General features: G+C 71.1%; 62 protein-coding genes (1 of these 62 running past the window's edge). 34 read left to right on the top strand and 28 right to left on the bottom strand.

What is annotated here, in order from left to right:
- On the top strand, positions 1–144 hold the 3' portion of the coding sequence (locus Adu01nite_RS41490) for a M4 family metallopeptidase (protein WP_203734933.1). The gene continues 1,395 nt to the left of window position 1, outside the view; the window shows 144 of its 1,539 coding nt (coding positions 1,396–1,539); the start codon falls outside the window, past its left edge; its stop codon occupies positions 142–144.
- Between the two features lie 46 nt (positions 145–190).
- On the opposite strand, the gene Adu01nite_RS41485 is transcribed toward Adu01nite_RS41490, so the two are convergent.
- Positions 191–943 (bottom strand): toll/interleukin-1 receptor domain-containing protein, encoded by a 753-nt coding sequence (locus tag Adu01nite_RS41485; RefSeq protein WP_203734854.1) that lies wholly within the window; start codon positions 941–943, stop codon positions 191–193.
- 301 nt (positions 944–1,244) lie between these two features.
- Here Adu01nite_RS41485 and Adu01nite_RS41480 point away from each other — a divergent pair, with 301 nt between their 5' ends.
- The gene (locus Adu01nite_RS41480; RefSeq protein WP_203734853.1) at positions 1,245–2,060 is read left to right on the top strand and encodes a nuclear transport factor 2 family protein; all 816 of its coding nucleotides are present in this window, start codon (positions 1,245–1,247) and stop codon (positions 2,058–2,060) included.
- 48 nt (positions 2,061–2,108) lie between these two features.
- On the opposite strand, the gene Adu01nite_RS41475 is transcribed toward Adu01nite_RS41480, so the two are convergent.
- From Adu01nite_RS41475 to Adu01nite_RS41465, 3 genes are all read right to left on the bottom strand, one after another.
- Positions 2,109–5,141, bottom strand: a complete 3,033-nt coding sequence (locus Adu01nite_RS41475) for a helix-turn-helix transcriptional regulator (RefSeq protein WP_203734852.1) — start codon at positions 5,139–5,141, stop codon at positions 2,109–2,111.
- 79 nt (positions 5,142–5,220) lie between these two features.
- Complete coding sequence (locus Adu01nite_RS41470) at positions 5,221–5,943, bottom strand: SDR family oxidoreductase (RefSeq protein WP_203734851.1); 723 nt, start codon at positions 5,941–5,943, stop codon at positions 5,221–5,223.
- The gene (locus Adu01nite_RS41465; RefSeq protein ID WP_203734850.1) at positions 5,940–7,292 is read right to left on the bottom strand and encodes a dihydrolipoyl dehydrogenase family protein; all 1,353 of its coding nucleotides are present in this window, start codon (positions 7,290–7,292) and stop codon (positions 5,940–5,942) included. The genes Adu01nite_RS41470 and Adu01nite_RS41465 overlap by 4 nt, the downstream gene beginning before the upstream one ends.
- A 94-nt stretch (positions 7,293–7,386) precedes the next feature.
- Between Adu01nite_RS41465 and Adu01nite_RS41460 the strand changes: the two genes are divergently transcribed.
- From Adu01nite_RS41460 to Adu01nite_RS41450, 3 genes are read left to right on the top strand one after another with little or no spacing between them, the layout of a single operon-like run.
- Positions 7,387–8,172 (top strand): MerR family transcriptional regulator, encoded by a 786-nt coding sequence (locus tag Adu01nite_RS41460; RefSeq protein WP_203734849.1) that lies wholly within the window; start codon positions 7,387–7,389, stop codon positions 8,170–8,172.
- Positions 8,169–9,047 (top strand): ABC transporter ATP-binding protein, encoded by an 879-nt coding sequence (locus Adu01nite_RS41455; RefSeq protein WP_203734848.1) that lies wholly within the window; start codon positions 8,169–8,171, stop codon positions 9,045–9,047. The genes Adu01nite_RS41460 and Adu01nite_RS41455 overlap by 4 nt, the downstream gene beginning before the upstream one ends.
- Positions 9,044–10,555, top strand: coding sequence for an ABC transporter permease (locus Adu01nite_RS41450; RefSeq protein ID WP_203734847.1), 1,512 nt, complete (start codon positions 9,044–9,046; stop codon positions 10,553–10,555). Before Adu01nite_RS41455 ends, Adu01nite_RS41450 begins: the two co-directional genes overlap by 4 nt.
- 40 nt (positions 10,556–10,595) lie before the next feature.
- On the opposite strand, the gene Adu01nite_RS41445 is transcribed toward Adu01nite_RS41450, so the two are convergent.
- Together Adu01nite_RS41445 and Adu01nite_RS41440 are read right to left on the bottom strand one after the other, a co-directional pair.
- Positions 10,596–14,861, bottom strand: a complete 4,266-nt coding sequence (locus Adu01nite_RS41445) for a caspase family protein (RefSeq protein WP_203734846.1) — start codon at positions 14,859–14,861, stop codon at positions 10,596–10,598.
- 45 nt (positions 14,862–14,906) lie between these two features.
- A complete protein-coding gene (locus Adu01nite_RS41440; protein WP_203734845.1) occupies positions 14,907–15,296 on the bottom strand; it encodes an effector-associated constant component EACC1 in 390 nt (129 codons plus the stop codon).
- Positions 15,297–15,511: 215 nt separating this feature from the next.
- On the opposite strand from Adu01nite_RS41440, the gene Adu01nite_RS41435 reads away from it, so the two are divergent.
- On the top strand, positions 15,512–15,913 hold the full coding sequence (locus Adu01nite_RS41435; protein WP_239133110.1) for a carboxymuconolactone decarboxylase family protein: 402 nt from the start codon (positions 15,512–15,514) through the stop codon (positions 15,911–15,913).
- Here the strand turns inward: Adu01nite_RS41435 and Adu01nite_RS41430 are convergent.
- Positions 15,837–16,145, bottom strand: a complete 309-nt coding sequence (locus Adu01nite_RS41430; RefSeq protein ID WP_203734843.1) for an STAS domain-containing protein — start codon at positions 16,143–16,145, stop codon at positions 15,837–15,839. The two genes, Adu01nite_RS41435 and Adu01nite_RS41430, sit on opposite strands and share 77 nt — an antisense overlap.
- A 25-nt stretch (positions 16,146–16,170) precedes the next feature.
- Positions 16,171–16,632, bottom strand: coding sequence for a VOC family protein (locus Adu01nite_RS41425; protein WP_203734842.1), 462 nt, complete (start codon positions 16,630–16,632; stop codon positions 16,171–16,173).
- A 117-nt stretch (positions 16,633–16,749) separates the two neighbouring features.
- On the opposite strand from Adu01nite_RS41425, the gene Adu01nite_RS41420 reads away from it, so the two are divergent.
- Genes Adu01nite_RS41420 through Adu01nite_RS41400 form a run of 5 tightly spaced genes read left to right on the top strand, consistent with a single transcriptional unit; the run spans position 16,750 to position 20,732 of the window.
- Positions 16,750–17,457, top strand: coding sequence for an ABC transporter ATP-binding protein (locus Adu01nite_RS41420; protein ID WP_203734841.1), 708 nt, complete (start codon positions 16,750–16,752; stop codon positions 17,455–17,457).
- Positions 17,454–18,185 carry an ABC transporter permease gene (locus Adu01nite_RS41415; protein WP_203734840.1) on the top strand — a complete coding sequence of 244 codons (732 nt, stop codon included), beginning with the start codon at positions 17,454–17,456 and terminating at the stop codon, positions 18,183–18,185. The genes Adu01nite_RS41420 and Adu01nite_RS41415 overlap by 4 nt, the downstream gene beginning before the upstream one ends.
- Entirely contained in the window at positions 18,182–19,156 is a 975-nt protein-coding gene (locus Adu01nite_RS41410) for an ABC transporter substrate-binding protein (protein WP_203734839.1), read from the top strand. The genes Adu01nite_RS41415 and Adu01nite_RS41410 overlap by 4 nt, the downstream gene beginning before the upstream one ends.
- The gene (locus tag Adu01nite_RS41405; RefSeq protein WP_203734838.1) at positions 19,153–19,920 is read left to right on the top strand and encodes an ABC transporter permease; all 768 of its coding nucleotides are present in this window, start codon (positions 19,153–19,155) and stop codon (positions 19,918–19,920) included. Before Adu01nite_RS41410 ends, Adu01nite_RS41405 begins: the two co-directional genes overlap by 4 nt.
- The gene (locus tag Adu01nite_RS41400) at positions 19,917–20,732 is read left to right on the top strand and encodes an XRE family transcriptional regulator (protein WP_203734837.1); all 816 of its coding nucleotides are present in this window, start codon (positions 19,917–19,919) and stop codon (positions 20,730–20,732) included. Before Adu01nite_RS41405 ends, Adu01nite_RS41400 begins: the two co-directional genes overlap by 4 nt.
- Before the next feature lie 111 nt (positions 20,733–20,843).
- Here Adu01nite_RS41400 and Adu01nite_RS41395 read toward each other — a convergent pair whose 3' ends face one another.
- Together Adu01nite_RS41395 and Adu01nite_RS41390 are read right to left on the bottom strand one after the other, a co-directional pair.
- Entirely contained in the window at positions 20,844–21,215 is a 372-nt protein-coding gene (locus Adu01nite_RS41395; RefSeq protein ID WP_203734836.1) for a YciI family protein, read from the bottom strand.
- 201 nt (positions 21,216–21,416) lie between these two features.
- Positions 21,417–22,274, bottom strand: coding sequence for an SDR family NAD(P)-dependent oxidoreductase (locus Adu01nite_RS41390; protein WP_239133109.1), 858 nt, complete (start codon positions 22,272–22,274; stop codon positions 21,417–21,419).
- Between the two features lie 35 nt (positions 22,275–22,309).
- On the opposite strand from Adu01nite_RS41390, the gene Adu01nite_RS41385 reads away from it, so the two are divergent.
- From Adu01nite_RS41385 to Adu01nite_RS41350, 8 genes are all read left to right on the top strand, one after another.
- Positions 22,310–22,933 (top strand): DUF998 domain-containing protein, encoded by a 624-nt coding sequence (locus tag Adu01nite_RS41385; RefSeq protein WP_203734835.1) that lies wholly within the window; start codon positions 22,310–22,312, stop codon positions 22,931–22,933.
- Between the two features lie 191 nt (positions 22,934–23,124).
- Positions 23,125–23,415: a hypothetical protein gene (locus tag Adu01nite_RS41380; RefSeq protein ID WP_239133108.1), complete on the top strand. Its 291-nt coding sequence runs from the start codon at positions 23,125–23,127 to the stop codon at positions 23,413–23,415.
- A 35-nt stretch (positions 23,416–23,450) separates the two neighbouring features.
- Positions 23,451–23,786 (top strand): hypothetical protein, encoded by a 336-nt coding sequence (locus Adu01nite_RS41375; RefSeq protein WP_203734834.1) that lies wholly within the window; start codon positions 23,451–23,453, stop codon positions 23,784–23,786.
- 8 nt (positions 23,787–23,794) lie between these two features.
- Complete coding sequence (locus tag Adu01nite_RS41370; protein WP_203734833.1) at positions 23,795–24,199, top strand: NUDIX domain-containing protein; 405 nt, start codon at positions 23,795–23,797, stop codon at positions 24,197–24,199.
- A 304-nt stretch (positions 24,200–24,503) separates the two neighbouring features.
- Positions 24,504–24,680, top strand: a complete 177-nt coding sequence (locus Adu01nite_RS41365) for a hypothetical protein (protein WP_203734832.1) — start codon at positions 24,504–24,506, stop codon at positions 24,678–24,680.
- A 2-nt stretch (positions 24,681–24,682) separates the two neighbouring features.
- On the top strand, positions 24,683–24,976 hold the full coding sequence (locus Adu01nite_RS41360; RefSeq protein WP_203734831.1) for a hypothetical protein: 294 nt from the start codon (positions 24,683–24,685) through the stop codon (positions 24,974–24,976).
- 60 nt (positions 24,977–25,036) lie between these two features.
- A complete protein-coding gene (locus Adu01nite_RS41355; protein WP_203734830.1) occupies positions 25,037–25,369 on the top strand; it encodes a hypothetical protein in 333 nt (110 codons plus the stop codon).
- The gene (locus tag Adu01nite_RS41350) at positions 25,366–26,658 is read left to right on the top strand and encodes an MFS transporter (protein ID WP_203734829.1); all 1,293 of its coding nucleotides are present in this window, start codon (positions 25,366–25,368) and stop codon (positions 26,656–26,658) included. Before Adu01nite_RS41355 ends, Adu01nite_RS41350 begins: the two co-directional genes overlap by 4 nt.
- On the opposite strand, the gene Adu01nite_RS41345 is transcribed toward Adu01nite_RS41350, so the two are convergent.
- Positions 26,633–27,589, bottom strand: a complete 957-nt coding sequence (locus tag Adu01nite_RS41345; protein WP_369076831.1) for a zinc-binding dehydrogenase — start codon at positions 27,587–27,589, stop codon at positions 26,633–26,635. The two genes, Adu01nite_RS41350 and Adu01nite_RS41345, sit on opposite strands and share 26 nt — an antisense overlap.
- A gap of 67 nt (positions 27,590–27,656) precedes the next feature.
- Between Adu01nite_RS41345 and Adu01nite_RS41340 the strand changes: the two genes are divergently transcribed.
- On the top strand, positions 27,657–28,424 hold the full coding sequence (locus Adu01nite_RS41340) for a helix-turn-helix transcriptional regulator (RefSeq protein WP_203734827.1): 768 nt from the start codon (positions 27,657–27,659) through the stop codon (positions 28,422–28,424).
- A gap of 94 nt (positions 28,425–28,518) precedes the next feature.
- Complete coding sequence (locus Adu01nite_RS41335) at positions 28,519–29,079, top strand: hypothetical protein (protein WP_203734826.1); 561 nt, start codon at positions 28,519–28,521, stop codon at positions 29,077–29,079.
- A gap of 137 nt (positions 29,080–29,216) precedes the next feature.
- Here the strand turns inward: Adu01nite_RS41335 and Adu01nite_RS41330 are convergent, their stop codons facing one another.
- Genes Adu01nite_RS41330 through Adu01nite_RS41320 form a run of 3 tightly spaced genes read right to left on the bottom strand, consistent with a single transcriptional unit; the run spans position 29,217 to position 30,739 of the window.
- Positions 29,217–29,930 carry a phosphatase PAP2 family protein gene (locus Adu01nite_RS41330; RefSeq protein ID WP_203734825.1) on the bottom strand — a complete coding sequence of 238 codons (714 nt, stop codon included), beginning with the start codon at positions 29,928–29,930 and terminating at the stop codon, positions 29,217–29,219.
- A 51-nt stretch (positions 29,931–29,981) separates the two neighbouring features.
- The gene (locus Adu01nite_RS41325) at positions 29,982–30,431 is read right to left on the bottom strand and encodes an SHOCT domain-containing protein (protein ID WP_203734824.1); all 450 of its coding nucleotides are present in this window, start codon (positions 30,429–30,431) and stop codon (positions 29,982–29,984) included.
- Between the two features lie 11 nt (positions 30,432–30,442).
- Positions 30,443–30,739, bottom strand: a complete 297-nt coding sequence (locus tag Adu01nite_RS41320; RefSeq protein ID WP_203734823.1) for a hypothetical protein — start codon at positions 30,737–30,739, stop codon at positions 30,443–30,445.
- 493 nt (positions 30,740–31,232) lie between these two features.
- On the opposite strand from Adu01nite_RS41320, the gene Adu01nite_RS41315 reads away from it, so the two are divergent.
- Together Adu01nite_RS41315 and Adu01nite_RS41310 are read left to right on the top strand one after the other, a co-directional pair.
- Complete coding sequence (locus Adu01nite_RS41315) at positions 31,233–31,484, top strand: toxin HicA (protein WP_239133106.1); 252 nt, start codon at positions 31,233–31,235, stop codon at positions 31,482–31,484.
- Complete coding sequence (locus tag Adu01nite_RS41310; RefSeq protein WP_203734822.1) at positions 31,481–31,810, top strand: type II toxin-antitoxin system HicB family antitoxin; 330 nt, start codon at positions 31,481–31,483, stop codon at positions 31,808–31,810. Before Adu01nite_RS41315 ends, Adu01nite_RS41310 begins: the two co-directional genes overlap by 4 nt.
- A 96-nt stretch (positions 31,811–31,906) precedes the next feature.
- Here Adu01nite_RS41310 and Adu01nite_RS41305 read toward each other — a convergent pair whose 3' ends face one another.
- Both Adu01nite_RS41305 and Adu01nite_RS41300 read right to left on the bottom strand, forming a co-directional pair.
- A complete protein-coding gene (locus Adu01nite_RS41305) occupies positions 31,907–32,461 on the bottom strand; it encodes a Uma2 family endonuclease (protein WP_203734821.1) in 555 nt (184 codons plus the stop codon).
- Positions 32,462–32,498: 37 nt separating this feature from the next.
- Complete coding sequence (locus tag Adu01nite_RS41300) at positions 32,499–32,915, bottom strand: VOC family protein (protein WP_203734820.1); 417 nt, start codon at positions 32,913–32,915, stop codon at positions 32,499–32,501.
- Positions 32,916–33,020: 105 nt separating this feature from the next.
- Here Adu01nite_RS41300 and Adu01nite_RS41295 point away from each other — a divergent pair, with 105 nt between their 5' ends.
- Both Adu01nite_RS41295 and Adu01nite_RS41290 read left to right on the top strand, forming a co-directional pair.
- Positions 33,021–33,362, top strand: coding sequence for a PadR family transcriptional regulator (locus Adu01nite_RS41295; protein WP_203734819.1), 342 nt, complete (start codon positions 33,021–33,023; stop codon positions 33,360–33,362).
- Positions 33,359–34,486 carry a hypothetical protein gene (locus tag Adu01nite_RS41290; protein ID WP_203734818.1) on the top strand — a complete coding sequence of 376 codons (1,128 nt, stop codon included), beginning with the start codon at positions 33,359–33,361 and terminating at the stop codon, positions 34,484–34,486. Before Adu01nite_RS41295 ends, Adu01nite_RS41290 begins: the two co-directional genes overlap by 4 nt.
- On the opposite strand, the gene Adu01nite_RS41285 is transcribed toward Adu01nite_RS41290, so the two are convergent.
- Both Adu01nite_RS41285 and Adu01nite_RS41280 read right to left on the bottom strand, forming a co-directional pair.
- Positions 34,483–34,866, bottom strand: coding sequence for a GNAT family N-acetyltransferase (locus Adu01nite_RS41285; RefSeq protein ID WP_203734929.1), 384 nt, complete (start codon positions 34,864–34,866; stop codon positions 34,483–34,485). The two genes, Adu01nite_RS41290 and Adu01nite_RS41285, sit on opposite strands and share 4 nt — an antisense overlap.
- A 245-nt stretch (positions 34,867–35,111) precedes the next feature.
- Positions 35,112–35,948: a helix-turn-helix transcriptional regulator gene (locus Adu01nite_RS41280; protein ID WP_203734817.1), complete on the bottom strand. Its 837-nt coding sequence runs from the start codon at positions 35,946–35,948 to the stop codon at positions 35,112–35,114.
- Between the two features lie 86 nt (positions 35,949–36,034).
- Here Adu01nite_RS41280 and Adu01nite_RS41275 point away from each other — a divergent pair, with 86 nt between their 5' ends.
- A complete protein-coding gene (locus tag Adu01nite_RS41275) occupies positions 36,035–36,796 on the top strand; it encodes an SDR family NAD(P)-dependent oxidoreductase (protein ID WP_203734816.1) in 762 nt (253 codons plus the stop codon).
- On the opposite strand, the gene Adu01nite_RS41270 is transcribed toward Adu01nite_RS41275, so the two are convergent.
- From Adu01nite_RS41270 to Adu01nite_RS41240, 7 genes are read right to left on the bottom strand one after another with little or no spacing between them, the layout of a single operon-like run.
- Complete coding sequence (locus Adu01nite_RS41270) at positions 36,793–37,797, bottom strand: sensor histidine kinase (protein WP_203734815.1); 1,005 nt, start codon at positions 37,795–37,797, stop codon at positions 36,793–36,795. The genes Adu01nite_RS41275 and Adu01nite_RS41270 overlap by 4 nt on opposite strands.
- A complete protein-coding gene (locus Adu01nite_RS41265) occupies positions 37,794–38,489 on the bottom strand; it encodes a response regulator transcription factor (RefSeq protein WP_203734814.1) in 696 nt (231 codons plus the stop codon). Before Adu01nite_RS41265 ends, Adu01nite_RS41270 begins: the two co-directional genes overlap by 4 nt.
- A 10-nt stretch (positions 38,490–38,499) precedes the next feature.
- A complete protein-coding gene (locus Adu01nite_RS41260; RefSeq protein WP_203734813.1) occupies positions 38,500–38,730 on the bottom strand; it encodes a hypothetical protein in 231 nt (76 codons plus the stop codon).
- A complete protein-coding gene (locus tag Adu01nite_RS41255; RefSeq protein ID WP_203734812.1) occupies positions 38,727–39,938 on the bottom strand; it encodes a molybdopterin-dependent oxidoreductase in 1,212 nt (403 codons plus the stop codon). Before Adu01nite_RS41255 ends, Adu01nite_RS41260 begins: the two co-directional genes overlap by 4 nt.
- Positions 39,911–40,534 (bottom strand): methyltransferase domain-containing protein, encoded by a 624-nt coding sequence (locus tag Adu01nite_RS41250; protein WP_239133105.1) that lies wholly within the window; start codon positions 40,532–40,534, stop codon positions 39,911–39,913. Before Adu01nite_RS41250 ends, Adu01nite_RS41255 begins: the two co-directional genes overlap by 28 nt.
- Positions 40,531–41,175 carry a TIGR04282 family arsenosugar biosynthesis glycosyltransferase gene (locus Adu01nite_RS41245; protein ID WP_203734811.1) on the bottom strand — a complete coding sequence of 215 codons (645 nt, stop codon included), beginning with the start codon at positions 41,173–41,175 and terminating at the stop codon, positions 40,531–40,533. The genes Adu01nite_RS41250 and Adu01nite_RS41245 overlap by 4 nt, the downstream gene beginning before the upstream one ends.
- On the bottom strand, positions 41,172–41,825 hold the full coding sequence (locus Adu01nite_RS41240) for a glycosyltransferase family 2 protein (protein WP_203734810.1): 654 nt from the start codon (positions 41,823–41,825) through the stop codon (positions 41,172–41,174). The genes Adu01nite_RS41245 and Adu01nite_RS41240 overlap by 4 nt, the downstream gene beginning before the upstream one ends.
- A 135-nt stretch (positions 41,826–41,960) precedes the next feature.
- On the opposite strand from Adu01nite_RS41240, the gene Adu01nite_RS41235 reads away from it, so the two are divergent.
- The 4 genes from Adu01nite_RS41235 to Adu01nite_RS41220 all read left to right on the top strand — a co-directional run bounded on the left by Adu01nite_RS41235 (position 41,961) and on the right by Adu01nite_RS41220 (position 47,080).
- Positions 41,961–43,010 carry an NAD-dependent epimerase/dehydratase family protein gene (locus tag Adu01nite_RS41235; RefSeq protein ID WP_203734809.1) on the top strand — a complete coding sequence of 350 codons (1,050 nt, stop codon included), beginning with the start codon at positions 41,961–41,963 and terminating at the stop codon, positions 43,008–43,010.
- Complete coding sequence (locus Adu01nite_RS41230) at positions 43,007–44,509, top strand: hypothetical protein (protein WP_203734808.1); 1,503 nt, start codon at positions 43,007–43,009, stop codon at positions 44,507–44,509. The genes Adu01nite_RS41235 and Adu01nite_RS41230 overlap by 4 nt, the downstream gene beginning before the upstream one ends.
- A 284-nt stretch (positions 44,510–44,793) precedes the next feature.
- Positions 44,794–45,642 carry a hypothetical protein gene (locus Adu01nite_RS41225; RefSeq protein WP_203734807.1) on the top strand — a complete coding sequence of 283 codons (849 nt, stop codon included), beginning with the start codon at positions 44,794–44,796 and terminating at the stop codon, positions 45,640–45,642.
- A gap of 13 nt (positions 45,643–45,655) precedes the next feature.
- Positions 45,656–47,080, top strand: coding sequence for a dienelactone hydrolase family protein (locus tag Adu01nite_RS41220; protein WP_203734806.1), 1,425 nt, complete (start codon positions 45,656–45,658; stop codon positions 47,078–47,080).
- A gap of 7 nt (positions 47,081–47,087) precedes the next feature.
- Here Adu01nite_RS41220 and Adu01nite_RS41215 read toward each other — a convergent pair whose 3' ends face one another.
- Entirely contained in the window at positions 47,088–47,900 is an 813-nt protein-coding gene (locus Adu01nite_RS41215) for an SDR family oxidoreductase (RefSeq protein ID WP_203734805.1), read from the bottom strand.
- A 113-nt stretch (positions 47,901–48,013) separates the two neighbouring features.
- On the opposite strand from Adu01nite_RS41215, the gene Adu01nite_RS41210 reads away from it, so the two are divergent.
- Positions 48,014–49,000, top strand: coding sequence for an AraC family transcriptional regulator (locus Adu01nite_RS41210; protein WP_203734804.1), 987 nt, complete (start codon positions 48,014–48,016; stop codon positions 48,998–49,000).
- On the opposite strand, the gene Adu01nite_RS41205 is transcribed toward Adu01nite_RS41210, so the two are convergent.
- Positions 48,997–51,234, bottom strand: a complete 2,238-nt coding sequence (locus tag Adu01nite_RS41205; protein ID WP_203734803.1) for a putative bifunctional diguanylate cyclase/phosphodiesterase — start codon at positions 51,232–51,234, stop codon at positions 48,997–48,999. The genes Adu01nite_RS41210 and Adu01nite_RS41205 overlap by 4 nt on opposite strands.
- An 85-nt stretch (positions 51,235–51,319) precedes the next feature.
- On the opposite strand from Adu01nite_RS41205, the gene Adu01nite_RS41200 reads away from it, so the two are divergent.
- Positions 51,320–51,523: an NUDIX hydrolase gene (locus Adu01nite_RS41200; RefSeq protein WP_203734802.1), complete on the top strand. Its 204-nt coding sequence runs from the start codon at positions 51,320–51,322 to the stop codon at positions 51,521–51,523.
- 210 nt (positions 51,524–51,733) lie between these two features.
- Here Adu01nite_RS41200 and Adu01nite_RS48675 read toward each other — a convergent pair whose 3' ends face one another.
- Positions 51,734–51,862 (bottom strand): hypothetical protein, encoded by a 129-nt coding sequence (locus Adu01nite_RS48675; protein ID WP_275414766.1) that lies wholly within the window; start codon positions 51,860–51,862, stop codon positions 51,734–51,736.
- A gap of 222 nt (positions 51,863–52,084) precedes the next feature.
- Between Adu01nite_RS48675 and Adu01nite_RS41195 the strand changes: the two genes are divergently transcribed.
- Together Adu01nite_RS41195 and Adu01nite_RS41190 are read left to right on the top strand one after the other, a co-directional pair.
- Positions 52,085–53,455 carry an AAA family ATPase gene (locus tag Adu01nite_RS41195; protein ID WP_203734801.1) on the top strand — a complete coding sequence of 457 codons (1,371 nt, stop codon included), beginning with the start codon at positions 52,085–52,087 and terminating at the stop codon, positions 53,453–53,455.
- Positions 53,452–53,672, top strand: a 221-nt coding sequence (locus tag Adu01nite_RS41190) for a hypothetical protein (RefSeq protein ID WP_203734800.1), incomplete at its 3' end; no start/stop codon positions are given. The genes Adu01nite_RS41195 and Adu01nite_RS41190, both read left to right, overlap by 4 nt.

Below are 53,672 nucleotides of genomic sequence, written 5' to 3'. Positions count from 1 at the left end.
GCGTCGTCCTACCTGAAGTACCGCGTGTGGACCCTGCAGGCCGCGAAGACCCTCTTCCCCGGCAGCTGCACCCAGTTCAACACGGTCAAGGCGGCCTGGGCCGCGGTGAGCGTCCCGGCCCAGTCCGGCGAGCCCACCTGCTGATCAAGCAGAACGAGCGAGGGGCCGGCGGCGACGCCGGCCCCTCGTTTCACGCTTCCGGCCGGGTGATCGCGCGAACGAGCTGGCCCATCCCCAGCGCCCAGTCGCCCGACAGATCCACGAAGTGAATGTCGCTGAACGTCTCTCCGGCCCCGATGGAGTGCCCGGGAATCGCGGCGTGATCCAGCTTCACCGGGATGAACCAGCGACGATCGCGACCGCGCCGCCGCAATTGGTCAACCGCAAAGACCAATTCCTCATTCATGTACGTCTGCGTGCGCTGAGCGTGCGCTTCCGAGAAGCAGGCGATGAAGAAGTCGCCGTCGACGATCGACTTCCGGATCACGTCGGCCCAGCGGTCCCCGGCGACGAGGTGGGTCCGGTCCAGCCACACCTCGATGCCGGCCGCACGCAGCCAGTCGGCCGTCACCCGGACCATCGCCGCGAGCGGAGCCGCGTAGCCCACCGGCGCCCGCTCGCTGAACAACTCCGCGGCGTGCTGGTCGAGAAGGTCGATGAAGCTCCCCGGGCTCATCCCGGTCTCGGCCAGCAGATCGGCGGCCTGCCCGAGGGCCAGCGGCAGGTCGCCCAGGGCGAGCGCGACCTCGTCGGCCTCGGCGTCGGTCAGCGTCGGCATGTGTTTCTGCAGCAGGGAGACGGAATCGAGGCGGTCGAACACGTCGACCAGTGACGAGTCGGCCACGCCGGTCCAGTTCGGATTCCGGCTGGTGATGATGACGTGCCCGGGTCCGTCCGGAAGGAAGCCGACGGCATCCTCGCGATCCTCGGCGTTGTCGAACACCAGCAGCCACCGCGCCCACGTTCGCAGAAACGCCCGCACAGCGCCGGTAGCGATCCGGGCGGCCGCGGCGCATCGGCCGGTGCCCTCGGCAGCCCCGGGTACGGCACGGGCCCCGGCGCCATGGGCGATCCTTGGACGAGTGGGAGATGAGGATCGTGGACGTGGCCGCTGTCACAGATTCACTGTGCCTCGCCCGCACAAAGGTTGACGAGCGCCGGATGTGCCACCAGGGTGACTCCCTGGTGCGACGGACCCGTCCCAGGCTGGACGATCATCCCGTGACCGAGCGGAGGAGACCGCGATGCCCTGGTTCCCGGATTTCGCCGGTGCGGCCGAGCTGGTGCGCCAGGAAACCCGCGCGGCCGGCCGGGCCGACCCGGTCAAGCAGTATCTGACCGCCCTGACCGCGGGCGACACGCACGCCCTGGAAGACGTGTGGCCGGGCGAGGTGGTGATCTTCGACCCCAAGGCGGGCGAGGTCCGCGGCCATCGTGAGCTGCGCCATTTCCTCCGCCTGAGCCGCGATCTGCTGGCCGTCCGGTATGCCCGCACCGAACCGTCGGCCCGCACCGTCGACGGCGGCCGGGCGGTCGCCGAGTTCGAGGCCCGGATCGACGGCGGCGTCGCGTGGCCGATCGCGGTGGTCGCCGAGTCGCCCGACGAGCGATCCGTGGTGTTCCGCTCCTACTTCAGCCGCCGCCCGCTCGACGGCCACCACCACCTGCGCCTGGCGATCCTCAAGGGCGCGGCCATCCCGCTCGGCGACGACGCCGGCCGTTTCCAGGACGCCCTGTCCGCCGGCGACGCCAAGGCGGCCGCCGGCCTGTTCGCCCCGGCGGGCTACCTGCGCGAGCCGAACGGCACCGTCCACCGCGGCCCGGCCGCCCTCACCGCGTACTTCCAGCGGTGTTTCGCCGACGGCGGCATCGAGCTGGAGCCGTGCGCGGTGACCGACGACGGCGTGCGCTGCGCCATCGAGTTCAACTTCATCCGCTGGGGCAAACACGATCTCCCACCCCAGGCCGGCCTGGCCGTCCTGGAGCGCGGCCCGAACGGCAAACTGGCCGCCGCCCGCATCTACGACGACGTGGAGCCGCCCGCCCGGAAGGCCGCCTGAGCCTCCGCTTTCCCGCCCGGGCCTTCCGCTTTCCCGTCCGGGCCGTGCTCAGGCCGGTGCCTGAGCCTGCCGCCGGGGGAGTGCCCGCCGCAGGTCGCGGCGGGTGCCGACGCCCAGCTTGGTGAAGACCTTGCGCAGGTGCCACTCGACCGTGCGCGGACTGATGAACAGGGTCGCGGCGATCTCCGGGTTGGTGAGGCCCTGCATGGCGAGCCCGGCGATCTGCTCCTCCTGCGCGGTCAGCTCACCCTCGGCCGCCACCGTCCGCTTGCGCACCGTCTCACCGGTGGCCAGCAGCTCATGACGGGCCCGCTCGGAAAAGGCCATCACCCCCATAACCAGCAATTCCTCGTACGCCGCCCGCAGCTGAACCCGCGCATCCGCGCGCCGCCCCGCCCGCCGCAACCACTCGCCGTAGCGAAGTTTCGCCCGTGCCCACTCGACCCGGATCCGAGTCCGCCCGAGCCGCTCGATCGCTTCCCGGTAGAGATCCTCGGCGGCGCGCCCGTTGCGCAGCAGCGCCCGCCGGGCGGCCTCGACACCGAGGGCAAGATCGGTGCCGCCGGCCCGGGTCATCACCGACAGCCGCTCCAGCGCCCGCCCGGCTGCCTCGGTGTTCCCACCGCGCACCCCGGCCTCGACCAGCTCAGCCAGCGCCCACCGCGCCGCGCCCGCCCCGAACGGCTCGACCGCCGTGCGAACCCGCCCCGGCTTCACCGACGCATTCGCCCGAAGCGACTCGCCCGAAGCGGTGGCCTCCGTCGCGGCCGCGAGCGCCTCCTCGTAGCGGCCGAGCCCGTTGTTCAGGACCGCCCGGGCGTACAGCATCATGCTCCGGCCGGTGGCGTCGCTGCGGGTCTTCGTGTCATCCATCGCTTCGGCGATCAGCCGTTCGGCGTCCTGTTCGCTTCCCCGCATCGCAGCCAGCCAGGCGCCGGGCCACGGTGGGAAGGCGTTCTCCCCGCCGGTCGTCGCGGACACCCACCGGCCCTGCGCGACCAGGTCGGCGGCGCCCGCGAGGTCTCCGGCGTGGACCTCGAAGACGGCCCGCCGGGCGAGGGCCGCCGGAAGCAGGCTGACCGCACCGGCCTGCCGCACGACCGCGAGATGCCGCCCGGTCAGCACCTCCCAGTGCTCGTCGTCCCACAGGTCGGCGGCCAGGCTCGCCGCGGTGTCCGCGCCGAGGAACGCTTCCCGCACGCTGAGCGGCTCGCCGCCGAAGGCCTGCACCACGAGCCGCAACGGCGGCACCGCCGCCGCATAGCCGTCGGCGTGCAACGCGGCCATGCCGTCGAGCAGCAGATCGACCCGAGCCGGCCGCTCCGGCCAGGCCGTTGTCCGTACCGCCCGGGCCACCTCACCTACGCCGACCACAACATCCAGCTCGCTCGAACTTGCCGATGCCGCTACGGCAATGCCAGACCGATCTTCGATCGGCCTGGCAGAGACGGGGAGCCGCTCTTGGCGCGGCCGGGCGACTTCGCGCGGCCCGGCGGTCTCGCGCGGCCGGGCGACTTCGCGCGGCCCGGCGGTCTCGCGCGGCCCGGCGGTCTCGGGCGGCCCGGCGGTCTCGCGCGGCCCGGCGGTCTCGGGCGGCCCCGCGGCCTCGCGCGGATCGGCGAGGAGCGCGGTGGTCAGCACCTCCAGGTGCGCCTCCCGGGCGAGCGCCGCATCGATCGGGGTGAGCTGTCGCGCGGCGGAGAGCAGGAGCGGCAGTGCCTCGCCGCCGTGGCCTGACCGGGCGGCGATCCGCCCGTGCGCCAGGGCCGCGCGGGCCCGGCCGGCCTCGTCGAGCGACCCCACCTCGGCCGCGGTGATCAGCGCCGACGCCTCGCCGAACCGGCCGGCCGCGGCCTTGTGGCGGCCCGCTTCCAGGGACCGCAGCGCCCGGCGGGCCGGATCCGGGGTCAGCGCCGCGGCGGTGGCGAGGAAGGCCGACGACGACGCGAGCCCGCCGACCACGAGCGCCCGCCCCGCCCACCGCTCCAGGTCGGCGGCGATGGTCTCGTCCGGTACGGCCGCCGCGTGGGCGCGATGCCAGGCCCGCCGGTCCGGGTCGGCGTCCGGGTCGGTGGCGTCGGCGAGGGCCGCGTGGGCGACCCGCCGCTGGGTGAGCGTCGACGAGCGATAAAGCAGCGAGCGGAGCAGCGGATGCCGGAACCGGACCCGGTCACCGAGCTCGACGAGCCCGGCTTCTTCGGCTGCGGCCGCCGCGCCGGGGCCGATGCCGAGCCGGCCGGCGGCGCGCCAGAGCAGCGGAATGTCGCCGACCGGTTCGGCCGCCGCGACCAGCAGGAGGCGGCGGGCGGGCGGCCCGAGCGCGGCGGCCCGGCGCCGGAGTCCAGGCTCGACGGTGCCGGACGGACCGGTGCCGCCGCCGTAGTTCAGCTCCGCTGTGGTCAGCGAAAGCGGAAGCTCCAGGATCGCCCGGGGATTGCCACGCGCCTCGGCCAGGACCCGATCGCGCACCCGCGGATCGACCGGCCCGGGCACCACGGCCTCGAACAGCGACGCCCCGTCGGCGGGGCTCAGACCGTGCACCGCCAGCTCCGGCAGGTCGGCAATGGCGTCGCGCGCGGCGAACACCATGGCGATCGGCTCGGTGGACAGGCGGCGGGCGGCAAATCGCAGCGCCTGCGCGGACGCCTCGTCCAGCCACTGGGCGTCCTCGATCAGGCAGATCAGCGGCCGGTCCCGGGCCACCTCGCCGAGCAGGGTGAGCACCGCCATGCCGACCAGGAGCGGGTCGGGCGGATCGCCCGCGGCCAGGCCGAAAATCCGGCCGAGGGCCGAGCGCTGCGGGGCCGGCAGCGCGTCGAGCCGGTCGAGGAACGGGCCGCACAGCTGGTGCAGGCCGGCGAAGGGGAGATCACGTTCCGGTTCGCTGCCCGCGGCCCGGGCGACGCGGCCGCCGGTCGCCTGCCCCGCCAGGTAATCGAGCAGGGCGGTCTTGCCGGCGCCGGGGGAGCCGCGCACCAGCAGCACCTGGCCGCGGCCGGCTTTCACGGCCGAGACCAGGCGGTCCAGCGTGTCGCATTCCCTCTGCCGCCCGCGCAGAGGCCAGTTTCCGGTAATCGACATGCGCCGCACCCACCCGTCTGGCGCCGAAACCGCACGCCAGTCTGGCACCGTGCGAAGTGGCCCGGCAACCATCCGTCATTCAGCGCACCAGCTGCTGGCCTCCGTCGATGTCGTAGGTGGCGCCGGTCAGGGCGGTGTTGACCATCAGGTGCACGGCCAGGGCGGCCACGTCGTCCGGGCCGACCACCCGGCCGATCGGCAGGGTGGCCCGCAGTTGCGAACGGCGCTGTTCGAGGCCGTCGCCGAGGAGCTCGGCCGAGAGCGGCGTGTCGACGAAACCGGCGGCGATCACGTTGACCCGGATCGGCGCGATCTCCAGGGCCAGGTTGGCGGCGAGCGCGGGCAGCGCGGCGGTCATCGCGGCGATCACGGCGAGGCCCGGGGCGGGGCGGCGGGCGCCGGTCCCGCTCACGAACAGCAACGTGCCGCCCGGCCGGACCGTGCCGACGGCCGCGCGGGCCAGGGCGAGCGGCAGCGCGACATGCTCGGCGAGGTGGCGGGACGCGGCGGCGACGTCCATGTCGGCCAGCAGGCCGTAGTAGGGCCGGCCGGCGGTGACCAGCACGTGGTCGACCGGTCCGGGTTGCTCGGTGAGGAACGCGGCGAGCCGGTCGGTGTCGTTGGCGTCGAACGCGGCGGTGCCGGCCGCCTGAATCTCGGCGCCGGCTCGTTCGAGCCGGTCCTTGTCCCGCCCGACCAGGACCACCGAAGCGCCCTCACGGCGGGCCAGCCGGGCGGTCGCCAGGCCGATCCCGGCGCTTCCGCCGATCACCACCACGGTCTGGCCGGACAGCTGGGTCATGACCTCCTCCCGTCGAGCTGGGCTTCGAGATCGCGCAGGCCCTGGAAGATGGCCTCGGAGAAGGTCGGGAACGGCTGGATCACGTCGATCAGCACGGACAGCGGGATCCGGGCGCGGACGGCCGCGGTGACTTGCTGCAACCACTCGCCGGCCTCCGGCCCGAGCGCGTAACCGCCGATCAGTCGCTCACCGTCGGAGACCAACGTCAGAAAGCCCGGGCGGGTGTCATAGGCCCGCGTGTAGGTCGAGGTCCGCGGGACACCGGCCAGGGGAACAGTTGCGGTGTACGCCCCGTCGGCGTCCCCGACCGCGGCGGCCTGCGGATCGCAGAAGATCACCCGCGGGACGGCCTCGTAGTGGGCCTCGCGCGGCCGGCCCAGGATGTTCGAGGCCACCACCCGCCCCTGGTATTCGCCGACGTGGGTCAGCGACCACAGCCCGGTGACGTCGCCGATCGCCCAGAGCTTGTCGCCCGCCGACAGCCGCTCGTCGACCGCGATGCCCCGCGGATTGGCCGCGATGCCGACGGTCTCCAGGCCGATGCCCTCGACCCGGGGGCGGCGCCCGGTGGCGACGAGAAGACGGTCACCGTGGAGGGTGTCGCCGTTCGCGAGCTCCAACGCGTACCCGTCGTCATCAAGCCTGGCCCCGATCGGCGCGTTACCGAGGTGAATCTCGACGCCGTCGGCCCGCAGGGCCGCCGTGACGCCCTCGGCGAGGGCGGGCGCCTCCCGCGACAGCAACCGGGAGCCGCGCTCGACGAGCGTGACCGACGCGCCGAGCCGGGTGAGTGCCTGGGCCATCTCGACGCCGATCGCGCCGCCGCCGAGGATGAGCAGCCGCCGCGGCACCTCGGTGAGCGAGGTGACCTCGCGGTCGGTCCAGAGACCGTCGAGCTCGCGCAGGCCCGGGATCGGCGGGATGGCCGCGTCGGAGCCGGTGGCGATGACGATGTGCTCGGCCGTGCAGGTGGTTTCGCCGACGACCACGGTGTGCGGACCGGCGAGCCGCCCGCGCCCGCGGATGACCTCGATGCCCGCGCCGCGCGCCCAGGCCACCGCGCCGGAGTCGTCGTAGTTGGACACCTCGAAATCGCGCCAGGCGAGCGCCGCTTTCACGTCGAGCTCGCCGACGACGGCCTCCCGGGCACCCGGCACCTGCCGCGCCGCGGCGATCGCCTCGCCCGGCCGCAGCAGGGTCTTGGACGGGATGCACCCGAAGTAGGAGCACTCGCCGCCGAGCAGGTACTTCTCCACGATGGCGACCCGCGGGCCACCGGCGGCGATGGCCGCGGCGCAGTGTTCACCCGGCGCGCCGCCGCCGAGGACGAGAACATCGAAGTTGTCCATCCGCCCACCCTGCCCGGTATCCGCCCGGCTTCGCCCCCGTCAGATGCCCTGGCGTACTTGACTGTGACGTAACGTCACAGTCAAGACTGACCCGGTGCGCATCAAGGAGCTGGCGGACCTCACCGGGTCGACGGTCCGGACCATCCGTTACTACCACCAGATCGGGCTGCTGCCGGTCCCTGCGCAGCGCGACGGCATCCGCGACTACGGGCTGGTGCATGTCGCGCGGCTGGTGCGGATCCGGTGGCTGGCGCAGGCCGGGGTGCCGCTGGCCACCATCCCGGCGATGGCCGGCGACGGGCCGGGCGCCCTGGCCGACCTGCGTGCCGCCGTCGCCGCCCTCGACGAGCAGCTGCGCGAGCTGCAGACCCAGCGCGACCGGATGGACCGGCTGATCGCCGGGATGGAGCGCGACGGTCGGCTGTCGCCGATGCCGGCCGTGATCGGGCAGTTCTACGACCGGCTGTACGACGAGGCCGCCGACGAACGCACCCGCCGGGTGATCCGCCGCGAGCGTGACTTCATGGAGCTGGCGTTCTACCGCGGTGACATGCCCCCGGAGGCGGCGGTGCTCTACGAACGGCTGGCCGGCGCCGACCTGGCCGAGAGCTCCGAGGGTTTCCGGCAGATCGCCGACCGCGCCGACCGCGCCGGGCCGATCGACCAGCAGGAGATGGAGCGGATCGCCGCCATGCACGCCGAGCGTCTCGCCCGATGGCTCGGCGAGGACTTCCTGCCGGTCGTGCGGTCGATCGACATCGAGACCGCCCGGCGGGCGGCCGACCTGTGGGTGCGGCTCGCCGCCCCGCCGCAGCGGCTCCTCGACCGAGCCATGGCCGACGCCATCATCAGCCTCATCGAGAAAGGACAGGCCCAGTGACACCGGTCATCGAGATCGACGGGCTCGTGAAGCGGTTCGGTGCGTTCACCGCGGTCGACGGCCTCGACCTGCGGGTCGAGCCGGGCAGCGTGCACGGCTTCCTCGGCCCCAACGGCGCCGGCAAGTCGACCACGATCCGGGTGCTGCTCGGCCTCTACCGGCCCACCGCCGGGCAGGTGACCGTGCTCGGCCTCGACCCGGCCCGGCACGCCGCCGAGGTGACCAGGCAGATCTCGTACGTCCCGGGCGATGTGGCCCTGTGGCCCAACCTGACCGGCCAGGAGGTCCTCGACGCGCTCGGCGGGCTGCGCGGCCGCCGCGACGAGGAGGCCGAACGCCGGCTCGCCACCGATTTCGCCCTCGACACGAGGCGGCGGGTGCGCACCTACTCGAAGGGCAACCGGCAGAAGGTGGTGCTGGTCGCCGCGTTCGCCGCCCCCACCGACCTGCTGATCCTCGACGAGCCGACCTCGGGCCTGGACCCGCTGATGGAGCAGCTGTTCCAGCGGTGCGTGCGGGAGGCGTCCGCGGCCGGCCGCACGGTCCTGCTCTCCAGCCATCTGCTGGCCGAGGTCGAGGACGTCTGCGACACGGTGACGATCATCAAGGACGGCCGGCTGGTCGAGTCGGGCCACCTCACCGACATGCGGCACCTGGCCGCCTCGACGGTGACCGCGCGGGTGTCCGGTGTCGTCGTCGACCGACTGCCGGTGCCGGCCGTCGTCGAAGCCGGTCTCCTGCGCATGAGCGTGCCCCGCGACCTGGTGCCGACGGTCCTGGGCATCCTCGCCGAGGCGGATGCGCAGGACATCACCTGCATGCCGGCCCGCCTGGAGGACCTGTTCCTGCGCCACTACGCGGTGGCGGCCCGATGACCCGCCTGCTGCTGCGCCGCTACCGGGTCATGCTCGGCAGCTGGGTGCTGCTGATGATCGCCCTCTGCCGGGCGACGTTCCCGGCCTACGAGAACACCTACGCGACGGAGGAGCAACGCCGGGAGGCGGTCAAGCTCGCCCAGCACAATCCGGCCACCACCTTGATGTACGGGCTGTTGCCCGACCCGGGCACGGCGGAGCAGATGTACCACTGGGAGATCGGCGCCTTCGCCACCATCCTGGCCGCGGTCATGGGCGTACTCGTAGCGGTGTCGTTGACCCGGGCCACCGAGGACGACGGCGCCCTGGAACTGTTGCGCGGCAGCGGCCTGGCCCCGAAACAGCCGCTGCGCAGCGCGTTCGCGGTGTTGACGGGTTGCGCCGTGCTGCTGGCCGCCGGTTGCTCACCCGACCGGTTCGGCGCGGTGATCGGCCTGACCTTCCTGGTGACGGCGGCCCTGACCACGCTGCTCGCCCAGATCGCACCGACCGCCGGCCAGGCCCGGCTGTTCGGTTTCACCGTGGTCGGCGTGTCCTTCGCGATGCGCGCGTACGCCGACACCCAGGACGCCGCCTGGCTGAACTGGTGCAGCCCACTGGGCCTGCGCGCCGTAGCCTCCGGCTGGCCTGAGTTGCTGCCGCTGTCGGTGGCAACGGTGCTGGCCGCGGCCGCCGCGATCCGCTTGTCCGAGCGACGAGAGTTCGGCGCCGGCCTGATCCGCCGCCACGACACCCACCACAGCCGCGTGCGGGCCCGCACCACGGTGGCCCTGTCCTTCCGCCTGGCCCGGACGTCCCTGCTGACCTGGACGGTGGCGGTGGCCGCGATCGGCACGATGTTCGCCGCCATGGGTTCCGGCACCATCGAGCTGCAGCGCAACGGCGAGGTAGGCGGTTTCCTGGGCAGCCAGACCGGCGGCGCCGATCCCGCGGCCGGCTACCTGTCCTTCTGCGGCACGATCGTCGCCATCATCGTCTGCGCTTTCGCGATCCTGTCCGCGTCGGAGAGCCGCCGAGCAGAACGGCGAGGCTTGACCGACATGGTGCTGACCGCAGGCGTACGCCGATGGTCGCCCTTGGCCGCCCAGGCCGCCGTGACGGTTGCGGGTTCCGCCCTGATCCTGACCGCAACGGGCGCACTGAGTGCTGTGATCGCCCCCGCAGTCTTGAACGGCGACGACATAGCCACCCGAGCGTTCGTCTACATGATCGGCCAGTGGCCGGCCACCGCAGCCCTGACCGGTTGCACCGTCCTGCTGGCCGGCGCCCTACCACGCCTGACCGCGCTGGCCTGGCTCCCCCTGCTGACCGGCGCGGTCCTGACCCTGCTGGGCGACATTCTGAAGATCCCCCAAGGAGTCCAGGACTTGAGCCCGTTCCAGCACGTCCCCGACATAGCCGCCGCGACCACCCCCGCGACGGCCCTGCTGGTGATGACCGCCTTGGGCGTGGCGCTGAGCTTGACCGGCCTGCTCGGCCTGCAACGACGAGACCTCCAGCCCGGTTGACCCCACGTTGATCCTTGCCGGAGCGCGACTGCCCGGATGTTCAGCTGCCCGCGCTGCGGTAGCGCACCAAGGGGGCGGACCGCAGCGCGAGGACCTCGTGCCCGATGCCGGCCACGATGTCGCCGTTCCCCGCCACCGCGACCGCCCGCGCCGGGTAGGGCGTGGCCCAGCGCGCCGACTCGGTCTGCCTGACCGCGTCCCACACCCGGATCGTGCAGTCGTCGCCGGCGGTGGCGATGACGTCCGAACCCCGCACCCGTCCGTGGGCGATCGCGTTGACGACACCGACGTGACCGTCGAGAACGCCGATCCGCTCGTGGGTGTTCAGGTCCCAGAGGCAGACGTAACTGTCCTCGCCCGCCGTCACCGCGACCGGGACGTCGTCGAGGACGCACGTCGCCACCGCCCGGCCCGCACCCCGGTGCGCCTCGAAGGCCGACCGTAGCCGCCACGTGCGCAGATCCCAGAGACGCACCTGGCCGTCGTCGCCCAGAGATACCAGCAGCGGTGCATCACCGGCGACGGTGAAGGCGAGTCCGTTGACCACCCCTTCGTGGCTGACCATCGACGCGAGCTGCCGGCCGGTGCGCAGGTCCCACGCCCGCAACATACCGTTCGCCCCGCCGACGACGGCCAGACTGCGGTCACCGATGGTGGCGGCCGCGACCGCCCAGATCCAATCGGTCTGCCCGGCGAACTCGCTGCGACGCTGGCCGGTCGTCAGATCCCAGACGCCGATCGCGTAGTCGCCGCCCCCGGCCACCACCGCCACCGGCGTTCGGTCGACGGTGGTGCAGGCCACGGCATTCACGGCACCGGAGTGGCCGGTCAGGGTGGCCAGCTGCGAGCCGGACGCGACGTCCCAGACCCGGATCGCGCCGTTCCCGTCCCCGCCAACCGTCACCGCGACATCGTTGCCGCGGATATCGGCGCAGGCCACTGCCCAGAGCCAGCCGGTGTGACCCTGCGGAACCTGCGGGGCGGCCACCACCGTGCCCGGCTGAGCCACCCGGTTGTCCTGCAGCACGGCGGAGACCGCGAGTTCACCACCGGGCACTTCGGTTTCGAGGTTCCACAGTCGGATCGCGCCGTCGGCGCCGGCCGTCAGGGCGGTCAGCACGCCGTCGACCCGAACGCTGGAGACACCGTTGATGGCGCCGGAGTGGGCCCGCAGGGTCAGCCGCGCGGTGCTGTCCGTGACGCTCCACACCCGGGCGGCGTGGTCGCCGCCGCCGACCACCACCTCGACGCCGTCGCCGGCCGGGACGCATGCCACGCCGTTGACCCAGCCGGTCTGCGCGTTGAAGGCGAACATCAGCGACTGGCTCTGCAGGTCCCAGACGCGTACGGCCCCATCTCCGCCACCACCGGTAAAAGCGACCGGCACGCCGTCGATCTCGGCGCAGGAAACCGACCAGACCCAGCTCGCGTGCCCGGTGAGCGCGCACCGCTCGACACCGGTGAGCAGGTCCCAGACGCGTACCGTGCCGTCGGCGCTGACGCTGACCGCGACCGGAACGTCGTCCACGACCGTGCAGCAGACACCGTTGACCGCGCCCGCGTGGCCCTTGAGAACCATCAACTGGTCACCTGCCCGCAGGTCCCACACGCGCAGGGCCGCGTCGTTGCCGCCGACGACGGCGACGGGGGTGTCCTGCACCGTCGTGCACGCGATGCAGCCCACCGGTCCGGCATGCCCACTGAACAACGCCAACTGCTTGCCGGTCAGCGGGTTCCACATCCGCACGCTGTAGTCGTCGCCACCGCTGAGCACGACCGGTGTCCCATCGACCACGGTGCAGGCGACGGCGTTGATCGCTCCGCTGTGCCCCTTGAGCTCGGCCCGCACCGTTCCGGCCCGGCCGTCCCAGATCCGCACCATGCCGGTGTCGTTGCCGCTGACCACGATCGCGGCGCCGTCCACGATCGCGCCGGCGACGCAGATCACCGCGCTCGTGAAGGCCCTTGCCGAGCTGTCGTCGAGCTGGCTTCTCGTCGCCCACAGGGGCGCCCACGTCTGACCTGCGCTGAGCTTGTGGGACAGATCCCGGGAGCCGTGCCGCACCGCGTCGATGGCGAGCAGCTGGCGCCGGACGGCGGGTTGTGACCACCGGTGATCGCCGGCCGAGGTGCGGTAGATACGCGCCACCCGCTGGCTGTTGGCGGCGGCGGCGTAGCGCAGTGCCGGCAGCAACTGGTCCGGTTCGGCGGCCACCAGGTACTCGGTGTCGTTGAGCAACTCGTCCAGGTTGTTGGAGCGGGCGGCGTGGGCGGCGAGGTGGCGCCGCACGTACGGGTGAGCGCGCGCCCAGTCGCGGTGACCGTCCGGTGTGTGCGGAACCTGGCGTACGAGTACCCGGACGAAGCCGCCGTGCACGGCGAACTCGTCGACGCCGACCCGCAGATGCTCGGCCAGTGCCTGGTGGTAGAGGCGGTACGCCGAGTGGCCGACCTCGGTGGCCTCCACGACGTACCGGCCGGTGGCCCGGCGGAGCCAGAGCAGATCGTCATCGGCATAGGAGCGCCCGGCGATCTGTGACGCGACCGGTGCCCAGAAGTCCTCCCACGGCAGGCCCTGCCCCTCGGCGAAGGCGAGTGGGCGCAGCAGGTCGCGGGCGCGGACCGCCTCGGCGCCGAGACGGTCGTCGAGGTCGTGCGCCATGGCCGACTCGGCGGTGCGCGGCAGTGACCGGATCCAGGCCGGATCGTGCGCGTCGGGGGGAATGGTGTCATCGGCCGCGAGGGTGCTGGAGACGATCCGGGCGACCAGGAACGAGGGAAAGGCGGCGTCCGCCACCGCGCGAGCGATCTCGACCGCCACCGCCGGCTGGGCGCTGGCGTACGGGCTGTCGGCATACGACTCGGTCAGGCCACGCAGGGCGTACGCACCGAGCGCTTCCCGATCGGAGTAGGTGGCGTTGTCGAGGTCGACGGTGACGGCGTCGGCGTGCAAATGGCGCAGCAGATGCGGGCGGGAGCCGAGCAGCAGCCGGATCCGTCCCCCGCTGTACCGGATGAGGGGCCGGATGACCCGGGTGACCAGGGTTTCCGGGGTGGCCGCCTCATCGAGCGCGTCGATGATCGCGGTGAACGGCCGGTCCCGGTCGGAGAGGGCGTCCAGCAACGTTCCCGGGGTCTTGGCCGCCACCTGCGCGGCGGCCGCGAGCCCGCGCAACACGTCGTCGTCGGTCAGCGCCTGCGCGTAGATCGCGACGTCCACGGCGCCGGCCGGCGGGACTGCCCGCTCGGGCAGGTCGAGCGCGTACAACGGGACGCTGCCGCGGCGCTCGGGATTGGTCAGCACCGCGACGAGTCCCAGGATGGCGGTCTTTCCCGAGCCTGGCCCGCCGGTCACCACCATGGCCGGTGACCGCTTGTCGGCCAGTCCCAGCCAGGCCGTGAGGTCGGTGAGGGTACGGCGGCGCCCGGCGAACCACCAGCCGCCCTCCTCACCGAAGGACGCCATGGCCCGGATCAGCATGCGACGGACGAGTTCGGTGTCTCGGCGGTCGGCCTCGCCCTGCCATTCCGCCGCCTGCTGGATGGCCATATCGGCTTCGGCTGTGCGGACCTGCCGCCGCGGGTTGGGGAAGAACGGCGGCACGTTTCCCGACATCCGGGCTGCATGCCACTCGATGACCTGCTCCGACGGCCGGTCCGGGTTGGCGTTCATGTTCGCGACGAGCGTGCCCAGGTCCAGGGTCGGCGGTTTCTCGCCCGCCGTGGCGAGGCTCTCGACGGCGGCTGTCAACAGGTCGGGCAGGGCGTTGACCACGGCTTCCTGGCTCGGCTGCGCCGCGGCCAGAAACGCGAACCGGCTGCTGTCGCCACCGTGCCGGCGCAGGCCCTGCATGGCCGCGTCGACGGCCTCCTTCGCGCCCTGACCGGAGTGGCAGGTGTCGAGAATCATCAGCAGCTGCGCCAGGTCGGAATCCTCGAGCAGGGTGGCGGCGATCTGGGCGGTCGGCAGTGCCTGCTTCGGCCGGATGACGTCCGCCTCGGCGGTCAGGAACATGTGCTGGCTCGGCGAGCCGACCACCTGCCCGTGGCCGGCGAGGTAGACGGCCACGATGTCGTCGGGTCGGCGATCAGGATCGGTCGCGAACCGGTCGAAGTGGTCGAGCAGAGAGGTGCGGTCCGGGTCCAGCCCCAGGTCGCTGACGTGGGTGTACCCGAGGCGGCCCACGAACAGGTCGATGATCTTCTGACGGGCGCGAGCCAGGCCGGGCCGGTCGGCGTACGGTGACCGCTTGTAGTGCGCGACGGCGGTCGCGATCAGAAATCGGCGAGGCGATTCACTCGTCACGGGGCACCTCTCACCTGCGTGGTCAAAGCGCGATCGACCGACACTTTAGGGTTCGATCGGCGCCTCGGGCGGCAAATCCGCGAGGACCCGCGTCATGTCTCGAACGAGGGCCTGGACCTCCGCCGCGCTCGCCTCTCTCATCTGCACGCCGCTCAGCTCCACCGACCGCCCGGTCCGATCATTGGCCAGGCGCACGCGCAGTGTGCGGCCCCGCCGGTCGAGCCAGCCGGTGACCGCCCCGGCGAGCACGGTGATCGCTCCGCCCGCACCGACCGCGACGGCGATCGCATCGGCGACGCCGCCGAGATGATCCGAATCAGCCATCGCGCGCAGTTCCAGCCTCCCATCAAGCGCGTCGAAGGTCCCTAGGTAAGCATGCAGGGATCGCAGCTCCGACAAGCCGGTTTGGGCGGCGAAGGTGACGATGACAGTCAACGGCCCTCCCTACGCGAATCCACGGTGTCATCCTGCCATCACCCAGCGTTCGCGCCGAGCCTCTGTTGCCGTCCGATTCGAGCTCATCCGTAAGCGTCGGGTCGTGTGGTGGCCGTCGCGGGTGTGGTTGTCACGCCTGGGGGCGTGGGATCCGTCGTTGGGGCATGACTCAACGAATGTCCTGGGCGGAGCTGGCTCCCGGTGGGTATGCCGCTATGGCTCAGCTGGAGAAGTATGGGCGGGCCCACGTCGAGCCGATCGTTCTGCACCTGATCAAGGTTCGGGCGTCGGTGCTGAACGGCTGTGCGTTCTGCATCGACATGCACACGACCGAAGCTCTTGCCGACGGTGAGCAGGCCCGCCGGCTCTTTGCGGTTGCGGCCTGGCGGGAAGCCGAAAGCTTCTTCACCGCCAAGGAGCGTGCCGCTCTTGCCCTCACCGACGCCGTCACCAAGGTCAGTGAGCACGGTGTGCCCGACGACGTCTGGAACGAGGCGGTCAAGGAGTGGTCCGAGGAGGAGGTCGCCAATCTGAACAAGATCAGCGGACCAGAATTCTATCCAGGTTCGACACCTCGAGAACCATCCGGACGATCGGGCCCGGATCGCGCAGCATGAGCTGAACTCCCCGGCCGGCGGCGGCGCGCTGGGCGGCGACCAGCACGCCGATGCCGGTGGAGTCGAGGAACGTCACCGAGCTCATGTCGACGTCGATCCGGCCGCTGTCGTGGGTCGCCACCGCGGTGCGCAGCACCTCCCGCAGCACCTCCACCGTTTCCATGCTGACGTCGCCGACCGGCTCCACCGTGGTGGTGTCGCCCTGGCGTTCGATGCGGTACTCGAGTGACATGGCGCGCGACGTACCCCGGCGGTCGTCAGTCCAAACAGAATTCGTTGCCTTCGGGGTCGGTCATCACGATGAAGCCGGAGCTCATCGGGGGCGCGGGCTCGGTCCGGCTCTGCCGCTTCGCACCGAGCGCGACCAGGCGGTCGCATTCGGCTTCGAGGGCGGCCATCCGCTCGTCGCCCTGCAGGCCGGGCGCCGCCCGTACGTCAAGGTGAAGTCGGTTTTTCGTGATTTTGTCCTCGGGGACCTTCTGGAAGAAGAGCCGCGGGCCGACGCCGTCCGGATCCTCGACCGCCGACTGGTTGTTGCGCTGGTCGGCCGGCACGCCGACCTTGTCGAGGAACGCGTCCCACGCGGCCAGCGGATCGGCGCCGGGCGGGAGGTCGGCGCCGGGCGGGGCGGGATGCACGTAGCCGAGCGCGTCACGCCAGAACGCCGACAGCGCAGCCGGGTCGTGGGCGTCGAAGGTGACCTGAATGTGCTTGCTCATGCGACCCACCCTGGCACAGGTTGCGGTCAGTTTCAGACCGCTTTCAGCCTGGCGAGAGGTGATGACGGATGTCGATATTTGCAGTAGCGTGAAAGCCACTCTTGCGAGGTGAAAGTAATGGGAATCGAGGTCACCGGACTCGACCTGCGCTACGGCGACCACCCCGCCGCCCGCGACATCACCTTCGACGTGCGGCCGGGCGAGTTCGTCAGCCTCATCGGCCCGTCCGGCTGCGGCAAGAGCAGCGTGCTGCGAGCGCTCGGCGGCCTCCTCCGCCCGGCCGGCGGCGAGGTCCGGGTCGACGGCGAGCGGGTGCGGGGCCCGCTGCCGACCAGGATTGCGTACGTCTTCCAGGACCTCGCCCTGTTCCCGTGGCGATCGGCGCGCCGCAACGTCGAGGTGCCGCTCGCCCTGCGGGGTGTCCCGCGCCGCCTCCGCCGGGAACGCGCCGACGAGCTGCTCGGCAAGGTAGGCCTGGCGGAGGTCGCCGACAAGGTCCCGGCCCAGCTGTCCGGCGGCATGCGGCAGCGGGTCGCGATCGCCCGCGCGCTGGCCTCCGACGCCGGCATCCTGCTGCTCGACGAGCCGTTCGCCGCCCTCGACGAGCAGACCCGCACGCAGCTGGGCGCCGAGCTGCTGCGGCTGCTCGCCGAGGAGGGCAAAACGGTCGTCTTCGTGACGCACAGCCTCCTGGAGGCGGTCCGGCTCTCCCACCGGATCGTGGTGCTGACCCCCGGCCCGGCCCGGATCAGGGAGGTCATCACGGTCGGCACCGAGGACCCGCACGAGCTGCACGCCAAGCTGACCGGCCTGCTGTTCTCATGAGAGCCCTCGTCTACCTCGCGGTCGCCGCCACCACGCTGCTGACGTGGTGGCTGCTCACGGTGACCGGCACGGTGGCGCCGCTGATCCTGCCCCCGATCAACGAGGTGGTGACGGCCCTGCGGCAGCAGGACCCGGTCGTCCCGATGGCGATCACGACGGCCCGAGCGGCGTACGGGTTCGCCCTCGCCACCCTCCTGGCCGTCCCGATCGGCGTCGTCCTCGGCCGCGACCAGCTGCTCAACCGCGCCTACGAACCCCTGCTGGCGACCGTCGCCGCCGTCCCGCTGGTGGTCCTCTACCCGGTCCTGGCCGCCACCCTGGGTCTGGGGACCTCCTCGAAGGTCGTCCTCGGCGGCCTCTACGCCTTCTTCCCGATCGCCATCGCCACCACCCGCGCCGTCCAGCAGATCGACCCCGAGCTGGTCACCGCGATGCGCTCGATGGGCGCCCGGGGAGCCGACCTGACCCGTACGGTCGTGATCCCCTCCGCCCTCCCCGGCATCGTCTCCGGCCTGCGGGTCGGCCTCGGCCTGGCCCTGGTCACCGTGGTCGCCGGCGAGTTCATCGCCGGCGACGAGGGCGTCGGCTACCAACTGGCCGCGAGCAGCCAGGGCTACCAGAGCGCCGCCCTGTTCGCCTGGGTGGTGCTGGCCATCGCCCTGACGATCGTCGTCAACACCGTCTTCACCGCAATGGCAACGACGCTGGAAAGGACGCTCCGAAGATGACACGGATGATCGGACCGGCCCTGGTCGCCACGCTCCTGCTGGCGGCCTGCGGCACGTCGAACAGCACCGCCGACCCCGGCGCCGAACCGGGCACCCTCCACCTGGGCATCGTCCAGGGCCAGGACTTCACGCACGCGCTGCCGGCCCGGATCGCCGAGGCGCAGGGCATCTTCGCCAAACACGGCCTGAAGGTCGAGATCGTCGACTTCTCGGCCGGCTCCGACCTGGTCAAGGCGATCGTCGGCGGCACGGTGCAGGCCGGCGAGGTGACCGGCCTGGACGTGGTCGCCGCGGCGGCGTCCGGCATCGACCTGAAGGCTTTCTACGGCACCGCGTCGGCCACCCCGATGGCGGTCATCGTCAAGGACCGTTCGCCGATCCGCGCCCTGCCCGATTTGAAGGGCAAGAAGGTCGGCATCTCCAAGTTCGGTTCGCTGACCGACTTCACGGTCAAGCTGATCGCCCAGAAGACCGGCGCCACCGACATCAAGCCGGTCCCGCTCGGCGCGCCGTCGGCCAACACCGCCGCGCTGGCCAAGGGCGACGTGGACGCGATCATCCTGCCGGTCGAGTTCGCCTACGCGCTGCAGGCGGCCGGCACCCCGGTCACCGCGATCCGGATCGCCGACCTGACCACCGACAGCCAGTTCGGCACCTTGGCCGCGCCCGGCGCATGGCTGGATGCCAACCAGAACGAGCAGGTCACGGCGCTGACCGAGGCCTACGCCGAGGCGATCACCTACCTCCAGGCCCACGAGCCGGAGTCGGTCCAGCTGGCGGTGTCGAAGCTGGGCATGAAACCGGCGGTGGCAACCCAGGCCTATCAGGAACTTTCCAAGGATTTCACCCCCACCGGCAAGATCAACACCGCAGGGCTTGCTGCGTACGCCGAAAGCCTGCCCGGACTGAAGCTCGCGCAAAAGGTCCCCACCGAGCAGCAGTACTACGACCCGAAGTTCACCGCGAAGTGAGACTGCGCTGGGCGACCATCGCCCTGCTGGTGGTGGCGTGGGAGGTGGCCTGCCGGACGCTGGTGCGCTCGGACGACTACCTCGCCCCACCGTCGGAGGTCCTGACCACCGGCTCTGCTTACCTGGCCCAGCCCGACACCGTGGCCGCGCTGACCGTGACCACGACCCGCTTCCTGGCCGCCTTCGCCGTGACCGCGTTGCTGGGCGTCGCGGTCGGCCTGGCCCTGGGCCGAACCGGCTGCCTGGTCCCCGCCGCCCGAGACATGATGACGGTCCTCTACACGCTGCCGCTGGTCCCGTTCTACCCGCTGTTCGTGCTGTGGTTCGGCCTGGGCTTCCGCTCGGAGGTGGCGTTCGGCGCGATCCACGGCGCCGTCCCGGTGGTGCTGGGCACGATGGCCGCCGCGTCCCGCGTGGACGAAACCCTGATCACCGCAACGAGAGCGATGGGCGCCGGCCGAACCCGAACCCTGACCATGGTCGTCCTGCCCGCCACGGTCCCCGATGTGGTCGGCTCCCTGCGAATCGGCGCAGCGTTGTCCCTGCTAGGCGTCCTGCTGGCCGAGCTGATGGTCTCGGTCGACGGTGTCGGCCACCTGATCGCGGCCCTGATCGCCAACCTGCGCGGCCCCGAACTCGACGCCGTCATCCTGGCGGTCTGCGTCGGCGCGGTGGCCGTCAACGTGCTGCTGCAGGCGGGCGAGCGACGGCTGTCCCGCTGGCGCGAGCAGCCGACGCCGAGCGCCCATAGGGTGGCCAGATGACGTTCGGACCGCGCCTGGCGCGCTTGATGGAGGTGCGTGGTCTCGACGCCAACACGCTGGCCGAGCGGATAGCGGCCGAGCGGGTGGTGCCTGAGCGGGTGGTGCCTGAGCGGGTCACGTCTGAGCGGGTCACGTCTGAGCGGCGCGCCGGTGGCGCGGACGAAATCCGAGCGGTGCTGCTCGAGGGCGGCGACCCGGAGCCGGAGCTGTTGCGCCGCCTTGCGCCGGTGCTCGGGCTGCATCGCAGCGACCTGTTCATCATCGCGGGCCGCCCGGTCCCCGACGATCTGTCCCCCTGGGACGGCGCGGCGCGAGGTGGCATGGATTGGCTCGCCTGGTCGCTGACCTACGTGCCCGGGGCGGCGGAGCGGCTGCACGAGCTGATCCGGTCGCTGCCGCCGGCGCCGCGCCCGCCGTTGCGGCCGGCGCCGCCCTACGAGCGGTACCCGGACGACGGCGCCGGCGCCCTGGTCGTGCGGCTGCTGCACAACCGGAACCTGAGCTGGTTCGGCATCGCCAAGCACGTGTTCGGGCTGGGCGGCGGCCCGATGTTGTCGGCGTCGACGATCGGCTCGATCGGGCGCGGCAGCAAGGCGCTGACCCCCGAACTGCTGAGCGCCATGGGTGCCCTGCTCGACATCTCCGCGCCCGACCTCACCGCAGTGACCGGCATCGAGCCGTCCGCCCCACCGAACCGCCCGAACGTCGCCGCACTGCTCTGGGACGCCCGCCGCCTGACCGCCGCCCAGGTGGAACAGGTCCACGCCCGGGCGAAAGCCCTGCGCGCCGAGATGAGCGAACCCCGCGCCTGAACGACGGCCGGCGGCGACCGGCGGCGGCCCGCATCGGAGCGAACCCTGCGGCGGATGAACTGTGCGCGTGGGGTCTGGCCGTCGCCGACCTCGGGCGGCGGCGGGATGTTGTTATCGCTGGGTGGCCTGGCGGAGCATCTCGTCCGTCTCCGGGTCGGGGAGTAGCTCGCGGACCTCCTGGGGGCAGCGGCAGCCGGCGGCGATCTTGGCGGCCCACGGCAGTGCTTCCTCGCGGGTGGGCACGTCGATGACCACGAAGCCGCCGACCACCTCCTTGGTCTCCGGGTACGGGCCGTCGGTCACCGTGCCGTCCGTCGCCACGATGCTCGCCTGCTGGCTCAGCAGGCCGGCGCCGAACACCCACACGCCGGCCGTCACCGCCTCCTGGATCACCGCGTGCGCCGCCTTGCCCACGTCGGGGAAATCTTCGGCGGGGATGTGGTCCATCGCGCCGTCGTCGAACGAGATCAAGAACCGCGGCATCGCATGACTCCCTTGTTCGGCTGCCTGTCATCTGCTCTACGAACGGTTCGGGCCGGATCCGACGCAAGGCCAAAAGAATTTTCCGGTACGGGCGACTCGCGCGAAAGGCGCGCTACGGCCGTTCGGCCGTCGGAGCTTGCGGGCGGCAGCCGCCGGAGGCGGGGTTCGCGATGGTGCGGTTGTGGACGGGGCCGAGCGTACTCATATCGGTTTCGTGGTCTGGATCGCCGTCAGGCTGGCTTTCCACAGGCGTTCTGCGCGCTTTGCATTGGTTGATCGGGGTGTTGCCGAGAATGGGGCGCGTTGCGCGAAGTAGCCGCCGGGGATCAGCGCGGCCGGATCGGTGGCCAGCCAGATCAGGGTGTCGGCGCCCTGCTCGCTGGAGCGGAACAGACCGGGCGCAAGCCGCGCCGCGCTGAAGGCCGGGCTGCGCCGGCCGAAACCGCTGCGGACCAGGCCGGGGAAGAAGCATGTCGGCACGATGCCGAGGCCGGACCAGCGGCGGGCCGCCTCGATCGTCATCAGGATGTTGGCCTGTTTGCTGGCGCCGTAGGCCAGCCAGCGGCTGATCTGACGGCGGCCCGGGCGATCGACATCGAGCGTGCCCCAGGCCTCGGCCAGCGAGGACGTCGTCACGATCCGGGCGGGCGAGTCGGGGCCGGCGGCGGCCCGCAGTCGGTCCAGCAGCAGGTGAGCCAGCAGAAATCCGCCCAGGTGGTTGATCTGCATGGTCGGGTCGTGGCCGTCGGCGGTGGGGCGGCGCACCGAGGTCAGCAGGCCGGCGTTGTTGGCGAGGACGTCGATCCGTTCGTAATCGGCTGTCAGCGCCGCACCTACCGCCCGGACCTCGTCCAGCACCGCGAAGTCGGCGCGGAACGACGCCGGCGTCCGGCCGCCGGCCTCGCGAACCCGCGACACGGCGTCCGCGAGCCGGGCCGGATCCCGTCCGAGCAGCACGACGTCATCACCGGCCCCGGCCAGGGCGATCGCCGCGGCCAAGCCGATTCCCGAGCTCGCGCCCGTCACCACCACAGTTCGGCGCATAACCCATTCGATCATCAGCGGCCGCCGTCCGCACCGATCATGATGTCGACATGACCCGGACCAGGCTCGTCGCAGCGGTGGCCGCCGTCGGGGTCGTCGCCGGCGCCGGCGCCATGCTGTTCGCGCTGGTCGCCCGGCCTGTGCCGTGGTGGCAGGGCTATGTGAGCGAGGCGGGGACGGCCGGGCAGCCGCATGCCGTGGTCTATCGGCTGGGGTTGGTGCTGGTCGCACTTGGCGTCGCGCTGCTCGGCCGGGCCCTGCGACGCGCCCGGCTGCTCCTGCTGGTCGCGGCCGTGTTCGCCGGCACCACCAGCGCCGTGCCGTGCACCGACCGGTGCCCGCTGCCGCCGTACGAACCGACGACACCCGCCGACCTGATCCACACCGCCGCCGGCATCCTGGGCATGGCCGTCCTGGCCGCCGCGATGGCCCGGGCCCGGTCATCGGCCGCCTCCCCGGTGTCGCGTCGGCTGACCACCGTCGCCTTGTCACTGACCCTGCCGCTCGGCGTGGTGTTCGGCCTGACCCTGCTGGTCGCCGGGCGCGGCACGACGAGCGCCCTGCTGGAGCGGGCCCTGCTGCTGGTCGCGGTGGGCTGGTTGATCGGCACCGCCCTGCTCACCGCGCTGGAGAGCAACGACGAGTCAGGTGCTGAGCTCGGCTCGCTTCGGTGAAGGTTCGGCCGGCGGCGATTCGGCAATTATCGCGTCCGTCCTGGGCAGCAGTGAACGGAACGTAGCCGCGAGGCGTTTCTCCCTTACCAGCCCTTAAGGCGCTGACCCCGGAGAAACCCCCGGCTACCCGCCTCGACGACGGGTGGAATACCGGAGGCGATCAATGGCGTGGGCGGTCCACGCTGAAAGCCATGACCCGCACGAGATCGGAGTTGATCCACATGCGAAACCATCTGCTCACGGCCCGCGCCGCGGCCCTGTTCGCCAGCGATCTGCCCGCCGGTTCCCGGCCCAGCGCTCCGGTCGTCGACGCGGCCATCGCCGGCGCCGTCCGGCGCTGCGGCGGCACCCGCGGCTGCGTGGCGCACCTGGCTACGACTTACGGCGACTACCCGGAGATCGCGGCTTCGCGCATGCGCTGGGCGCGCGGGGTGGTGGAAGCCATATACGGGGCGCGCGATCGAGAACTGGTCGCCGCCTGAGCTCGGATGCCGGCAGGCCACTTTAGGGTTGGCCGGTGATGGAGATCAGTGACGGTGGCATGGTGTATTCCGCCGACCGTTTCAGCTACAAGATCGTGGGTTCGATGGTCGTCGGGTTCGCGCTCTACGGTGCCGAGCGTGGCCTTCTGGCCCACTTCGGCTATCTGCGGTCCTACGAACAGTTCCGCCACACGTTCGGGCCGGCGGACCGGGCCGAGGAGGATCGGGTCTACGGCGATCTCCTGGGATACCACAGCTACTACTGGCACTCCCGGAAACACGTGTACTGGAGTGCCGACGACGAGGACGGAAATGGTTGCCTGTCCTCGATCAGTCTCGGCGACTATCCCGGCAACGCGGGCCCCGAATAGGCGCGCCGGTGTCGGAAGGCTTTCCCAAAGCTCGCATCGTCACGGCGCTGTTGCGGGACGGCGATCGGATACTGCTCTGTCACCGATCTCCCCGGCGCCGTTGGTACCCCGACGTCTGGGACCTGCCCGGTGGGCACATCGAGCCGGGGGAGCTGCCCGGCGCGGCCCTGGCCCGGGAGCTCCGAGAAGAACTGGGCATCGACATCGCGGCGCCGTCGGGCCCGCCCGTGCACGAGGTTCATGCCGCCACGGCCGACATGCAGATCTGGCTGGTCGAGACGTGGACGGGGTCGCCGGTCAACGCTGCGCCCGACGAGCACGATGCCATCGGGTGGTTCACCGCGGATGCGCTGGGAGAACTGTCCCTGGCTCACGACAGCTACCGTGCGCTGTTCAGAGAGGTCCTCGGATGAGTGGATCGCCTCTCGCCGCTGAGGCGACGCCGATCGGCCAGAAAGCCACGCCGGATGGGCAACACCTGGGCGGTCCTCCCGCAGAACTGGACCGTCAAAAAGCAATCCGCAACCGCCGGCAAGAGCCTTCTCCTTGGCCAGGAGACGCCGTCGGTGATGGTCACGGCTCGCTCGGGTGCACCGAAGGCTAGATTTCGTATCCGTATACGTGGCGTTTACACTAGCCTCGTGGAGGAGAACTACGAGTTCAGCGAGAGTCGCATGGCAGGACGCGGTGTTCGTGCTACGTCAGAGCCAACCCGTCGTGCGTAGGCACATCGGGGCGGTGCTCAATGTCGCGGGCAGGGACCGGCAAGGGCGCTGGCTGGCCGTGGCGTTGATCGAACTCGACCCACTACGTGACGATCAGTACACCGTCGTCGGTGCGAGGTACCTCGACGAGGCCGAGATCGCCGCGATCGAGCACATGCTGAAGGGATAGCTATGACGGACAACAGCGAGATCCAAGCCGCACTCGACAGCCGCGACTGGACCGGTGCCGAAGTCGTCACCGACCGCCCTCGCGCGAAGATCGTGCACTCCGTGCGCCTGCCCGCCGAATGGTCTGAGGCCCTTGAAGCCGAGGCCGATCGACGTGGAACGACACCGTCGCGACTCATGCAGGACTACATCCTGGCCGGCCTTCAGCAGGACTCGGCGGCGCCCGAGGGCACTGTCACGATCAGCAGGGCGGCGTTGCACCAAGCCATCGACGCCGCACTGATGAATGCTGCCTGATCAGGAGCTCACGGATGGCACGTGCGGGCAGGGGCGAGCGTGCGCCGATAGGCTCACATCGTGGTTTCGCCGGAGAACCAGTCGTCGTTGCCGCAATTCATCATTCTTGTGTACGAGCGGGAAGTCCCCGACAGCGCGGCGGCCGTCTCGCCCGCCGTTCTCGAAGCCCATCTGCGGCTTCGGCAGAAGATTGCCGAAACGGGCGGCCGGATCGTCGCGGGCCACGCCGCGCGAAACGCTTCCGCGCCCGCTCGTCACGGCGTAGTCAGCAAGTCCGTTTTGCGCATCGGATGGGTGGCGGGTCGTCGGCTTCGCGACGGTGATCATGGGGAAGCGGCGCCGCTGAAAACAGGGCGACATCTTTCGGCCGGAGCCGGGAGACTCTCCGGGTGATTGCCGACGCCGTCCTCCGCCAGGTGCGTCCCCCGTCACCGCTGGCCGGGCGGCTTTCGGTGCAGTCGCTGCTCTTCGCCCTCGGTGAAGGCGCCTTCCTGACCGGCTCGGCGGTCTTCTTCACCCAGATCGTCGGGCTGTCCGCCGCCCAGGTCGGTCTCGGTCTGACCATCGCCGGGATCGCCGCGTTCCTGGCGGCGCTGCCGATGGGCAAGCTGGTCGACCGGTTCGGGCCGAAGAAGATGTGGGCGGCCGGTGCGGCCGGGCAGGCGGCGATGTTCGCGGTGTGGCCGTTCATCACCGGCTTCCACGGCTACCTCGCCATGGCCGTCGGCATGGAGGTCATCGGTGCGCTCGGCTTCGTGGCCTACGGCGCGTACACGATCGACGTCCTGCCGCCCGGCGAGCGGGTGAAGTCACGGGCGTACATGTATTCGGCCCTCAATCTCGGTTTCACCCTCGGCGCCCTCACCGGGGGTGTCGCGTTGGCCTTTCACTCCAACCACGTGCTGCATGCGCTGCCGTGGTTCACCGCCACGGCCTTCCTGGTCAACGCCACCGCCATCAGCCGGCTGCCGCGCGCCGCGCACGACAACCGCAGCCCGGCCGACCGCAAGGTGAAGATCCCCGGGCCGGGCCCGCTGGGTAACCCCGGCTGGCTTCTCACGAACTTCTTCGTGGGTGTCTTCTGGACCAACCAGGTGCTGCTCAACGTCGTCATTCCACTGTGGCTGGTCGAGGAGACCGACGCTCCGCGGGTGCTGCTCGCGTTCCTGTTCGGCACCAACACGGTGATGTGCATCTTCCTGCCGATGGTGGCCGCCCGCGGGGTCACCGGCGTCTCCACCGCGCTGCGGGCTGTCCGGGTGTCGTCGACCTTCTTCGTGATCTCCTGCCTGATCACCATGGCCACCCACGACACCGTCGGCTGGGTCACGATCGCCCTGGTCTGGCTGGGGCACGTCACCGTTACCGGCGCGGAGCTGTACCTCTCGGCCGCCGGCTGGACGTTCGAGGCCGAGTTGATGGATCCGCGTCAGCGCGGCGCCTACCAGGGGGCGGCCAGCCTGAGCAGCACTCTCGGGAAGGTGTGGGCGCCCGCGGCGTACACGTTCCTCGCGATGAAATGGGGTTCGGCGGGCTGGTTGGTGATCGCCGGCATCGTCGTGGTGGCGACGATCGGGGTGCATCCGTCGACCCGGCTGGCGCGGCGCTTCCTCGAGAAACACGTCCCGGCCGAGGTGCTGGCCGACGCCCGCGCCGCTACCCCCGACCCCACGGCAGCATGACCACCTTGCCGGCGGCCTGGTCGGCCTCCATGTACCGGTGGGCCTCGGCGATCTCGTCCAGCCCGACGACGCGATCGAGGTTCGGCCGGTAGACGCCGGCCTCGACGTTGCGCACGACCCGCTCCAGCACGTCCACGCAGCCCTTGGCGTCGTCGCTGTGGAAGGCCGTCAGCCGCGTTCCGGACGGGATCATCGCGATCGGCTCGAAGTCCCGGATCAGCCATCCGCTGAGCGAACCCGCCACGCACACCGTCCCGCCCCGCGCGACCAGCCGCAGCGAGTCGGCGACCGTGTCGGCGCCGACGAGATCAAGCACGTGGCTCGGCCCGGCAGGCCACGGCGACCCGGCGCCGTCCAGGAGCACATGGTCGACACCGGCGGCGGTCAGCGCGGCCGCCTTCTCGGCTCGCCGGGTGGTAGCCGCGACCTCGACGCCGTGACCGTGCGCAATGGACGCGGCGGCCAAGCCCACCGACGACGTCCCGCCGCGAATCAGCAACCGCTCGCCCGGCCGGATCCCCAGCGCGTCGAAGGCGCCCTGCGCGGTCAGGTACGTCTCCGGCAGCGCCGCCAGCACCTCCCAGGCAAGGGTGCTGGTCACCGGCATGATCAACGCGTTCGGCAGTAGGACGTACTCCGCATAACCACCGTCGAACGCCCGGCCCATCTCACCCATCACCGCCGCGACGGTCGCACCCTCCGGCAGCGCCGGGTCGGTCGAGGCCGCCACCACTCCCACACATTCGATCCCCAGCACTCGCGGAAAACTCACGCTCGGTGAAAACCCTTGGCGGGTACGCAGTTCGGAGCGGTTCAGCCCCGTTCCCCGTACGCGTATCAAGCTCCAGCCCGCCCGAACCGCCGGCATCGGCAGCTCCCGAATCTCCAGAACCTCGGGCCCGCCCGCCCGGACACAAACGGCCGCTCGCATCGTCGTAGTCATGCCCGGAAGCTTCATAGCCGGAGCCGCAGTCCACCCACCGGTAGAATGCCAACTCATGCCCGTAGCCCGCCAATCCCGGATCTGGCCCTCCGGCGGCGTGCATCTCTGGCCCTCCGGCGGCACCAGCGAAGCCCATTCACATTCACGAGCCCATCTGGTGTACGCCGCCGGCGGCGTCCTGTCCGTCCACACCGAACGCGGCACCCTGATCGTCCCGGCCAACCGGATCGTGTGGATCCCGGCGTCGTCCATGCATCACCACCGCGCACACGGCGACACCGACATGCGGATCGTCTTCCTGTCCCCGTCGCTCGCCGCGCTGGCGCCGGCGCACCCCGCGGTGTTCCTCGCCTCCGGCCTGGCGCGCGAGGTCCTGCTGACCCTCACCGGCACGCGGCCGCTCGACCGCGGCGCCCGCAACCGCCTGCACCGGGTCCTGCTGGACGAGCTGCGCGAGGCCCCCGAGCAGCCCCTGCGCCTGCCCGCGCCCCGCGACGACCGGCTGCAGGCGGTGGCCCGCATCCTCGACGAGAACCCGGCCGACAACAGCCCACTGGCCGAGCTCGGGCGGCGGGCCGGCGCCGGAGCCCGTACGCTCAGCCGCCTTTTCCATGACGAGCTGGGCATGACGTTCTACGAGTGGCGCACCCAGCTCCGCATCGGCCACGCCCTGGTCCTGCTGGCCGAGGGCCACGACGCGACCCGCGTGGCCCAGGCCTGCGGTTGGGCGAACCCGAGCCACTTCATCGCGGCGTTCACGGCGATCGTCGGCACCACCCCCGGCCGGCACCGCACCGACGCACCCACCGTCAAACGGCCCTGAGCTGCTCGGGGTCGATATCGGCGATCTCCTGAAGCTGGAGGCCTGTTGGCGGACGTTGTGGCTGGCCCGGCGGGTCGAACACGATGCGGGAAGCGTGCTCACCCAGGGGACCCGGAATCTCTGCCTCGACATGCTGTTCGACGTATCCGTGTTGCTCCTGGGCGTGCTCGACACCGTGGCGTCGTCGGAGCATGGCGGGAGTCCCGAGCCGCTGCACCGTACGGCCCTGATCATCGACTCTGATCTTGATCGGATTGAGCAGTTTGCCGAACGCGGCGCCATCCACCGGACGTTCCGCAACTACCTGCTGGGCCTGCCGCTCGGAGCGTTGTTGCTCGCGGTGCCTGTTTTCGTCATCGAGCAGTGCCTGCCCATTCCGGAGCGGATGCAACACCTGCTCGCGTTGAGCATCATCGGCGGCGGCATCGGTGCCATGACCAGCGTCATGGTCCGGATCACTCGAGGTCAGAAACTCTCGGTGGACGTGCTGCAGGGCGGTTTCGTCACGTCCCTCGCCGGATTGTTCCGGCCGGTGGTCGGCGCGGTTTTCGGTAGCCCTTTATGCGCTGCTGGTCGGTGGCCTTCTGCCGATCGCGGCCGATCAGCAGGAGGCCCACTTCTTCGGCGGGCTGGCGTTTCTCGCCGGGTTCACTGAGCGCTGGGCCCAGGACATGATCGTCCGCAGCGCACCGGTCGCCCCGTCGCCGGCCTCGGCCGGCCGCCGCCCACTGCAGGACGTCCCGCGCACCCCCGGCGACCGACGCACCTGAGGCGCGGCTCGATCGCGGGCCGTCAGTCGATGTGGCGGGGCGCCGGCGCGCGACGAGGCAGCTCTGTCGATGCGACGGCGATGGAGGCGGTCAGCAGGGCGATGCTTGCCGCGATGTCGAGCAGGTAATGGTTCGCCGTGGTGAGCACGACGGCCGCCATCAGCGCGGGGAACGACCACGCCAGCAGCGCCAGGCGTGGATGGGTGCCGCGCAGGGCGGACCACACGGCGTACGCGCACCACAGTGCCCAACCCACGTGCAGGCTGGGCATGGCCGTGTGGTGGGTCGGATGCGTCCAGCTCTCCCGGCCGGCCTGGTTCAGGATGTCGTACCTGGCGACGATGTCGACGGCACCCGGCAGCGCGAAACGCGGCGGCGACATCGGCACCGCCCAGTAGATCGGCAGGACGAGCACCATCATCGCGACCATCGTCCGGCGCACCTGGCGATAGACATCGGCGTGCCGGATCAGCACCCACAGCAGGACGGCGGCGACCACCACGTAGTACAGCCGGTACACATAGACCGCCAGATGGCCGAGAACCGGGTTCCCGGCCAGCCAATCGTTCGCGCCGAGCTCGATGTCGACGTGCGCCGCGCGTTCGATGGACTGCAGGGTCAGCGCATTGGCGTGGGCGGCCGCGAAATCCTTGCCGACGGCGGCATCGAGCCGCGTGAACAGCCAGAACCAGAGCAGGAGAAGGATCAGCTCGGTGAGCCGCCGCCTGCTGGTCACGTGGGCACCATATCTGGGTACGCCGGACGACCTGCTCGTCCCGGTCGTGGTTCAGCGCAGGCGGGCCGCGAGGGTGGTGAACTCCTCTTCGCTGATCGCTCCGGCGTCGCGCAGGCTGACGAGCCGGGCCAAGGCCGCCGCCGGGTCTTCCGTGGCCTGGCCCGATGCGCGGCCGTGCGCCTCCCATTTCAGCTGGGCGGTGCGGCGCTGCATGGCCTCGAGGTCGAACCGGGGATCACCCGCGAGATCGAAGATGACCTTGAGGGTGCCGGGTTCGTACTTCACCGAAACCACGTCGGCCTCGCCCGGTTTCCGCTCGATGATGTAGAACCGTTCGCGCACCTCGGCCCGGAACGCCGGCTGGCCTTCGGGTCGAACCTCGAGCACGAAGTCGTACTTCTGCCAGCTGCCGTTTCCGCCGAGAGTCGAGCTTTCCCGAACCGAGAGCACGAGCGCTTGAGCGCTGAGCCCACGCTTACGGATACGACGCTGGTCGAACATTGCAGGTCCTCTTATCGCTCTGGTGGTGGATTGGGCCCGTTGTCGCGCGCCGCGATGGCCAGGGCGATGAACTCACGGAACTCGGCGAACTGCACCGCGGTCATCTTCCACCGGCGCCCACCGACGATGTCGTTCGGACCGGACGCCCGCCCAAGCCGAACCTTGAACCCGTCACCGTGCGGCTGCCCGTCAATCCGGAGAAACGCGACGTGATACCGCACGCTCTCCTCGGTGTCCCGATGAAAGATCTCCAGCACACGACCGTCCAGCACCAGAATCTGACCGTCGAACGCAAACTCCGTCGTCATGTTCCCCTCAACACCTATAAGCCGGCCTCGCGCCACGCAACGCGACGTTGAAGGAACAGCCCATCGTCTGGATCTCCAAATTGATGGCGCACCCAGTCTCGATCCGCCGCACTCGTCACGCCAGCGGACGTACGGCTGATGGCGACACCCTGCTTCCTGTGGAAGAGGGGATCGGCGATCGAGCGCACCGGTATCGGCAGGTCTGCGCCCCCGGGCGGGGCGAATGCAACACGCAGCTCGCGGCGTCCTGGAGGGCGCCCGCCGCAAGATCATTGAGGTCATCGTCGGTGACGCCGTTGAGGCGGTGTGCGAGCCGAATTTCCAAGAATCATCAATGCGAGTCACTCCGAACACCTGTGCTCATGACTATAGTCATGAGCACAGGTGTAAGCGCTCGTTGCGCCGCCGTCAGCCCGTCCGTGGGGCGGGTGACGCGTCGCGCGGCTTTGCCAATCGCAGTATCACGGGTGATACTGAACGAAGGAGCGGAGCCGTGACAGACAGGCTGGCAAGGATCCTCACGGATATGCGCCGCAACGCCAACGACATCCGGTTCACGGATCTGCTCTACGTCTGCCGGCACTACTTCGGGGAACCGCGACTACAAGGCACATCGCACTATGTGTTCAAGATGCTGTGGCCTGGTGATCCGAGGGTCAACATCCAGAACAAGGGCGGGAAGGCCAAGCCCTACCAGGTCAAACAAGTCCTGATCGCGATCAAGAAGCTGGAGGAGCCGTTGTGAGCGCTGCTGATCACTACACATACCGCGTTCACTGGTCAGCGGAGGACGAGGAATACGTCGGCACCGTGGCTGAGCTGCCGTCGGTGTCATGGCTGGCCCAGGACCGTCTCGAAGCCTTCATCGGCATCCAGCGCGCCGCGGAGGAGATCGTCGCCGAAATGCAGTTGTCAGGCGAAGTTCCGCCGGCCGCTATCGCAGACAAGCACTACTCCGGCAAGTTCCAAGTCCGAGTGCCGGAAGAAGTCCATCGACGGCTGGCTGTGCGCGCGGCGGAGCAGGGCGTCTCGCTCAACGCGTTAGCGTCCTCACGGCTTGCCGGCGTCTGACGCAGTATCAGGGCGATGCGACGCGCAACGGCTGGTTGAGAATGCGCAGCGAGTCGACACGTTCTAGCCGCGGTCGAGACCTGGAGAAGTGGTGCGTCAGTCGAGGTGGTCGCTGGGCTGGGTCTGCAGCAGCCAGGCCAGCGGCATCTTCGCGCGTTCGGTGTAGGTGGCTTCCGCGGAGAGCTGGTAGAGGGTCACGGTGAGGGCGTCATCCCGGTCGACGACCCAGTACTGAGGGATGCCGGCCAAGGCGTATTCGCGGCGCTTGGTGACCTCGTCCATCGCCTCCGAGCCGGGCGAAACGATCTCGATCACCAGGAGGAGCTCCGCGACGGACAGCCAGACGGCGCGCGGCGGAGCCTTGCTCCACACGCTGACGTCGGGGATTCGACCTCCGTCTCGTCCCGGCCCCGGAACGCGAATGCCGGCGACCTGGAGCACCTGCTCGGCCGGCCAGCCGGCCATGATCAGCCAGGCGAAGAGCCGGCTGGCGATCTTTGCGTGTTCCGAGTCCGCGGAGAGCGTGACGGACAGAACTCCATCAGGGCTGGTCTCGTATCGGTGCCCGGTCAGGTCTGCGGCGTTCATCGCCGCCAAATCGCCGAGCGTCACCACGGCGGGGCCGCGTCCGCGCGGGTGGTCGTCGCTCATCGGCACGCCCAACAGGCCGCGACGACGGTCATCCTGATCAGCCCCCGAGCCGATTGAGTGGCGACCGGTCGCCGACGGACCAGCGGTGGCCGAACGGGTCGGTGAAGCCGCCCTGGCGGTGCGTGCCCCAAGGCGTGTGGTGGTCCTCGATGGCTGAGCCGGCGGTGGCGCCGGCGGCGATGGCGCGTTCGATGATGTGGTCGGGGTCGGCGGTGAACATCTCGATGCGGACGCTTGTCACGCCTGCCTGGTCGGGGCTGGTCTCGGCGGGGTTGTCCCGGTTGACCTCGTGGAGGAAGAACGGGGCGCCGGCGATCTCCAGGCCGGCCACGCCGCCGAGGTTCCACAGCTCGGTCGCGCCCAAGGCCGTCTTGTACCAGCTGGTTGCCGCGTCGGCGTCCGGGACGATGAGCATCACCGTGATCGCCGCCGGTTTAGCAAGCTCGGCAGTCATGCCCTCCAGCATGCCGCAGATCGCGAGGCATGAGGAGGGCGCTGATAGGTCGAGGGGCGATGCATCGGTTGACGTTACATACCGTCTGACGTACGGTCGGCCGTCATGCAGGTTCCGACGTTTCTGATCCTTGCCTCGTTGGCGGGGCAAGCTCGCCATGGGTACGGCATCGTGCAGGCGGTGGCTGAGTTGTCCGGCGGCGAGGTCAAGCTGCGGCCGGGCACCCTCTACGGCGCGCTTGAACGGCTTGTCGAGCTCGGGCTCATCGAGTTGGACCATGAAGAATCGGTGGAGGGGCGTCTGCGGCGCTACTACCGGCTCACCACGGATGGCGCCGGTGCGCTCGGTGTCGAGGCCGAGCGGATGCGGCGGCATGCGGATGCGGCTCGGGAACAGTTGCGCCGGCGGCCCGGGATTGTTCCGGGGTTCTCCGGAGGTGCCGCGTGAACCCCGAGACCTGGCCGGCCGTCGATGAGCGGCTGGAGCGGCACTACCGTCGGCTGCTGCTGTCCTATTCGGGGCACTACCGGCGCCGGCACGGCATGGAAATGATCACCACGATGCTGGAGATGGCCGAGCCGGGGCGTTCCCGGCCGTCGGCCCGTGACGCCTGGCATCTGGTCGCCAGCGGGGTGGGGCAACGGTTCCGGCTTCCGGCGGGGCGACCCTTCGGGTGGGTCGCGGCGGTGCTGGTGACCATGGTGCTGGGCGTGTTCGGTGCGGCCGCGGGCAGCTGGCTCGGCGAGCGCACCTTCACCGAACTGCCGTCACGTGCCGACGCCGTGAAGCTGCTGAGCTCCGCCGTTGCCGGCTCGGGCGGCAGCTTCATCCATCAATACCGCATGTCGGGCCGGGCCGATTTCCTGGGCGTCACCCTGTTTCCGAGTGCGCCCCGGCCGGGTGGCCCGCCGGCCTGGACCGTCGAAGAGGCCCGCACCGGTTTGGCCGCGGCCGGCTGGACCATCACCGAGTTCACGATCCACCCCGGCGTGAACTCGGTTACCTGCGGCCCGGACGAAAGGTCCGGCGAGACCTGCGCCTTCCAAACCCGGGACGCGGCCGTGACCGCCGAACGCGACGGCCTGGTCCTGTCCGGCACCGCGACCGACTGGAACGCCGATGAGTCCGGCACTGCCTTCGACGGCGGCATCCACGGCGAGATGTACGCCGAACGCAGCGCCGCCTACCTGCCGCTGATCGTCGCGGGTGCCCTGCTCGGCGGGCTGGCCGGATGGTTGCTGACCGCCGCGCTCGTCTACCGGATCCGCTCCGTGCCGCCGGGCCGGGGACGGCCGGCCGCGGCCGTCGCCGCCATCGCACTGATCATCGCCGTACCTCCGGTGTGGGCGATCGTGGTCAACATGGTGATGTTCGCCCAGCACCTCGCCGCCGCCGGGCCGGTCTACGCGGTGCACGCGGCCTTACTGCCGGGCTCGCACCTCGACGGCGTGGCGGCCTGGTTCATCCCCGGGTGCATGGCCGTGTCCGCGGCGGCAGCCGTGCTCGCGATGGGCATCCTGGTGGTGGGCACCGACCGGAAGGAATTGCCAGGCGCCACCCAGCCCATCTAGCCGAAGGGCGGGCGGCGGTCGATCTCCATCCAGCGCTCGGGGTGGCCGATCGGGGTGAAGCCCGCCTTCGCGTAGACCCCGTGTGCGTCGAGCGTCGCCAGGATGACGCGCTTGATGTCGTGGCGCTCGGCCCAGGCGACGGACCAGTCGGCGAGCGTGGTGCCGAGGCCGCGGCCGCGGTGGTCGCGGTCGACGTAGACGTCGCAGAGCCAGGTGAACGTTGCTCGATCGGACACGATCCGGGCCACCGCCGCCTGTGTGCCGCTCGGGGTGTAGAGACCGACCGGGAACGAATTGGCGAATGCGCGCTCGATCAACTCGCGGGTGCGGCCCTTGGCCCAGTAGGCGTCGGTGCTGATCCAGCGCACCACGCGGTCCATGTCGAGCTCGGTCGGGTTTTCACTCAGCCGGTAGTCACTCACCCGGCCATTCTTCCGGCCGCCGGCCGCCGCCGGCGCAGCCAATTCCCGGACTGTGGCCGCCTCGGCCGGCCCAGCAGAGGCACAACAGAGCGCAGACGTCGCGCGATAGGCGCGCTACGGCCGTAAAAACCTCGTTGCTTGCGGGCGGCAGCCGCCGTAGGCGGGGTTCGCGATGGTGCGGTTGTGGACCGCGTCGAGCGTACTCAAATGCGGTTGATCATTTGCTGCGTGCCGATCACTGACAGTAGGCGGAGGGCCTCTTCGGAGGGTGAGCCCGGGGTGGCGGTGTAGATGACCAGGCGCTGGTCGCGGTCGGCGATGTCGAGGACGTCGCAGTTGACGGTGATCGGGCCGACCTGGGGGTGCTGGAATGTCTTGACCAGGGTTGATTCGTCGGCTACGTCGTGGGATTCCCACAGTTCGCGGAAGTGTGCGCTTCCCTGGCGCAGGTCGCGGATCAGCTCGGCCAGTTCGGGGTCGCGGGGGTAACGGGCGGCGGCGGCTCGCAACCGGTACGCGGAGTGACGGGCGAAGTGGTCGGCGTCCGACACTCCGTAGAGGCGTTCGCCCAGGAACACCTTGCGGACCAGGCTGCGGTCCCGGCGGGGGAGGGCGGAGAAGTCCTCCATCAGGGCGGCGGCCAGGTCGTTCCAGGCGATCACCTCGAAGCTCGCCGAGATCACCGTCGCCGCGGCCAGGGGGAGCCGGCCGATCAGGTCGAGGATGCTCGGGCGCACCTCGCGGGACGGGCCCGGCGGCGGGGCCGGTGGCTCGCCGGCCAGGTGGTGCAGGTGGTGGCGCTCGGCGTCGGTCAGGCGCAGCGCCCGGGACAGGCCGGCCAGCACCTCCCGCGACGGGTGCGGGGCGCGGGCCTGTTCGAGGCGGGCGTAGTACTCGGGGGAGATGTAGGCCAGCTGGGCGACCTCCTCCCGGCGCAGGCCGGGAGTGCGGCGGCGCGGGCCGACCGGCAGGCCGACGTCGGCGGGGGCGATCCGCTCGCGCCGGCTGCGCAGGAAGTCGGCCAGTTCCTGTCGGTCCACGACATGAAGTGTCCGCGGGCCGGCGGTCCACAACCAGGTACTGGCGAAGCCTGGTTAACTTCCATGGGCCTGGGCAGGATGATTGTATGACAATGTTGCTGAGCGAGAAGGTTGCCTTCGTCAGTGGTGCCGGGCGGGGGATCGGGGCCGCCGCGGCGCGATTGTTCGCCCGCGAAGGGGCCCGGGTTCTGCTCGCGGCGCGGACGGAAGAGCAGCTCAAGGCGGTTACCGAGGAGATCCGGGCGGGTGGCGGCACGGCCGCGTACGTGGTGTGCGACCTCGCCGATCCGGACAGTGTGCGGGCCGCCGTCGACCGGGCCGTGGAGCGCTTCGGGCGGCTCGATGTGGCGTTCAACAACGGCGCGACGATTTCCCCGCCCGGGCCATTGGACGGCACAACTTTGGCGGACTTCGACCGGCTCTACGAGGTCAATCTGCGCGGGGTGTGGCTGGCGATGACGGCCGAGGTCGCGGCGATCCGGGCCACCGCCGGGTCGGGGGCGATCGTCAACAACTCCAGCGTCGGCAGCCTGATGGGCAATGCGGCACTGCCCGCCTACGGCGCGATGAAACGGGCGGTCAACAGCCTCACCGAGTCGGCCGCCATCACGTACGGGCCGGAGAACATCCGGGTCAACGCGATCGCGCCGGGCAACACCCGTACCGACATGATCGAAGCCTGGGAATCGGACTCGCCCGGCCTGGTGCAGCGGCTGATCGCGCAGACGCCGCTCGGCCGGCAGGCCGACCCGGACGAGATCGCGCAGGCCGCGGCGTGGCTGCTGAGTGACCGTTCGTCGTTCGTGACCGGCACGGTGTTGCGGGTGGACGGCGGCGCCAGAGCCTAAGCGGGGAGCAAGACCTCGAAGCGGCAGCCGCCGCCGGTGTTGCGCACCCCGACGTGCCCGCCGTGCGCCTCGACCAGCCCACGCACGATCGCCAGGCCGAGCCCGCCCCCGCCGCCGGTCCCCGGAGTGCGGGCGCGTTCGCCGCGGAAGGCGATGTCGAAGACCCGGTCCAGGTCGCCCTCGGGGATGCCGCCGCACGTGTCGGAGACGGTCAGCCACACGCCGTCGCGGCCGCGGCCGGCGTCGATGTGCACGGTGCCGTCGGCCGGTGTGTAGCGCACCGAGTTGATCAGCAGGTTGGTGACGACCCGGGCGAGTTCGCGTTCGCCGCCGCGGACCGTCGGCCAGCCGGTCTCCGCCGCCACCAGGCTGATCTTCTTGCCGGCGGCGAGCGGCGCCACGCCCGCGATCGCGTCGGACACCACCTCGCGCAGCGGCACGGTCGTCGGGACGAGCCGCAGCGCACCCGCGTTGATCCGGGACAGCTCGAACAGGTCGTCGACCAGCCGGGTCATCTGGTCGGTCTCGACCCGGATCCGCCGGTGATATTCGGCCACCCCGCGCGGATCGGCGACGATCCCGTCTTCGAGGGCCTCGGCCATCGCCCGCATCCCGGCGAGGGGGGTCCGCAGGTCGTGCGACACCCAGGCGACCAGTTCGCGGCGGCCCGCCTCGAGCCGGCGCTCCCGCTCCCGGGCCTGCTGCGCCCACACCGCCGAGGCGGCCAGCCGGCGCCCGAAGACCACCCCGGTGGCCAGGCTGACCACCGCGGCGGCGCACACGGTGAGCAGCACGACGCGCAGGTCGTGGCCGGACAGGAACATCGCTTTCGCGACCGTGGTCACCCCGGCGACCACGGCGAGGACGGTGACGGTGAGCAGCACGACGATGTGCGCGAGGATCGACCGGCGGCGCAGCGTCCGCAGCGCGGCCGCGCCGCCCACCGCGACGACGGCGCCGGCGATGAGCGCGTAGAGCCCGATGAGCAGGGTGTCGGTCACCGCGGGCCGGCCTCGTAGCGGTACCCGATGCCCCACACGGTCTGGATCCGGGTCGGTTCGGCCGGGTTCGGCTCGATCTTCTCCCGCAACCGCCGGACGTGCACGGTCACCGTCGACTGGTCCCCGAACTGCCAGCCCCACACCCTGTCCAGCAGGTCGGCGCGGGACCAGGCCCGTCCCGGATGACAGAGCAGGAAGACGAGCAGGTCGAACTCGCGCCCGGTCAGTGACAGCGGGTCACCGTCGAGCGCGGCGAGCCTACGGGCGGTGTCGACGGTCAGCCCACCGTCGGTGATCAGTGCCGGCGGCAGCGGATCGGCGGCCGGGGTGGCGCGGCGCAGCACCGACCGGATCCGCAGCACCAGCTCGCGCGGCGAGAACGGCTTGGTCACGTAGTCGTCGGCGCCGACCTCGAGCCCGAGCACCCGGTCGGCCTCCTCACCCAGCGCGGTCAGCATGATCACCGGCAGGTCGGGAAGGGTGCGGCGCAACCGGCGGCACACCTCGAGCCCGTCGATGCCCGGCATCATCAGGTCGAGCACGACGAGGTCCGGGCGCTGCGCGGCGACGGCGGCCAGCCCGTCGGCGCCGTCGGCGGCCAGCCGGACCTGACAGCCGTCCTGCTCCAGGTAGCGGCGCACGACGTCACTGACCGTAGGGTCGTCGTCGACCACCAGCACGTGATGTCCCACGCCGGTCACGCTACCCACCACGGGGCCCGGCGCCGCTATCCCGCGACCTTTCGGATTTCTTACGGCGCGTGCGGGCCACCGCGACGACCAGCAGGACCGCCGGCATCCACAGCGCATCGTGGGCAACGAGCACGGCAATCAGAAAAACAAGGATCCCGATGGGATCTGCGGTCAAAGTCCCCACGATTGCGTACGCGATGAGCACCGCACCCGCCGTCACCAACCCCACGCGTACCCTCATCGGATCTCCCGGACGGTGAGCCGGCCGATCCACTTGGTCTGCAGCACGCCGGGCCGGTTCGGCGCGATGAGCCGGGCCGGATAGCCGTGGTCGGGGTGCAGGATCTGCCCGCCGAGCCGCAGCGCGATGAGGGTGAGCGGGTCGCGGGTGTGTTCCGGCGGCACGGTGCTGACCCGGTAGCGGCCGTGCTGCTCAAGCGACTCGACCACCACGTCGGCGTGGTCCGGGTCGGCGCCGGCCAGGGCGGCGAGGTCGCGCAGCCGCACCCCGGTCCAGGTGGCGGTCGAGCTCCACCCCTCCACGCAGGCGATCGGCAGGTCGACGGTGTGCTGCGGCAGGGCGTTCAGGGCGGCCAGGTCGAGGCTCTGCTCGCCGTCCGGCCCGTCGATCACCAGGCGATATCCGGGGTCGGCGGTGATTCCGGCGGCCGCGGCGGTCTTGTTCACCGGCAGTCCCTGCGGGCCCTCGTCCGGCCGGCGCGGCGCGAGGAGACCCAGCCTGGCCAGGGGCCGGACGGTCTGGCCGACGGTGGTGACGGTGATCAGGGCGGCGGCGGCCGCGGTGCCGACCAGAAGCCGGCGGCGCTGGTGGTCCGGCGGCTCGTCCGGCCGCCGCCGTCGCCGTAGTGCGGCCCGGGCGATCGGCAGCTGCACGCCGACGTGGACGAGCAGGGCACCGATCGACAGCCAGGCCACCCAGTAGTGGCCGGTGGTGAAGAAGAACGGCATCGGCCCGTACCGGTGGTAGATGTTCAGAACGCCGCTGACCACCTGGAAGAGCGCCGCCGCCACCAGCAACGCGACCCCGGCCCGCTCGGCCGCGTGCGCAAGCGACCGGACCGGCGGCCAGACGAAGAGACGCGGATAGACCGACCACAGCTTGACGCCGAGCAGCGGCACACAGGCCAGCCCGGTCGCCACATGCAGGCCCTGGGTGACCCGGTAGAGCGACACCGGCCGCGACGGCCACCAGAACCACCCGCCCGGATGCTGAATCAGATGGCTGATCAGCCCGGTCAGGAAGCAGACGGCGAACGCGACGCCGAGCGCCACCCCCACCAGGCTGGTCAGCCGGGCCGACCGCAGCGGCGACGGAAAGGCACCCTCCGCCAACGGCCCGCGCCGGATGGCCGCCGGCGGTGCCGGAAGCGGTGCCCGCAGCCAGTCGACCACCCGGCGGATCAGTGCGGGGCCATCGTCGCGAACCATCGGTTCCCTCCCGTCCACGTGTCGAGGAGCCGCATCGACGTGGCCGCGGCCAGCGCGGGCAGGTCGCCGGGCGGCACCGACGCCCACGGCAGCTCGGTGGCGCCGCCGTCGATCCGGGCCGGGCCGGCCCAGCCGGTCGTGCCGGGCGCGGCCGTCTCGACGTGCAGCCGGCCGCTGGGCGCCAGCAGCCGGCGGCATCGGCGCAGCAGCCGGGCCGGGTCGCCGCCGATGCCGATGTTGCCGTCGGCGAGCAGCACGTGATGCCAGCGGCCGATGCCGGGCAGCGGTTCGAAGACGTCGCGGCGCAGCGCGGACGCACCCCGGCGCCGGGCCAGGCGCACGGCCGCGCCGCTGACGTCGATGCCCAGCGCCGGGCAGCCGGCCCGGGCCAGCGCCCCGGCGAGCCGGCCCGGCCCGCACCCGACGTCCAGGGTCGGCCCGGTGCACCGCGCGAGCAGCGTCTCGTCGCCGGGCAGGTCGTCCCGGCACCAGGCGGCCGGATCGAACCGATGCTCCCCGCCGGTCATGTGCCGCACGGTGAACGGCGTTGGTGTGGCACGCCCGAACACGGCATCGAACAGCGCAACCGCACTCACCGGGACACCTCGGCGGCGACCGCCCGGGGAAACCGCCGGCCGGGCGGGCAGAGACCGGCCACCGCGTACGCGTCGTCGGCCGTGTCCACATCGCGCAGGCCGGGCAGCTCGCCGACACGCAGGCCGCGGCGGCGCAACGCCTCCCGGGTCCGGGACCCGGTCGTCGCCGTCGACGTCGGAATGTCGCGCAGCACCACGGCATGCGCCGGCTCGCGCAGTCCGAGCCCCCACCAGCCGCCGTCCTCGGCCGGCCCGAGCACCGCGTCCGGACCGTCCGGGCTGGCCAGTTGCGCCAGGGCCGCGTCGAGTTGCCCGGCCGTGAGCTGCGGGGTGTCCATGCCGACCAGCAGCGTCGCGGTGCCCGCCACCCGGGTGTCGGCGAACGCGCCGGCCAGCCGTTCCCCGAGCGGGCCACCCCGTTGCAGTTGGCCTTCCCAGCCGGGCGGTGCGGCGACCGCGGTGTCGGTGACCAGCACGCGAACATCCGCACCGCAGGCCGACACCGCGTCGATCGTGTCGGCCAGGGCGGCCGCGGCCACCCGCGCCGCCTGCTCCGGGGTGCACGGCGGGCACAACCGGGTCTTGACCCGGCCGGGCACCGGCACCTTCGCCAGGACGACCACCCTCAGGCCGGCGTTCATCGGGACAGCACCCGGCTCATGTCGCGGATCGCGCGGGCGGTGCCGAGCGCGGTGCCGGTCACCTTCGAGCGGGTGCCGGCGGCCCGCGGCAGGTAGTCGACGTCGATCTCGGCTACCCGCCAGCCGGCCCGGCCGGCCGCGATCAGCAACTCGAGGGGGTAGCCGAAGCGGCGGTCGCGCAGGTCCAGGGCGAGCAGGCCGGACCGGCGGGCGGCGCGCATCGGGCCGATGTCGTGAACATCGAGGCCGGTCGTCCGGCGCAGCCGGTGCGCCAGCAGCGCGTTGGCGGCCCGGGCGTGCACCGGCCACACCCCGCGCGCCACCGGCCGGCGGCGGCCGGTGGCCAGCTCGGCGTCGCCGTCGTGCACCGGTCCGGCCACCGCCGGCAGCTGCGCCGGATCGAACGATCCGTCGGCGTCCATCACGCAGACCACACCGTCGTCCGCGGCTAGGACGCCGGCGTGCACGGCGGCGCCGTAGCCCGGTTCGGTCACCGTGATCACCCGGGCGCCATGCGCGCGGGCCACCGCGGCCGAGCCGTCGGTGGAGCCGTTGTCGACGACTATCGCCCGGTAGCCGGCCGGCATCCGGGCCAGCAGGCCGGGCAGGGCCGGGGCTTCGTTCCGGCAGGGCAGCACCACATCGGTCATGCCTCCGAACGCTAGTGACAACGGCCCTGAACAGGTCTTACGCGCCGATGACGAACCCTTACCGAACGATGACAAGGTCTTACGAACCGCTGACGCAGGCCCCGCGCGACCCCCGCCCGTCCTACCGTCGGCGCCGTGACCCACGTACTCGTAACCGGCGGAGCCGGCTTCATCGGAACCCATGTCGTGGCCGCGCTGACCGCGGCGGGCGACGACGTGACCGTGCTCGACTCGGGCAACCCGGCCGCCCACCGGGGGCCGATCCCGGACGTCATCGCCGGTGCCGTCGTGCACCGCGCGGACCTGCGTGACGGCGACGCGGTGACGGCCGCGCTGGCCGGTGTCGACGTGGTCGTGCATCAGGCGGCGATGGTCGGGCTGGGCCTCGACCTGGACGACCTGCCGGACTACGTCGGCTGCAACGACCTCGGCACCGCGGTGCTGCTGGCCCGGATGGCCCGCACCGGCGTGCGGCGGCTGGTGCTGGCCAGTTCGATGGTGGTCTACGGCGAGGGCGGTTACACCTGCGCCGGCCATGGCCCGGTGCGGCCCGGCCCGCGCGTGGTGGCCGAGCTCGCCGCGGGCCGGTTCGAGCCGCCCTGCCCGCGCTGCGGTGCGCCGCTCGCGCCGACCCTGGTCAGTGAGGACGCGCCGCTCGATCCGCGCAGCGTCTATGCGGCGACCAAGGTCGCCCAGGAGCATCTGACGTCGGCCTGGGCGCGGCAGACCGGCGGCTCGGTCGTGGCCCTGCGCTACCACAACGTGTACGGGCCGGGGATGCCCCGCGACACCCCGTACAGCGGGGTGGCCGCGATCTTCCGGTCCGCGCTGGAGGCCGGCCGGTCCCCGCGGGTCTTCGAGGACGGCGGCCAGCGCCGGGACTTCGTCCACGTCCGCGACGTGGCGGCGGCCAACCTGGCCGCGGTCGCCGCCACCGCGAGCCGGCCGGGGTGGCGGGCCTACAACGTCGCGTCCGGTCGTCCGGCGACGGTCGGTGAGCTGGCCGCCGAGCTGTCCACGGCGGCGGCCGGCCCGGTTCCGGTGACGACGGGGGAGTTCCGGCTCGGCGACGTCCGGCACATCGTGGCCAGTCCTGCCCGCGCCACCGCCGAACTCGGCTTCCGGGCCGAGGTCCGGCTGGCCGACGGAGTTGCCGAGTTCGCCGCCGCACCGCTACGCGGATGAGGATCGGCAAGGACGTGCTGGCGGCCGGCTCGATGGCGGCCCTGTTCCTGGTCGCGGCGGTGACCGCCGGGGTGCTGCAGGTGACCGGGCATCCGGTGCACGCGGGCGCGGCGCCGCTGTTCGCGCACTGGCTCCCGCACGTGGGTCCGGGCACCCCGCTGGTCGCCGTGGTGGCGTTCCTGACCTGCCGCTACGGTCCCGATCTCGCGCAGCGGCTGCGGTGGCGTCCACTGCTCGCCGCCTCGTACGCGACCGCGGTCGCCTGGACCCTGTCGCTGGCCCTGGTCGACGGCTGGCAACGCGGCGTGGCGGGCCGGCTGACCACCGGACCGGAGTACCTGACCGAGGTGCCCGGCGTGACCAGCATTCCGGCGATGGTGCGCGGCTTCAGCGACCGGATCCTCGACGGGCAGCCGGACTCATGGACCACCCACGTCTCCGGCCACCCACCGGGCGCCCTGCTCGTCTTCACCGTGCTCGACCGGCTGGGCCTGTCCGGCGGCGCCTGGGCCGGCCTGGTCTGCATCGCGGTCGGTGGGCTGACGGCCGTCGCCGTGCCGGTCACCGTGCGCCTGCTCGGCTCGGACCGGGCGGGACGGGCCGCGGTGCCGTTCGTGGCCCTGTTCCCGGGCGCCGTCTGGATCGGAGTGTCGGCCGACGGCCTGTTCGCGGGCGTGGTGGCCACCGGAACAGCGCTACTCGCCTACGGCGTGGTCCGCCGGGCCTCCCCGGCCGCGTTCGCGGCCGGCCTGCTGCTCGGGCTCGGCGCCTACCTGTCCTACGGTCTCGTGCTGATGGCCGTGGTGGCCGTCACGGTCGTGGCCGTGGCGCTCGCCGGTCACCGCTCCGGCCCTCGGCCCAGCCGCCGCCCCGGCTGGCATGCGGCCGCCTGGGCGACGGCCGGTGTGGCCGTGATGGCCGCGGCCTGGACCGCGGCCGGCTTCGACTGGCTGACCGGCTATCACTTGGTGACCCAGCGCTACTACCAGGGCATCGCCGCCCACCGCCCCTACGCGTATTGGGTGTGGGCCGATCTCGCCATCCTGGCCGTCGCCGCCGGCCCGGTCGCCGCCGCGATCCTCCGCCGCGCCATCGTCACCGCCGGTGCCGGGCTCCGCTCGGCCGCCGGGCCGCCGCAGAGCTTGGCAGCCGGGCCGCCGCAGAGCTTGGCCGTCTGGCCGCCACAGAGCTCGGCCGCCGGGCCGCCGCAGAGGTTCGCCGTCCGGCGGCCACGGAGGTACGCCGCATGGCCGCCGCTGAGGTTCGCCGGCCTGGCCGGTCAGGGTGTCTGGCTGCTGCCGCTCGCCGCCACCGCCGCGATCCTCCTGGCCGACCTCTCCGGCTACAGCAAGGCGGAGGTCGAGCGGATCTGGCTGCCGTTCACGGTGTGGCTGATGGCCGGTGCCGCCCTGCTGCCACCCACGACCCAGCGGCGCTGGCTGATCGCGCAGGCCCTGGTCGCCGTGGCCGTCAACCACATCGTGCTCACCGTCTGGTGAACCGCTGCCGAAGCCGGCCCCACAAAACCGGGCTACGACCGGGCAAGATCCGGACACCTACGCCGGGTCGGTCATGAATGGCCGTCCGGCCGCGTGCTTCGCAGATCAACTACCGCTAGTGTCCACTGCGTCTCACGACGTGCCGCACCTCAAAATGCCACCAATCGACATCTGTCGTTATATGTCTGGCATGTTTGACAACGGGGTTTAAGGCCGTATCTTGGGCGGACGTTTCCATGGCGAGCCGATGTCGATCGACGCGAGGGGTGCAGCAGAAGTTGTCCGTGTGGGATCGTGCACAGGTTGGTCCGCGCCGGGCCGCATTCGTGGCGCTCGGCGCCGTGGTCATGGCGCTCGGCGTGTGGGGTCTGGCCGACGGCCCGGATTCGCTGGAGTCGGTCCCGCTGGTGACCGCGCCCGAGTGGATGCCCGTCCCGCCCTCGACCGCGACCCCGGCCCCGGCCCCGACCCCGTCGGTCATCCTCGACAGCCCGACCGTGCCGGAGCTGGTCGACCTGGGCCGCACCGAGGTCGGTGAGCCGCCCGCCGCCGCGCCGACCACCACGACCACCGCGAGTGCCGCGCCGGTGACCCCGCTGCTGACCGTCACCGCCGGCGCGGTCCCCAATACCGTCGACCTGTCCCGCGAGGGCACCCGCGACTGGATCCACTGGGGCTTGACCGACGGGAAGTCGGTCGACCGCAAGAGCGGCGTCGCGGCCACGATCCAGGATCTCGGCAGTCCCGGCCCGCGCGGCCGCTACGACAACAACCCGCAGCTGTTCACCTGGTCGGACGGCAACCCGAACCGGTTCACCGGCGGCACCCCGACCGGCATCTACACGTGCGGCAAGGACGCCGGCTTCGTCGTCCGGGTGCCCGCGAGCACCGCGACCCGCACGGTCCATCTCTACGCCGGGGTCTGGCAGGCCAACGCCCGGCTCACGGTGACCCTGGACGGCGCCACCCCGGTAGCCCGCACCCTGACCAACACGCAGGCGATCAGCACCGCCCGGTTCGAGATCCGCTTCCGGGCCGCGGCCGGCAGCAAGCTGACCATGACCTGGACCGCCACCGACGTCTACAACCGGACCTGCGGCAACGTCGACATGCAGGCAGTCACCCTCAGCTGAGGTACGGTCATTCGTGCCCATCGATAGGCTTCGACCGATATTGGTAGCGCTGGCCGCCCTGCTGGTGGCTCTCGCCGGGGTCTGGTTGATCGTCGGCGCGGGCGGCGACTCCCGGCGTACCCACGTCGTGGTCGACCAGGTACCGATGGACGAGGTCCATCCGCCCGGAGCCGTGCGCCACCCCGGGGTCGTGGTCGCGCACGGCTTCGCGGGCTCGGCCAAGCTGATGGCCCAGTTCGGCGACACCCTGGCGGCCCGCGGCTACGTGGTGGTCCTGCTCGACTTCGACGGCCACGGCGCCAACACGACGCCACTCAAGATGGGCGACGACGAGGCGCTGCAGCGCGACCTCGACGTGGCCGTCGCCCACCTGCGCTCGCTGCCGGACGTCGACCCGGCCCGGATCGCGCTGGTCGGCCACTCGATGGGCGCCTCCGCCGTGACCCGCTACGCGGCCGGCCACCCCGACATCGGCGCGACGGTGGCGATCTCCCTGCCCGACGCGAGCGCCGCTCGGCCCGGCCACCCCGCGCGCCTGCTCCTGCTGGTCGGGGGACTGGAGTTCGCCGGTTTCCGGGACGCGGCCGCGCAGGCCGGCGGCGAAGAGGTCGTGGTGCCCGGCGTCGAGCACATCTCCATCCTGTATGCGACCCGCACCCACCGGGAGACCGCCGACTTCCTCGACAACGCCGTCGGCGGCCCGCTGCCCGCACCGACCCGACGAGCCGCCGGAGCCGCATTACTGCTGGTGGCACTGGCCGTAGGTCTAGTCCCGCTGGCCCGCCTGACCCTCGGCCCGGGGACCGAGGGCTGGCCCCGATTCGACTGGCCGCTGATCGGCCGGACGACCGCCCTGGCCGCGGTGGCGGCAACCGCGGCCGCCCTGCTCGCCCGCTTCCTGCCGACGACGCGTCTGCCACTCGCGCTCGGCGGGTACGTCGCGGCTCTGACGTCGATCACGGGCGCGGCGCTGTGGGCGTACGCAAGCAGGCGCCGCAGGCACATCGAAGCCGCACCGACCCGCCGTGCCCGCGCCGCACCCGCCCTGATTCTCTATGCGGCGATCACCATCGCCGTGCCGCTGCAGCTCGGCCTGACGCACGTCGTGCCTGTCGGCACGCGATGGTGGTTACTCGCGGTCGTGTGGGCCGGTTTCGCCCTTCTTGCGTACGGGGCGGAGCGCGTCACCGGCGGCAACAGCCTCGCCGCCCTGGCCGTTTCGGCCGTCACCGTCGTCGTCCTGACCGCCGCCGCGATCGCCGGTCTGACCTCGTCCTTCGTGCTGCTGGTCGCCCCGCTGCTGGCCGTCCTGCTGGTCTGGCAGGCGGCTTGGAGTGCCGTCCTGCACCGCTTCCAGGCGCCACGCTGGGTGATCGCCCTGGCCGGCTCGCTACTGGTCGCATGGCCGATCGCGACCACCCTGCCGCTGGTCGGCTGACCGCGCGTCAGAACCCGAACTGCTGCCTGATGCCGCCGATGAAGGTGGCGTCGTCGACGGCGGCCCGCTGGCCGAGCAGCTCGGCCGCGTAGGGCCCGGCGGTGTAGCGGAGCTGGTCCGTCCCGTCGGTGGCGGCCCGGAAGATCACCTCGGCGACGACCGACGCATCGTCCCCGCCGGCGGCAAACTCGGACAGAGCGGAGTAGAACGCGCCGACCAGCTTCTGATACTCGGCGAGGCTCTCGTCGTTGGTGAAGTCGAAGGAGCGGCCGCCGAAGTCGGTGTTGACGAAGCCCGGCTCGACGATCTTGACGGATACGCCGATCGTCGCGAGCTCGTAGTGCAGGGCCTCGCTCAGTCCCTCGACCGCGAACTTGGTGCCGTGGTAGAGCGTGCCGAGCGGGAAGGTGACCTTGCCGCCGACCGACGAGACGTTGACGATCAGGCCCCGGCCGTTCGCGCGGAAGTGCGGCAGGACGGCCTTGGTCGTTTCGATCAGCCCGAAGACGTTCACGTCGAACTGCCGCCGGACCTTGTCCATCGGGGTCGCCTCGAGCAGGCCGTACGCGCCGTAGCCGGCGTTGTTGAGCAGCACATCGATCCGGCCGAACCGCTCCAGACCGGCGTCGACGGCGGCCGCGATGGAGTCGGGGTCCTGCACGTCGAGCCGGGTGACGAGCACGTTGTCCAGCGTGCTGGGTTCGGGGTTGCGCATCGTGGCGATGACGTTCCAGCCCCGGTCGTGGAAGTAGGTCGCGGTCGCCCTGCCGATCCCGCTGGAGCTGCCGGTGATGAGGATGGTCTTGCGCTCGTTCGTCATGCTTTCGACGCTAGGGACGGCGCGGCGCGCGGGCACTAGCCGATGGCGCCGGACCACTCGCCGTTCACGCCATCGCCTACCTCGGTGCCGCGCCCGGCAACTACCGTCGTGGCATGTCATCCGGGCGGTTCACCCTCGATCCGGGCACCCGCGCCCTCCTGCACGACATCGGCATCTCCGTCGGCGGCGTGCTCCGGCGGGCGCAGCTGCCGGCCGGCCTGTTCACCCACGGCCCGGCCACGCTGACCGCCGAGGAGTACTACCGCTTCTGGGATGCGATCGGGGCCGAGGCCGACGACCCCGGCCTGGTGGTGCGGATGGGGCGGGCAATCTCGGTCGAGGCCTTCAACCCACCGCTGTTCGCGGCGCTGTGCAGCGCGAACCTGCGCACCGCGGCCGAGCGCATCGCCGCGTTCAAGCCGCTGATCGGCCCGGTGGTCATGGCGGTCGACGCCGGCCCCCGGGGTCTGACGCTCGCGTACCACTGGCCGCCCGGCCTCGAACCGTCACCGCTGCTGGTCGAGGCCGAGCTGGCGTTCTGGATCGCGATCGGCCGGATCGGCACCCGCCGTGAGCTGCACGCGACCCGGGTCACCATGCGGGTGGTACCGGCACATGCGGAGTCGGCCACCACGACGTCGTACTTCGGTACGCCGATCCGCCCGGGAGACGTGGACGCCATCACCTTCACGGCCGAGGACGCCGCCCGCCCGTTCCTCACCGAGGACGAATCCATGTGGAACTTCTTCGCCCCCGAGCTGCGCCGCCGCCTGGCCGAGCTGGAGGCGTCCGCCACCACCGCCGACCGGGTCCGCGCCGCCCTGCACGTGAACCTGCCGGCCGGCGACAGCTCGATCAACGCGGTGGCCGGCCAGCTCATCGTCAGCCCGCGCACGCTGCAGCGGCAGCTCCAGGCCGAGGGCACCAGCTACCAGGAGGTCCTCACCGGCACCCGGGAGACCCTGGCCCGCCGCTACCTGACCGACCGGTCCCTGACCGTGGCCCAGATCGCCTACCTGCTGGCCTACGACGACACCAACTCGTTCTACCGGGCGTTCCGAAGCTGGACCGGCGTCACTCCCGAGGCCGTGCGTGCCTAGTAATCCGGCCCGTAGTGCTCGCGGACCATCGCGGCGATCTCGTCGGCGGTGCCCGGCCTGGCGAACAGGTAGCCCTGGCCGTAGGTGACGCCCAGGTCGGAGAGCATCTCCTGCTGGTCGATGTGCTCGATGCCCTCGGCCACCGTGCTCAGCCGCAGCGCCTTGCCGAGCCCGACCACGGCCTCGGCCAGCGTCGCGTCGTCCGAGTCCAGGGTGATGCCGTCGATGAACGCCTTGTCGATCTTCAGGATGTCGATCGGGAAGCGCCGCAGGTAGGAAAGAGACGAGTAGCCGGTGCCGAAGTCGTCGATGGCGATGCGTACGCCCAGGTCGCGCAGCTCGTGCAGGGTGACGACGGTGGCGTCGACGTCCTGCATCAGCAGCGACTCGGTGATCTCCAGAACGACCAGGTCGGGCCGGATGCCACTGTCGGTCAGCGCCGCACGGACCGTGTCGACCAGGTCGGCCTCCTGGAACTGCCGGGCCGACAGGTTGATGCTGACCCGCACGTTCTCGGCGCCCGGAATCTCCCGCTGCCAGCGCGCCACCTCGTGACAGGCGACCCGCAGGATGTGCGCGCCGAGCGCCACGATCAGCCCCGTGCGTTCGGCCTGCGCGATGAACGCGTCCGGCGCGACCAGGCCACGCTCCGGGTGCTGCCAGCGGGCGAGGGCCTCGACCCCGACCAGCTTGCCGGACGGCAGGTCGACGATCGGCTGGTAGTTGACCACGAACTCGTCGTTGGCCAGCCCACGCTCCAGCTCGGTGCGGGCCTCCGCCTCCATGACCGCGGCCGTGTACATCGACGGGTCGAACACCGAGATCCGGTCCCGCCCGCCGGCCTTGGCCGCGTACATGGCCAGGTCAGCGTCGCGCATCAGGTCGTTGGCGGCGTCTCCGTCGGCGTCCTGCGTCGACTTGAGGGTGGCGATGCCGATACTGGCGGTCCCGATCAGATCGGTGGTCCCCAGCCGCACGGGTTGCTTGATCTCGGCGAGCAGCCGTTCCGCCATCGCATGCAGCCCGATGTCGTCCAGCTCCTCGACGAACACGGCGAACTCGTCACCGCCGAGCCGAGCGAGCGTGTCGGACGGGCGTACCGCAGCAGTCATCCTTTGCGCCACCGTGCGCAGGAAATCGTCCCCCGCCATGTGCCCACGGGTGTCGTTGATCTTCTTGAAATCATCCAAGTCGATAAGAAGAAGCGAAACCCTTCCTGATGTACGCGCGTGCCGGCGCACCGCCGTAAGGATGCGATCGAGCAGCAGAGCCCGGTTGGGCAGTCCGGTGACCGGATCCTCGAACGCCTGCCGGGTCAGCTGGGCACGCAGCGCCTTCTGCGTGCTGACGTCCCGCACGCTGAGAATGATCGCCTGAATGTCGGGATCGTCCAGGTGGTTGGTGGCGGTGACCTCAACGTCCAGCCAGGTCCCGTCGGTGGCCCGGCTACGCGACTCGAGCCGATCGGTGGCGCCGGCCCCGGCGAGCCGCAGCTTGCCGAGAAACTCCTGCACCCGCTCGAAATCGTCCGGGTGGGTCATGTCGCCGAGGTCAGCGATGGTGAGGGTGGCAGCGTCCCGGCCAAGAATCCGCCCGGTCGAGGTGCTGGCATACCGCACCTCGTGGTCCCCGACCGCCAGGACGGCGTCGGAGCCGTTCTCCATCAGCGCCGCGGTGCGACGCTCGGCCGCCCGCCGCTCCGCGAGATGGTGCCGGCGGTTGTTGGCGGTGAGCACACAGAGCCCCGCCACCCCACCCATCACGGCCGCGATCGACGAACTCAACGGCAGGTCGAGCGAGGGCTGAGCAAAGAGCAGCAGGAGGTACGCGGTGAACCCGCCGACGCCGATGGTGATACCCGCCCGCGACCCGATCGTGGTGGCCGCCGCCACGGTGATCATGACCGCACCGACCGGGAACAACAGCTCGGCGTCCGGGTCGGGCAGGCAGAACACGAATTGGGCGAGCATCGCCGCGGCGTAGGTGGCCAGGAGCGCACGGGGCATCCAGGGCCGCCGGGTAAGCGAGTCCCAGGGCAGGAAGTGCGCACCGACCAGCGTGAGAATCGCCAGCCCGAGCGGGAACAGGGCCCATCGCCGGGCCTCCGGCCACGCGAACAGGACGCGGACAACCCCCATCACGGTCAGTGCGGCGAAAACCCACAGGTTAAGCCGTATTTGACGCGACAGGTGGGTCACCCGGCCGCTCTCAGCGTCCGCCCAGCGCATCACCATGCCGCGATGATCGGCCCCGCCCACGCCGACCTGAGGGAATGTCACGCCGGGCGGGCCATCCGATCTTGGTGAATAGGATCTCTGCGTGACGTACGTCAGTGAGATGCGCGATCTCGTGACGTTCCTTGCGGGCCGGGTGACCGGCACCGCTACGCCGGACGGCGAGGAGGGATCCGAACTGGGTTGGTTCAGCCCGGACCAACTTCCCGCTCTCAGCGGATACAACGGGCTGCTGACGGCCCGGGCCCGAGCGGCACGACATATCGGCAGTGGCTCAGGGGACGCTTAGTGCTCGCCGAGCCGCTCGGCCGCTACTCGCCCGTGGTCAAAGTGGGCGAGTTGTTGTTTCCTTGCGGCTCAATCAGGTGTCGATCAAACGACGGGCGCCGTGCCCGCTGGTGGTTTTGAGGCCGAGTGCCGGCAGGTCGTCCGGCTCGCGGGCGGTCGACGCATCTCGGTCGAGGTAACGGCGGTTGTCGCCGTGAGGTGACTGGGTCGCCTACTCATGGGCGGCCCGGAGTCCCTGGTAGGCCGCGAGGTACGCGCCGATCCGCTCGCCCCCGGCCCGCATCCGCGGGTTGCGGTTCTCCGCGATGAACGCCGGCCGCCGCTCGTAGCTCGCCATCATGAATATGCGGTCATTGCATTGCAGGCCCCGCGAATGTCGCGCCGAGTCGCGGGTCAGCGCTGGCGCGATGCGATCTGTCTGCCGGTTTCCTCAGCGACGGACGTTGGGGGGTGACTCCAGGGTCACCTCGACGCCGACTGAAGCGGGATCTGGTTAGTCTAACCGGGCAAGGTCGTGTTCGTGGGCTGAGTCCGTCAGGCGCGCGGTGTGAGGGGATTTTAGGTGTATATCCGGGAGATCGAGCTGCGGAACGTGCGCGGGTTCCATGCCGCCCGCGACGTCGTGCTTGACCTCACCCGTCCGGACGGCTCGCTCGCAGGCTGGACGGTCCTGGCCGGCCGCAACGGTTCGGGCAAGACCTCACTGTTGCGTGCTGTTGCGCTCGCGGTCGGTGGACCTGGGGTGGCACGCAACCTGGTGTCCGACTTCGCCGACTGGGTCTCGGTCGGTGAGGCCTTCGGGGCTGCGTCCGTGCGGTTGACCTACGACACAAGCGTAGATCGGTTCAGTGGGAGTGGGCAGCCGTCCGAGGAGGCCTTCTGGGCGGGACTGGGCTGGCGAGTCGATGAGCAGGAAGGTCGCGGTTCGCGCGGCAGGCAGCCGTCGCTCGCTGCGATCGCCGATGTGGGCCGCTTATCCGTCGATACCCCGCGGGATGGGCCTTGGAGTGACAATCCGATCGGTTGGTTCTGCGCTGCGTACGGACCCTTTCGGCGTCTGATCGGCGGGTCGGGAGACGTGCAGCGGCTGATGATCGGCCGTGGCCCCGCTGCGCGGATGGCTAGTCTCTTCCACGAAGACGCCTCGCTCGCCGAGGGCGTCGGCTGGCTCATCGATCAGCACCTGCGGTCCTTAGAGCGTAAGCCCGGTGCCGAGCATCTGAAACGTGTGGCACTGGCTGTATTGGGCGACGGGCTGCTGCCCGACGGCTACAACATTCAAGACGTCGACTCGGACGGGCTCTGGGTCGAGCGAGACGGATATCGCTTTCCCCTGCGAGAGATGAGCGACGGCTACCGCACCGTCGCTGCGCTCGTTGTCGACCTGTTGAAGCAGGTGTATGACGCGTACGGCAGCCTCGATGCGAGCTTGATCGACGGCATGATGGCTGTTGCTGCTCCTGGCGTCGTCATCATCGACGAGGTTGATGCACACCTGCACGTGTCGTGGCAGAAGCGCATCGGGGGATGGCTCAAGCGGCACTTTCCGCAAACGCAGTTCATCGTGACCACACACAGCCCGTACATCTGCCAGGCGGCCGACGAGCACGGACTGATCCGTCTTCCGGGGCCGGATGAGGATGAGCCGCCACGGATCGTGAACAAGGAACTATATGAGCGGATCGTGTACGGCAGCGGGGACGACGCCGTCATGTCGGAGTTGTTCGGGCTCGACACTCCCTATTCGGAACAGGCCGTTCTACTGCGCCGGGAGTTGGGCGACCTGGAAACGGCCGTTGTGGTCGGTGCGGCGGACGCCCGGGCGATTCGCCGCTATGAAGAGTTGCGGGACCTGCTGACCAGTTCGCCGCCGGCGCGGGTCGATGAGCTCGCGGCGCGATTGGTGACGGACGCGGAGCAGCACCGGCCGTGATTCCGATCCGCCGATTGTCGTTGCCCGCCCAGGTCACCGCCGATATGACGACGCTTACCGAGCAGATCGAGGTCGCGGAGCCTGACGAGCGTGTGAAGACCGCGCGGGGCCTGTGGCGTGCTTCGAGGACCCGTTCCATCGTCACTGGCCCGGTCCGCGGGGTCCTACAGCGGATGGCGCCCGGAGCTGAACGGTGCATGTACTGCGGCGACAGCTT

This window comes from Paractinoplanes durhamensis (assembly GCF_016862175.1).
Classification (GTDB): Bacteria; Actinomycetota; Actinomycetes; order Mycobacteriales; family Micromonosporaceae; genus Actinoplanes; species Actinoplanes durhamensis.
Note: the sequence above shows the minus strand (reverse complement) of the source record. Positions and strands in the feature narration are given on the sequence as shown.

What these genes read in the sequence shown, in the direction of transcription:
- Adu01nite_RS41260 (WP_203734813.1), bottom strand. Translation starts at nt 38,730, where the DNA reads ATGAGGGTACGCGTGGGGTTGGTGACGGCGGGTGCGGTGCTCATCGCG.
- Adu01nite_RS41395 (WP_203734836.1), bottom strand. Translation starts at nt 21,215, where the DNA reads ATGCCGCGGTTCTTGATCTCGTTCGACGACGGCGCGATGGACCACATC.
- Adu01nite_RS41320 (WP_203734823.1), bottom strand. Translation starts at nt 30,739, where the DNA reads ATGACGACGGAGTTTGCGTTCGACGGTCAGATTCTGGTGCTGGACGGT.
- Adu01nite_RS41415 (WP_203734840.1), top strand. Translation starts at nt 17,454, where the DNA reads ATGAGAGCCCTCGTCTACCTCGCGGTCGCCGCCACCACGCTGCTGACG.
- Adu01nite_RS41450 (WP_203734847.1), top strand. Translation starts at nt 9,044, where the DNA reads ATGACCCGCCTGCTGCTGCGCCGCTACCGGGTCATGCTCGGCAGCTGG.
- Adu01nite_RS41380 (WP_239133108.1), top strand. Translation starts at nt 23,125, where the DNA reads ATGACCCGCACGAGATCGGAGTTGATCCACATGCGAAACCATCTGCTC.
- Adu01nite_RS41240 (WP_203734810.1), bottom strand. Translation starts at nt 41,825, where the DNA reads ATGACCGATGTGGTGCTGCCCTGCCGGAACGAAGCCCCGGCCCTGCCC.
- Adu01nite_RS41400 (WP_203734837.1), top strand. Translation starts at nt 19,917, where the DNA reads ATGACGTTCGGACCGCGCCTGGCGCGCTTGATGGAGGTGCGTGGTCTC.
- Adu01nite_RS41255 (WP_203734812.1), bottom strand. Translation starts at nt 39,938, where the DNA reads ATGGTTCGCGACGATGGCCCCGCACTGATCCGCCGGGTGGTCGACTGG.
- Adu01nite_RS41215 (WP_203734805.1), bottom strand. Translation starts at nt 47,900, where the DNA reads ATGACGAACGAGCGCAAGACCATCCTCATCACCGGCAGCTCCAGCGGG.
- Adu01nite_RS41425 (WP_203734842.1), bottom strand. Translation starts at nt 16,632, where the DNA reads ATGAGCAAGCACATTCAGGTCACCTTCGACGCCCACGACCCGGCTGCG.
- Adu01nite_RS41430 (WP_203734843.1), bottom strand. Translation starts at nt 16,145, where the DNA reads ATGTCACTCGAGTACCGCATCGAACGCCAGGGCGACACCACCACGGTG.
- Adu01nite_RS41210 (WP_203734804.1), top strand. Translation starts at nt 48,014, where the DNA reads ATGTCATCCGGGCGGTTCACCCTCGATCCGGGCACCCGCGCCCTCCTG.
- Adu01nite_RS41300 (WP_203734820.1), bottom strand. Translation starts at nt 32,915, where the DNA reads ATGACTGCCGAGCTTGCTAAACCGGCGGCGATCACGGTGATGCTCATC.
- Adu01nite_RS41435 (WP_239133110.1), top strand. Translation starts at nt 15,512, where the DNA reads ATGGCTCAGCTGGAGAAGTATGGGCGGGCCCACGTCGAGCCGATCGTT.
- Adu01nite_RS41325 (WP_203734824.1), bottom strand. Translation starts at nt 30,431, where the DNA reads ATGTTCGACCAGCGTCGTATCCGTAAGCGTGGGCTCAGCGCTCAAGCG.
- Adu01nite_RS41285 (WP_203734929.1), bottom strand. Translation starts at nt 34,866, where the DNA reads ATGGACCGCGTGGTGCGCTGGATCAGCACCGACGCCTACTGGGCCAAG.
- Adu01nite_RS41465 (WP_203734850.1), bottom strand. Translation starts at nt 7,292, where the DNA reads ATGGACAACTTCGATGTTCTCGTCCTCGGCGGCGGCGCGCCGGGTGAA.
- Adu01nite_RS41470 (WP_203734851.1), bottom strand. Translation starts at nt 5,943, where the DNA reads ATGACCCAGCTGTCCGGCCAGACCGTGGTGGTGATCGGCGGAAGCGCC.
- Adu01nite_RS41390 (WP_239133109.1), bottom strand. Translation starts at nt 22,274, where the DNA reads ATGATCGAATGGGTTATGCGCCGAACTGTGGTGGTGACGGGCGCGAGC.
- Adu01nite_RS41410 (WP_203734839.1), top strand. Translation starts at nt 18,182, where the DNA reads ATGACACGGATGATCGGACCGGCCCTGGTCGCCACGCTCCTGCTGGCG.
- Adu01nite_RS48675 (WP_275414766.1), bottom strand. Translation starts at nt 51,862, where the DNA reads ATGATGGCGAGCTACGAGCGGCGGCCGGCGTTCATCGCGGAGAACCGC.
- Adu01nite_RS41385 (WP_203734835.1), top strand. Translation starts at nt 22,310, where the DNA reads ATGACCCGGACCAGGCTCGTCGCAGCGGTGGCCGCCGTCGGGGTCGTC.
- Adu01nite_RS41345 (WP_369076831.1), bottom strand. Translation starts at nt 27,589, where the DNA reads ATGCGAGCGGCCGTTTGTGTCCGGGCGGGCGGGCCCGAGGTTCTGGAG.
- Adu01nite_RS41295 (WP_203734819.1), top strand. Translation starts at nt 33,021, where the DNA reads ATGCAGGTTCCGACGTTTCTGATCCTTGCCTCGTTGGCGGGGCAAGCT.
- Adu01nite_RS41480 (WP_203734853.1), top strand. Translation starts at nt 1,245, where the DNA reads ATGCCCTGGTTCCCGGATTTCGCCGGTGCGGCCGAGCTGGTGCGCCAG.
- Adu01nite_RS41205 (WP_203734803.1), bottom strand. Translation starts at nt 51,234, where the DNA reads ATGGTGATGCGCTGGGCGGACGCTGAGAGCGGCCGGGTGACCCACCTG.
- Adu01nite_RS41420 (WP_203734841.1), top strand. Translation starts at nt 16,750, where the DNA reads ATGGGAATCGAGGTCACCGGACTCGACCTGCGCTACGGCGACCACCCC.
- Adu01nite_RS41275 (WP_203734816.1), top strand. Translation starts at nt 36,035, where the DNA reads ATGACAATGTTGCTGAGCGAGAAGGTTGCCTTCGTCAGTGGTGCCGGG.
- Adu01nite_RS41245 (WP_203734811.1), bottom strand. Translation starts at nt 41,175, where the DNA reads ATGAACGCCGGCCTGAGGGTGGTCGTCCTGGCGAAGGTGCCGGTGCCC.
- Adu01nite_RS41475 (WP_203734852.1), bottom strand. Translation starts at nt 5,141, where the DNA reads ATGTCGATTACCGGAAACTGGCCTCTGCGCGGGCGGCAGAGGGAATGC.
- Adu01nite_RS41230 (WP_203734808.1), top strand. Translation starts at nt 43,007, where the DNA reads ATGAGGATCGGCAAGGACGTGCTGGCGGCCGGCTCGATGGCGGCCCTG.
- Adu01nite_RS41305 (WP_203734821.1), bottom strand. Translation starts at nt 32,461, where the DNA reads ATGAGCGACGACCACCCGCGCGGACGCGGCCCCGCCGTGGTGACGCTC.
- Adu01nite_RS41360 (WP_203734831.1), top strand. Translation starts at nt 24,683, where the DNA reads ATGACGGACAACAGCGAGATCCAAGCCGCACTCGACAGCCGCGACTGG.
- Adu01nite_RS41340 (WP_203734827.1), top strand. Translation starts at nt 27,657, where the DNA reads ATGCCCGTAGCCCGCCAATCCCGGATCTGGCCCTCCGGCGGCGTGCAT.